Consider the following 55828-nt stretch of genomic DNA (forward strand, 5'->3'; position numbering starts at 1 on the left):
GTGCGCCCGCGCTGCTGCTGGAGCACTTCGCCGCGGGCCCCAGCGGCGTGCCGCCGCTGCCGCGCCCCGGGTTCGCCGCCCCCGGCCTGCTGCGCGCCCGCGCCCGCGGCCGGGTCGACGGCACCGCCGCCGCGGCCGGGCTGCTGCCGATCGGCACCGGCGACGCCTCCTGGCTGCTGCGCCTCGGCGAGGCGCTGGCGCCCTCGGTGCGCCACTCGAACCTGATGCTGGTGGCCGCCGACCGGCGCACCGGCAAGCGGGTGCCGCTGCGCGAACCGCTGGGCCAGGCCATCGCCGCGTCCTGGGCCATCCCCGGCTGGTTCCCACCGGTGACCGTGGGCGGGCGCGAGTACATCGACGGCGGGGTGGTCTCGCCCACCTCGGCCGACCTGCTGGTGCCGTTCGGGCTGGACGAGGTGGTCGTGGTCGCGCCGATGACCTCCTCAGGGCCGGTGCCCGCGCGCGGCCTCGACCGGGTCGAGCGGGTGTTGCGGCGCCCGATGACCCGGCGGCTCGACGCCGAGGTGGCGGTCCTGCGCGAGACCGGGGTCCGGGTGCGGCGGGTCGAACCGACCGCGGAGGCCCTGGCCGTGATGGGGCCCAACTTCATGGACCGGCGCCGCGTTCCGGCGACGCTGGAGGCAGCGCTGCGCACCACGGTCACGGGGGAGAGATGAGCCGGTCGTTCGAGGTCCTGGTCGTGGGCGCGGGGTGCTCCGGCATCGGCGCCGCCGTGCGGCTCAAGCGGCTGGGGGTCGACTTCGCCGTGCTGGAGAAGGCCGACGACTTCGGCGGCACCTGGCGGGCCAACACCTACCCGGGCTGCGCCTGCGACGTCCCCTCGGCGCTGTACTCCTACAGCGACGAGCCGAACGCCGACTGGTCCCGGGTCTACGGCACCCAGCCGGAGATCCTGGCGTACCTGCGGGACGTGGCCCGGCGCAACGGGATCGCCGAGCACACCCGGTTCGGCGTGGAGATGTTCGGCGCCCGATGGGACCCGGCGGCGGCCCGCTGGCGGCTGGAGACCACCGACGGCGAGTACGACGCCCGGTTCCTCATCGCCGCGCCGGGGCCGTGGAACGAGCCGCTGGTGCCCGACATCCCCGGGCTCGCGGGCTTCCCTGGCGAGATCTTCCACTCCGCCCGCTGGAACCACGACTTCGACCTGACCGGCAAGCGGGTCGCGGTGCTGGGCACCGGGGCCTCCGCGGTGCAGTTCGTGCCGGAGATCGCGCCCAGGGTGGCCGCGCTGCACCTGTTCCAGCGCACCGCGCAGTGGGTGCTGCCCAAGCCGGACGTGCGGGTCGCGCGGGCGGTGCAGCGGCTGATGGGGGCGTTCCCGTTCGTGCAGCGGTGGCTGCGCGGGGCCGAGTACGGGGTGATGGAGGCCCTGGGCACCGGCTTCCGCCACCCCGGCCTCATGCGCGCCATCCAGGCCATCGGCCGCGCCCACCTCCGGGCGCGGGTGCGCGACGACGCCCTGCGGGCCGCGCTGACCCCCGACTACACCATCGGGTGCAAGCGGTTGCTGTTCTCCAACACCTACCTGCCCGCGCTCACCCGGCCGAACGTCACCGTGGTCCCCAGCGAGGTCGCCGAGGTACGCGGCAACACCGTGGTCGCCGCCAACGGCGACACCACCGAGGTCGACGCGATCATCCTGGGCACCGGCTTCCACATCCTCGACATGCCCCTGGCCGACCTGCTCCGCGACGGCGGGGGCCGCACCCTCGGCGAGCACTGGCGGGGCAGCCCGCAGGCGTACCTCGGAAGCGTGACGGCCGGGTTCCCGAACGCGTTCACCCTGCTGGGGCCGAACCTGGGCACCGGCCACTCGTCGGCGTTCATGATCCTGGAAGCGCAGCTCGACTACGTCGGCGACGCCATCGCCCACGCCAGGGCGCACGGCTGGCAGACCATGTCGGTGCGCCAGGAGGTGCAGGACGCCTACAACGCCGAGGTGCAGCAGGCGGTGTCCACCACGGTCTACAACACCGGCGGGTGCCGCAGCTACTACCTCGACGTCAACGGCCGCAACAGCTTCATCTGGCCCTGGTCGACCCCGCGCCTGCGCCGCCGGGTCGGCACCTTCGACCCGCGCGCCTTCACCCCCACCACCGCCGACGAACCGGCCCAGGCGGGCTGATCCACTGTGGACGGGGGAGCGCCCGCACCGGTGAGCGGTGCGGGCGCGTCGGGGGTCAGCGCTGGTACTCCTCCCAGGTGACCTTCGGGGTGACCACCGGGCCGTCGTCGGCGCCGTGGTTGGCCAGGCCGTTGAAGCCCAGGTAGTAGTCCCCGGACTGGTGCTGGGCGGGGGTCGACTGGTCCGGGTCGCCCAGGGCCACCGCGTGGATGTGGTAGGCCCAGTCGCCCTGGGCAGGGGTGCGCACCCAGGCGGCGAAACCGACCTGGCGCAGCACCCTGGCCACCGAGGTGCGGGTCGCCGCGGTCATCCCGGACACCGACAGGTCCACGACACCGCCGCCGTCGTGGGTGCCCGCGGAAGTGGGGTCACCGCCGGGGTTGTACGAACCCTGGGTGATGACAAGCTGCCGGTTCAGCAGGCGCTCGGCCTCCACCAGCATCGCCCTGGTGCGGGTGTTCACCGTGGCGCCGCGGAAGGTGACCCGGGTACCCGCGGTGACGACCCTGGTCACCGTGTAGCGGTTGGTGCCCAGGCTCTTCAGCGACGTCTGACCGGGCAGGCCGGAGGCGTCGATGCCGGTGTAGCCCAGCGAGCGCTGGTAGGCGGCGTACGCCTCCACCGTCTTCGTGCCGAAGTGCCCGTCCACGTACCCCGAGGTGAGCAGCCCCTTCGCGTTCAGCGCCCGCTCGACAAGCAGGACGCTGTCCCTGCTGCCCGGCGTCAGCGCCGAGTCCGGCCTGCGGGGGTCGATCTGCGCGGCCTTGAGCACCGCTTCCATGTCCACGGTCGGCAGGGCCGCCTGGGCGGGTGCGGCCAGCCCCACCACACCCAGCAGCGCGGTCAACACCAGTGCTATCCGTCGTCCCGACATGTCCGCCAGCCAAGCGAGTCCGACGGGCCGGGGCAAGGGGCCGTAGGGGTCACGCGCACCGGTTCAGTGGGTCACTGGAGTTCCGCGCCGCGGCAGGCGAGGGCCTCGGCGATCTCGAACAGCTTCACGTTGAGCTGCTGCGAGGTCCGCCGCAGCACCTCGTAGGCCTCGTCGGCGTCGATGCCCCTGCGCTGCATGAGGATGCCCTTGGCCTGGCCGATCACGTCCCGGGTCTCGATCGCCCGGGTCAACTGGGCCGCCCGCAGCTCGGCGACCTCCACCGCCTGGGTGTGGGCCAGGGCCAGGGAGGCGTGCGTGGCCAGCAGGAGACCGGTGTCGATGTCGGCGGGGGTCAGCGTGCCGCGACCCCCGGAGTAGACGTTGAGGGCGCCGGACACCGGGCGGTTGTCGGTCAGCAGGGCCACCGCGAACATCGAACCGTAGCCGCGCTCCGCCGCCGCCCGCCCGAACCGGGGCCAGCGCGGCTCGTCGGCCATGTGGTCGCTGAGGGTGTAGGCGGGCCCCGCCGGGTCCGCCGCGTCCACGCAGGGCCCCTCGCCGAGGGCGTACTGGAGCTCGTCGAGCTGCACCGCCACCGGGTCGGTCTCCACGGGGGTGTGGAAGCTCCCGTCCGGGCTGCGCAGCGTCACCGACACCATGTCCGCCGCCGGGATGACCTCCTTGGCGGCCGCCACCACCCGCCGCAGCACCTCCGCCACGCTCCCCGCCGCCACCAGCGCCCTGGTCAGCCCGGCGAACTGCACCGCCAACATCCCGGCGCTGACCTCGGCGTCGTCCATCCCCGCGGTCAGCGGCATCCCGAGCACGCCCTCGTCCCCTGCCATCCCTCACCTTTCGCCCCCGCACACCCTACGTGCCCACCCGCCGCAACCGTAGCGACGAGCGACACGCCCGGCGCCATTTCCGCAGGTGAGGGTGTTTCCCGACCGGGAAACGCTCACATGACCCTGCGCAGCCACCCGCGGGTGTCCGCCACTCGGCCGTACTGGAGGTCCAGGATGTGCTCCCGCAGCGCCAGCGTCGTCTTCCCCGGGGCGCCACCGCCCACCCGCACGTCCAGGTCGGCCCCCTTGAACCCGACGATCGGCGTGATCACCGCGGCGGTCCCGGCCGCGAACACCTCGGTCACCGACCCGTCCGCGCACCGCTCCCGCAACTCGGTGACGCTCACCGGCCGCTGCACCGGGGTCAGCCCGTGCTCGGCCGCCAACGCCAACACGCTGTCGCGGGTGACGCCCTCCAGGATCGTCCCCAGCGGCGGGGTGACCAGCTCACCGCCGGAGGTCACCAGGAACACGTTCATCGTGCCCGACTCCTCCAACCACTCGTGCTCCACGCCGTCGACGTAGAGGACCTGGTCGCACCCGTGCTCGTGCGCCTCGGTCTGGGCGGCCAGGCTCGCCGCGTAGTTGCCGCCGCACTTGGCCTCCCCGGTGCCCCCCGCCGCCGCCCGGGTGAAGGTCGTGCTGATCCACAGCGTCACCCCCGACCCCGAGGAGAAGTACATCCCCGCCGGGCAGGCGATCACCGAGTACTCCACCCGGTGCGCGGGCCGCACGCCCAGGAACGTCTCACTGGCGAACATGAACGGCCGCAGGTACAGGCTCTGCTCCCCGCCGAACGCGGGCACCCACTCCGCATCGGCCCGAACCAGCCCCTCGACGCTGGCCAGGAACTCCACCTCGGACACCTCCGGCAACGACAACCGCCGCGCCGACCGGGCGAACCGGGCGGCGTTGATCTCCGGGCGGAACAGCCAGACGCTCCCGTCGGCGTGCCGGTACGCCTTGAGGCCTTCGAACACCTCCTGCGCGTAGTGCAGCACGGCGGCGCCGGGGTGCAGGGTGTACGGGGTGATCGGGCCGACCCTGTGGTCGTGCCAGCCCGCCTCGGGGGTCCAGGTGGCGGAGGCCATGTGGTCGGTGAAGTGCGTGCCGAAACCCGGGTCGGCCAGGATCGCGTTCCGGTCCGGGGTGGGGGTCGGGCTGGTGGTGCGGTGCAGCGGGAAGGCGGCGGTCATGGGCGGATCCTAGCGGTGGGGTCCGGCGGAGGCTGCGAGCCGGTGATTTCTATTTGTTATTTTCTATCTTGATAGCTGACATTTCTGGGGTGTCGGGTGGGTGGATGTGCTTGATCGACGTCTCGCGGGAAGGGGGTCGTGCTTGTGGAGCCCGGGGTTTTCCGGTGCCCGCGTGGTTCCGCTTGCCGTGGTTCAACAGTCACCGACGGAGTGGTCGACTCGTGTGGCGGTGATGTGCCCGGCTGTGGGTCATGAGTTCCGCGAGGAGGGGTGAGCTTCCGCCGTGGATCGTCTCGGATGGTCTGCGGGAGTGGATCGAGCCGTTGGTGCCGGGATCTGGTCCCGGTTGCCCGGGCTGTTGCCCGCCGAGCCGCACTCGGCGGGCGGGAGGGGACCAAGCGGTGGTCGGCACCTCGCGTGTCCGGGCGGCGCGACGCGGCCCAAGCCCGGCCGGTCGCGCCCGACCGGGCTCCGAGCAGCACGTCCTGACCGACGGCGGCCCCACCGCCTCGCGGCAACCGCGCCGAGCGGGGGTTGTGCCTGATCGGTCAGCGAACCGAAGTCACCACGGGCGTGACCTCCTCGACCGGTACCAGTCTCATGCACTTCAGGGAGCCGTCCGGCTGCTCCACGCAGATGATGACGTCTCCCGGGTCGGCCTGGGCGCTGGACGCGCCGAACAACACGGAGGCGGAGGCGGCTGCCGCAACGAGGAAGCTGCGAATCAAGACTCTTGCACTCATGCGGTTCGTCCTCTGTTTGTGGTGGATCACCGGTCTGGTGACGGCAAGTGAAACACCGCTTCCCGGGGCGAAGAAGGCATGTCACTCATTCAGCGCAAGCGTTGCGCCGCAGGGATCCGAGGTGCGAGGTGGGAGCGTTCGCGGGGTGGGATCTTCGGGTGTTCGGGAGGGTGGCGGGTGGTTGGGTGGCGACGGCTTGCGGGGTGGGTTGGTGGGGAGGTTTCGGAACTTCCGGCTCGGGCTGACCCTTCGGGGAATCGGTGGAGAAACACTGTCCACAGTGGATTAATGGGCTGTTCGGCGCAGTGGTGGGGTTGCTGTTTTCGGCGTATCGACCGGGGGATCGGGACCTGCATATACTCACGCGTCGGTTGGATGTGTTCCGGTGTGGGCGGGAGGTGTTGTCGATGCGCAGCGTCCGCGAGGTCTGAGTTTCCTTCGGTCCACACCGCTTGTGTGACCGGGTGCGGTGTGGGTGTGGCCGCGGCGCACGCGTGGTCACACCCACCCCTCTCCCGGGAGTTCTCCCATGCCTTTGGATCCGCAGGTTCTCCGCCACCGCGAGCTTCGGGCGGAGAACGGGGTCGTTCCGCTCTACGAGTTGACCCTGGCCGAGGCGCGGGCCGAGGACCTCCGGTCCATTCAGGACAATGAGGGTGCTCGGGAGGTCGTGGCCGAGGTGGGGGAGCGGGAGATCGCGGGGCCGGGTGGGGGGATTCGGCTCCGGGTCTACCGGCCGGGGGCGGGGGTGCTCCCGGTGCTCGTCTACTTCTTCGGCGGGGGGTGGACGCTGGGGACCATCGAGACGGCCGACGCCATTTGCAGGCGGTTGGCGAACGCGGCGGGGTGCGTTGTCGTCTCCGTGGGGTACCGGTTGGCCCCGGAGCACAGGTTCCCCGCCGCCGTGCACGATTGTGTTGCGGCCACTGCCTGGGTGGGGGAGCACGCCGGGGAGTTGGGGGTGGATGCGGGTCGTGTGGCTGTGGGTGGGGACAGTGCCGGGGGGAACCTGGCTGCGGCGGTGACCCTGGTGGCTCGGGAGCGGGGGGTGAAGCTGGTGCACCAGTTGCTCGTCTACCCCAACACCGAGTACCGGGCGGACACCGCGTCCCTGCGCGAGAGCACCGATCGGTACCTGTTCAACCGGGACTCCGTGGCCTGGTACTGGGGGCACTACCTGGCTTCCCCCGAGGACGGGGAGAACCCGCTGGCCTCGCCGCTCAAGGAACCGGACCTCTCCGGGCTGCCCCCGGCCACGGTCATCACCGCCGAGTACGACCCGCTGCGCGACGAGGGGGAGCGCTACGCCGAACGGCTGCGGGACGCCGGGGTGGCCGTCGACCTGACCCGGTACGACGGGATGGCGCACGGGTTCTTCGCCATGTTCGGCACCGTCGACGCCGCCGGGCGGGCTGTGCGGGCCGCCGCTGACCGGCTGCGCGAGGCGTTCGCGGCGGACGCGGGATGACCGGCCTGGACCCCGGCCCCCGCGCGGCCGACCCGCACCCCGACGAGAGCCGCACCTTCGGTTCGCCCTCCGCCGACCCGCGCGCCGTCGAACTCCGCGCCGCTGATCTGCGGCTCGCCGAGCTGCACCACAGCCTGTCCGACCCGCTGCTGTCGGCCATGACCTTCCTCAACGAGGTGACCGCCCGCTTCCCCGAGGCCATCTCCTTCGCCCCGGGCAGGCCCCACGAGAAGCTCTTCGACCCGGACAGCATCGCCGAGAACCTCGCCGCCTACCGCGACCACCTGCACGCCCAGGGCCTCGACCGGGGGCAGGTGCGCACCGCGCTGTTCCAGTACGGCCGCACCAAGGGGCAGATCCACGACCTCATCGCCCGGACCGTGGCCAACGACGAGGGCATCCACGTCCCGGCCGACGCCGTGGTGGTGACGGTGGGGGCGCAGGAGGGGATGCTGCTGGTCCTGCGCGCGCTGTTCGCCGACCCGGGTGACGTGCTGCTGGTCGCCTCCCCCTGCTACGTCGGGATCACCGGGGCCGCTCGGCTGCTGGGCATCCCGCTGGAACCCGTGCCCGAGACCGACGCGGGGCCGGACGCGGGGCGGGTGGCCGAGGCGATCGGGCGGGTGCGGGCGGCGGGGCGGCGGCCGAGGGCGCTGTACCTGGTGCCCGACTTCGCCAACCCGTCGGGGGCGAGCATGTCGGTGGCGCAGCGGGAGCGGCTGTTGGCGCTGGCGGCGGCCGAGGGGGTGCTGGTGATCGAGGACAACCCGTACGGGTTCTTCACCGGCGCCGACGTGCGGACGCCGACGCTCAAGGCGCTCGACCGGGAGCGGTCGGTGGTGCACATCGGGTCGTTCGCGAAGACCTGCTTCCCCGGTGCCCGGCTCGGGTACGTGCTGGCCGATCAGCGGGTGGTGGCCGCCGATGGGTCGACCTCGCTGCTCGCCGACGCGTTGGCCCAGGTCAAGAGCATGACCACGGTGAACACCCCGTCGTTGAGCCAGGCGGTGATCGGGGGGTTGCTGGTGCGGTCGGGGTGTCGGTTGCGGGAGGCGAACGCGGAGGGGATCGCGTTCTACCGGCGCAACATGGCGTTGTTGCTCGCCGAGTTGGGGCGGCACTTCCCGCCGGGGTCGGGGGTGCGGTGGAACACCCCGGCGGGTGGGTTCTTCGCCGTGCTGACCGTGCCGTTCGCGGCCGATGCCGCCGCGCTGGAGGTGTCCGCGCGGGAATTCGGGGTGCTGTGGACGCCGATGGATGCCTTCCACCTCGACGGCGGTGGGCGCGACCGGCTGCGCCTGTCGTGCAGCTACGTCGACCCGGAGGAGCTGGTGGAGGGGGTGCGCAGGTTGGCGGCGTTCATCCGGTCCCGCTGACCGCGCTGCGGTCGAGGTCGGCGAGGGTCGGTCGGCCGGTGAGGGTCATGGCCTCGGTCAGCTCGTCGACGAGCAGGTCCAGCACCGCGCGGACGCCGTCCGCGCCCGCGTGCGCCAGGCCCCAGACGATCGGGCGGCCCAGCAGCACGGCCCGGGCGCCCAGGGCCAGGGCGACCAGGGCGTCCCGGCCGCTGCGCACGCCGCCGTCGAGCAGCACCGGGAGGCCTGCCGCCGCGTCGACCACCTCGGCGAGGACGTCGATGGTGGCGGGGGCGCCATCGAGCTGGCGCCCGCCGTGGTTGGACACGACGACGGCGTCGACGCCGTGCGCGCGGGCCAGTCCGGTGTCCTCGGCGGTCAGGATGCCCTTGAGCACCAGGGGCAGCGGTGACCGCTCGCGCAACCACGCCAGGTCGGCCCAGGTGATGCGGGGGTCGAACTGCTCGCGCGAGTGCCGCTCGATCGCGGAGCTGCCGTCCTCGGCGACGTGGCTGCTCGCCATCACCGACGCGGCCACGTTCACCGCCACGACCCCCGGTGGCACGGTGAACCCGTTGCGCGCGTCGCGGGGTCGCCTGGCCACGGCGGGGGTGTCGACGGTCAGGACCAGGGCGTCGAACCCGGCGGCCTCCGCGCGGTGGACGAGGTCGAGCAGCACGGCCCGGTCGCGCAGCCAGTAGAGCTGCATCCACAGTGGACCGGACGCGGCGGCGGCGATGTCGGCGAGCGGGGTGCTGGCGAACATGCTGACGACGTACAGCGCGCCGGAGGCCCCGGTGGCGGTGGCGACCTCGCCGTCCGGGTGCGCCAGGCGGTGGTAGGCGGTGGGGGCGATGCCGACCGGGTGCGGCAGCGCCGCGCCGAGCAGGGTGGTGGCGGGGGACACCCGGGACACGTCGGTGAGCACCCTGGGGCGCAGGGTGCGGCGGGCGAAGGCGGCGGTGTTCTCCCGCAGTGTCCACTCCGCACCGGCCCCGCCGTCGAGGTAGTCCCACACCTCACCCGGCAGGGTGGCCGCCGCCGCGGCGGCGTGGTCGGCCAGCCGGTCGGGTTTCGCCTTTTTCCCGCCGTCCATTGCGCCGTTCGGACGCACAATGCCCTCCAGTGCAGAGAATGGTCGATATCCGGTTAATTGCACACCGCTGCGGGCGTCGGCCACGCACCGCTCGCCCCGGTCACTCTACGCTGCTCGCCGCCGCCGGGGCCGGGCCGTGAACACCCTGTCACACCTGGGAAAACGTTCGTACGGTCGAGTGCGGGCTACTCCTTACGGTCGACATTGACGCGGGCGTGCCCCTATGCGATTGTTCCTGCCAGTCGGACGGTAATTGAGTCGATGCGACATTCGGCCCACCCGGGTCAATGAAAGGTTTCGATGACGCACGCCGATTTATCCTCGAACCCGCCCCCGATTTCCACCGGGGAATGGGTGGACACCGTTCTGCTTGCCGGGGACCCCGGCGAGGTGTGCCTGCGGCTGGCGTCCCCGGTCGACCGGGCGGGCCTGCGCGCGGTGGTCGGTGAGCGGGAGGCGGCGCTGCGCGCGGCCGGGCTGACCGCGGGCGGCACCGTCGCGTTGCGACTGCCGCCGTCGCTGGAGTTCGTGGCCACCCTGCTCGCCGGGTGGCGGATCGGCGCCCAGGTGGCGCTGCTGGACCACCGGCTCACCGAGCACGAGGTGACGGGCGCGCTCGACCGCGTCGCCGCCCAGTTCGTCGTGGACGTCGTCAGCTCCCGGGGGCACCGGCTGTGCGGCTACGCCGAGGTCGTGTCCGCGGTCTCCGCGCGCCCCGGCGGCCTGCCCGCGCGCACCCCGCACGCCCTGGTGCAGTTCAGCTCCGGGTCCACCGGCGCCTCGAAGGTCATCGCCCGCACCGCCGGGGACCTGGTGGCCGAACTCGACCGCTACGACCGGTTGCCGGGGTTCCCCCGGCGCGGTGAGCGGGTCGTGGTGCTGGCCTCCGTGGTGCACGTCCTCGGCTTGGTCGGGGGCCTGCTCAACGGGTTGCACGCGGGCGCCGAGCTGGTGTTCCCGCGCAGGCTCACCGCCGAGGGCATCCTCGCCGCGGTCGCCGACGGCGACACGCCCGCGACGGTCCTCGGCGTGCCGTTCCACGCCGAGCTGCTGACCTCCGGCCCGGAGCCCGCGCCCGCCCCGCGGTTGCGCCGCATGGTCGTGGCCGGGGAACTGGTGCGCCCGGAGGTGCCGCCGCGCTTCCGCGAGCGCTTCGGCGTGCCGCTGGGCACCATGTACGGGATGACCGAGGTCGGGGTGATCGCCACCGACCTCGACGGCGACCTGTGGCCCGCGGTGCGGCCGACGCACGGCGTGGAGCTCAAGGTCAGCGGCGGCGAGCTGTGGCTGCGGATGCCCGCCTCCCCGTACCTCGGCCTGGCCGACCCGACCCGGTTCGTCGACGGCTGGTTGAGCACCCGCGACGCGGGCTCGGTCGACCCGGGGACCGGGGACGTGACCGTGCTGGGGCGGCTGGACTCGCAGATTTCCGTGGGTGGCCTCAAGGTCGACCTGACCGAGGTCGAGCAGACCCTGTCCGGGGTGGACTGCGTCCGGGAGGCGGTGGTGCTGTTCGACGGCACCGTGCGCGCGTACCTGGCGCTGCACGGCGGGACCACGCTGTCCGAGGGCGGCGCGGTGGCCGCGGTGGAGGCGGCGCTGGCCGGGCGGCTGGCCCCGTTCAAGCGCCCGCGCGAACTGGTGGTGCTGCCCGCCCTGCCCAGGACGGCCACCGGGAAGATCGTCCGCGACCCCGCGGTCCTGCGCGCCGCGCGGGACCGGGCGGACGCGGTGGCGGCGACCGCCGCCCAGGCATGAGGTCCGGCACGAGGAGGGACACCCGATGAGGGACAAGGTGCGCGAGTTCGTCGTGGCCGCGCTGGCGGACATGAACTACGACGTCGGCGACGTGACCGGGGACAGCGAGCTGGGCCCGGCGGGCCTGGACATGGAGTCGCTGGGGATGGCCGAGCTGGCGGTCCGGGTCGAGGACGAGTTCGGGGTGGCCTTCGACGACGAGGAGGCCGAGGGGCTGGCGCTGATGACCCTCGACGAGTACGCGGCGGCGGTCGTGGCGCGGCTGCCGGTGGCCGAGGCGTCCGCCTGAGATGGCCGCCCCGCAGATCCCGACCCCCGGGCGGCCCCCGCTGCCGGACCGCGACGCGGTGCTGGCCATGGTCGCCGGTTACCGCGACCGCGCGCCGGGCGAGGTCGGCGAGAAGCTGGACTCGCTGGAGCTGACCTGGCTGGTGGCGCAGGTCGAGCAGCGCTACGGCGTGGAGCTGGAGCTGACCGACGAGGTGTTCGCGGGCATGGCCACGGTCTCCGGGGCGGTGGACACGCTGCGCGCGGTGCTCCCGGCGGCGGCCGGTGGCTGAGCGGGTGGCGGTGTCGGCGGTGGCGGTGCGCACCGGCTTCGGCCGGGGCGGCGCCGGGCTGGTGGGCGCGGGGTTCGCGGGCACGCCCGCGTTCACCCCGGTCACCCGGTTCGACACCGCGGGCCGCCGCACCGACCGGGCCGCCACCCTGCCCGGGGACCCGGACCTGGCGCGGGAGCTGGCCGGGGTCGTCGTGGAGGTCTGCGCCGGGCTCACCGCGGCGCAGCGGGCCGCCACCCCGGTCCTGCTCGCCGCGCACGCCGACGCGGCGAACGCCGAGGTGGCCGCCGCGGTGGTCGCCGCGACCGGGGTGCTGGGGGTGCCCAGGACCTACACCAACGCCTGCGTCGCGGCGAGCACCGCGGTGGCCGACGCCGCCACGGTGCTGCGCACCGGCCGGGCGGAGCGGGTGGTGGTCGCGGCGGGGTACCTGGTGGAACCGGCCATGTTCGGCCTGTTCGACGCGGGCCGGGCGCTGGCCCGCGACGGCCGGGCGCGGCCGTTCAGCCGGGGCCGCCAGGGCATGGTCCTCGGCGACGGGGTGGCCGCGGTGCTGCTCACCGCAGGCGATTCCAATCCACTTGCGACGATCGAGGGCTGGGGCCGCACCGGCGACGGACACCACGTGGTCAAGCCCGCCCCGGACGGCGGCGGGCTGGCCCGCGCGATCGGGACCGCCCTGGAGCGCGGCGGGATCGACCCGGCCGAGGTCGGCTACGTCAACGCCAACGGGACCGGCACCGAGTTCAACGACGCCGCCGAGGTGGCCGCGCTGCGCCGGGTGTTCGCCGACGCGCCGGTGCCGGTCAGCTCCACCAAGTCCGTGCACGGGCACGCGCTGGAGGCGTCCGGGCTGGTGGAGCTGGTGGTGACCGTCCTCGCGCTGACCGAGGGCAGGCTGCCGGTGAACGCCGGGTACCTCGGCCCGGACCCGGCCTGCGAGCTGGACCTGGTCCTCGAACCCAGGGCCGCCGCGCCGCGCTACGCGCTGACCCTGAACTCCGCGTTCGGCGGGGCCAACACCGCGCTGCTGGTCGGTGCGCCGTGACCGGCACCCGGACCACCGCGGTCGAACCCCCGGCCCACCCCCGGCCCGCCACCGGCGCCGTGGTCGAGACCTCCGAGGCGAACCCGGGTGCCCGGGTCGTCGACGCCAGGTGGCCGGAGTCCGACGTGGACACGCTGCCGTCGATCCCCGGGTTCATCCTGTCGGACTTCACCCCGCTGGTGGCCGCGGTGGCCGAGCGCTGCCTGCGGGTGCACCACGGCGAGCCGCCCGCCGACCCGGCGCGGGCCGCGCGCACCGGGCTGGTGCTGGCCAGCGCGCGCGGGGACACCACGACCCTGCGGATCGTGACCGAGGCGGTGGCGGCCGGGCGCCGGGTGCCGCCGCTGCTGTTCTTCCAGTCCAACCCGAACGCCGTGCTCGGGCACGTCGCGGCCCGGTGGGGACTGGGGGGTCCGGTGGTGTGCGTGAGCCCCACCGGCGACCCGATGGCCGACGCGCTGGCGTGCGCGGAGCTGCTGTTCGACGCGGGTGACGCGGACGAGGCGGTGGTCGTGGTGGCCGAGCTGGGCGAGGGCGGGGAGCAGACCGGTGGCGCGGAGGCGCTGCTGGTGATGGCGGAGGGACGGGTATGACGAGCATCCGGGCGGCACTGGCCGCCGAGACCGGGCTGGGCGCGGGCAACGTGCTCACCACGCTGGTCGAGCGCGACCTCGACCTGGACCGGCCCGCGCTCACCTTCGACCGCGAGGTCGACGGTGTGCCCGCCGGGACGGCGGTTCCCGTGCGCCGCCTCGACGAGCTGGTCCGCGCTCGCGCCGCCACCCTGCACGCGCGCGGCATCGGGATGCGCGACCCGGTGGGGGTCACCGCGAGCAGCGTCGGGGAGAACGTCCTGACCTTCCTCGCCCTGGCCCGCCTCGGCGCGATCCCGGCCCTGGTCAACGCCGGGGTGTCACCGGAGATCACCGCTCTATACCTCAACCGGGTGGGTGTGGTCACCGTGCTGGCCGACGCCAGCCGCCGCGCCGCGCTGTCAAGCACCGGGTTGTCGGGGCTGACCCCCGTCGAGACCCTCGGCACCGGCGACCCCGCCGACGCGCCCGAGGCGTACCGGTTCCACGGGGACGACCCGGTGGCGATCACCCACTCCTCCGGGACCACGGGGGTGCCGAAGGCGGTCGCGCACTCGCACTCCAGCCTCTTCGCCGCGATCCGCCACCGCCTGCGGATGCCGAAGGCCCAGGGCATCGAGCGCGTCCTCTCCGCCCTGCCCGCCCCGCACGCCGCCACCCTGATCGCGCTCAACCTCGCCCTGTGCAGCGGCAGCGAGCTGTTCGCGCTCTCGGAGCAGACCGGCCGGTCGGTGGTGGAGGCGATCGAGCGGTGGCGCCCGACCGGGGTGTTCGGCTTCGCCGCGACCTGGTCGGAGATGGCCAAGACCGACCTGCGCGGCCGGGACCTGGACTCGGTGTCGCTGTGGTGGAACACCGGTGACTGCGCGCACGAGGCGCACATCCGCAGGCTGATCTCCCACGGTCACCGCACGGTGTTCACCCGGGAGGGCCTGGTCCGCCTGCCCGGGTCGGTGTTCATCGACGGCCTGGGCTCCAGCGAGATGGGTCACTCGCACTTCCACAACACCCACACCACCGAGACCGACCGCTACGGCCGCTGCATCGGCCGCGCGCACGCCTTCGCCGAGCCGATCGTGGTGGACGCGCGGGGCAACGAGCTGCCGCACGGGGAGGTGGGTGAGCTGGCGACCAAGTCGCCGACGCTGTCGCTGGGGTACTGGAACGACTCGGTGACCACCCACCGCACCCGCGTCCGCGGCTACTTCCTCACCGGCGACGCGGTCTACCGGGACGCCGACGGCTACTTCTACCACGTGGACCGGGTCGTGGACTCGGTCGACCTCGGCGGCGGGAAGCGGCTCTACACCGCCATGTCCGAGGAGCGCGTCCTCAACGCCTGCCCCGACGTCGCCGACTGCACGGTGGTGGCGGTGCGGACCGGGACCGGTGTGGTCACCGACGTGCTGTTGCAGCTCGACGCCGCCGCGGACCCCGCGCTCGACCGCACCGCCGCCGTCCGCGCGGCCCTGGGCGAGGACGTCGCGGCCACGCTGCGCGAGGTGGTCGTGGTCGACGACGCGCAGATCCCGCTCGGCCCCACGGGCAAGGTGCGCAAGGTGGCGCTGCGCGAGCGGTACCTGGCCGACCCGGGCGCCCGGTGAACCGAGCGGGGGCGGTCACCGGCATCGGGCTCGTCACCCCGGTCGGCCGCAAGCCGGGCGAGGTGTTCGACGCGCTGTGCGTCGGGCGCTCCGGGGTCGTCGCCCCACCCGAGGGGCACCCGCTGGCCGGGTTGGTGGAGGCCGCCGGGATCGGGCCGGACGTCGACGCCGCCGAGGTGTTGCCGCCGCGGGAGTCGCTGGCGGTCGACCGGTTCGTGCTCTACGCCATGGCCGCCGCCGACGACGCGCTCGCCGACGCCCGGATCACCGTGGGCACCGACGTCGACCCCGAGCGGGTGGCCGTGGTGGTCTCCACCGGCGGGGCCGGGTTGGAGACCTACGACCGGTACGCGCAGCTGCGGGCGTCCGGCGGCCGGGCCAAGGTCACCCCGTACCTGCTGCCTGGGATGCTGGCGAACATGGCCGCCGCCCGGATCGCGATCAAGCACGGTGTGCGCGGCCACAGCGCCTGCCTGGCCACCGCCTGCGCGGCCGGGGCCCAGTCCATCGCCGAGGCGCTGCGGCTGCTGCGCTCCGGCGACGCGGACGTGGTCGTCTGCGGCGGCGTCGACACCCCGCTGCACCCGACGATCGCCGCCGCGTTCGGCAACGCCCGCGCGCTCGCCCGCGGCTGGGCCGACGACCCCGGCCGGGCCAGCAGGCCGTTCGACAAGCGGCGCAACGGTTTTGTCCTCGCCGAGGGTGCCGGGGTGCTGGTGGTGGAGCGCCCGGAGTTCGCCGACGCCCGCGGCGCCGCCGCCTACGCCGGGCTGCTCGGCTGGGGCGTGACCACCGACGCCCACCACCCGACCACCCCGCGCCCGGACGGCGCGGGCGCCGCCGCGGTGATGCGCCGGGCCCTGGCCGACGCGGACCTGCGCCCGTCCGACGTGGACCACGTCAACGCCCACGGCACCTCCACCCCGCTCGGCGACGCGGCGGAGGCGCTGGCGCTGCGCGCGGTGTTCGGCGACGACGGGCCCGCGGTCAGCTCCATCAAGGCGCTGACCGGGCACATGCTCGGCGGCTCCGGCGCGGTCGAGGCCGCCGCCACCGCGCTGAGCATCGCCGAGAGCGTGCTCCCGCCGACCCACCACCTCGACGACCCCGACCCGGCCTGCCCGCTCGACCACGTCCGCGGCGCCCCGCGCACCGGCGCGGTCCGGGCGGCGCTGAGCAACTCCTTCGCCTTCGGCGGGCACAACGTGAGCCTGCTCCTGGGAGCCCCGACCACCACCCGCACCCGCACCACGGCGCCGACCCCGCACTGACGCCACCCGACCCCGCCACACCAACCGCAGCAGCGCAGAGCAAGAGGATCAGCCATGCACGTTCACGCCATCGATCACGTCGAGTTCCACGTCGGCGACGCCGACGACGCGGCGGCCGCGTTCTGCGCCGACTACGGCTTCCGGGTGCGCGGCGGGCTGACCGGGCCGGGAAGCCGGTCGGTGCTGGTGACCCAGGGCGCCATCCGCGTCCTGCTCACCGAGGCCACCGACGCCGGGCACCCGGCCGCGGCCTACGTGGCCAGGCACGGCGACGGCCTGGCCACCATCGCCCTCGCCGTGGACGACCCCGACGCGGCCACGGCCGAGGCGGTCGGGCTGGGCGCGGTCGTCGGGCCCGGCGGGCGGATGGGCGGCTTCGGCGACGTGGCGCACACCTTCGTCCGCGCCGACGCGCTGCTGGAGCGGGTGGAACCGGCCGACGGCGGCGCGGGCAGCCCGCTGGAGCTGCTGGAGACCATCGACCACGTGGCGGTGTGCGTGCCCGCCGGTGAGCTGCTGTCCACGGTGGCCCACTACGAGCGGGTCCTCGGGTTCGGGCAGGTGTTCACCGAGCACATCCAGGTCGGGTCGCAGGCGATGAACTCCACCGTGGTGCAGAGCCCCAACGGCCAGGTGACGCTGACCCTGCTGGAGCCCGACACCACCGCCCTGCCCGGCCAGATCGACGCGTTCCTGGCCGCGCACGAGGGGGCGGGCGTGCAGCACCTGGCGTTCGGCACCGCCGACATCGCCACCGCCGTGCGCACCCTGGCCGAGCGCGGGGTCCGCTTCCTGTCCACCCCCGGCGCCTACTACGACGAGCTGGAGCGCCGGGTCGGGCGGGTCGCGGTGCCGGTGGACGTGCTGCGCGAGCTGAACGTGCTGGTCGACCAGGACACCGAGGGCGAGCTGTTCCAGATCTTCGCCCAGAGCACGCACCCGCGCCGCACCCTGTTCTTCGAGCTGATCGAGCGGCTGGGCGCGCTGACCTTCGGCAGCGCCAACATCAAGGCCCTCTACGAGGCCGTCGAACGCGAGCGGGCCGCCGCCCCGACACCGACCGCGACCCGCTGACCGGGGAGGACCCCCATGACCGCTGAACTCACCGACACCCACGGCTTGTCCGAGGTCGAGCGGGCGCTGCTGCCCACCGACGCCGAGGTGGCCGAGTACGCGCGGCGCGGCTGGTACCTCAGCCGCAAGCTGTTCACCGACGACGAGGTCGCCGCCCTCGTCGACGCCGGTGAACGGTTCTACGCCCACGGCGCCGACCGCGAACTCCCGGTGCGCCCGCCGAACCTGGCCTACTGGACGCCCGAGGACGGCCCGGACGTCCAGCGGCACAACGACTACGTCCACCACCTGCACGACGAACTGGGCTCGATCCTGCGCAAGCCGCTGATCGGCGCCGTCGCCGCCCGGCTGGCCGGGGCCGAGGAGATCCGGATCTGGCAGAGCACGCTGATCCTCAAGCCGCCGCGGCCGGACGAGCCGTCGAACCTGGTGCCATGGCACATGGACCGGCACTACTGGCAGACCTGCACCTCCGAGCGGATGCTGACCGCGTTCATCCCGTTCCACGACTGCGCGGTCGTCAACGGCACCATCACCGTGGTCGACGGCAGCCACCGGTGGGCGGAGGTCCCCGGCGACGACTCCACCCGGCACTTCGCGGCCCGCGACAAGGCCGAACTTGAGGCGCTGCTGGTGGCCAACGCCGCGCACAACGGCGCCGAGGTGGCCAGGGTGCCCGTGGTCATCCCCGCCGGGCACGTGAGCTTCCACCACTGCCGCACCTACCACGGCAGCGGCCCGAACCTGGCGCCCTCCCCGCGCCGGGCGGTGTCGCTGCACCTGCAGGACGGCGACAACCGGTGGCGGCAATACCACCGGCCCGACGGTTCACCGGTCGTCTACAACCACGACGTCCTCGTCCGCCGCGACGCCGCCGGAAATCCCGACTACACCGACCCGGAATTCTGCCCCGTCCTCTGGCGGGCCTGACCCGGGAAAAGCGGAAAAGCCCGGCCGGGAGGCGGCCGGGCTGTTTCCGCGCGAAAAATCCGCTATCGGATCTGCTTGGCGAACATCCGGGTCGCCCAGAACACCGAAAGGGCGGCCAGCGCGATCACGATCAGCATTCCCTGCCACACCACCGGGTCGCCGGGGGAGCCGGTGAACAGCGCCCGGGTGCCGTTGGTCGTCCAGTAGATCGGGTTCCACTCGGCGATGGTCACCAGCCAGGCCGGGGCCAGCGTCAGCGGCAGCAGCACCCCCGACAGCAGCGACAGCGGCTGCGACACCGCGTTGATGATCGGGCCCAGCGCGGCCGGGCTGGGGATCAGCATGGCCATCGCGTAGGACAACGCGCACGCCATCAGGGCCATCAGCGCCAGCATCAGGTACGCCAGCAGCAGCCAGCCGACGTGCACGCTCAGCCCGAACGGCAGCGCGATCACGGTGATCACCACCGCCTGCCCCATCAGCGTCGTGACCTCGGAGAACGCCCGGCCCAGGATCAGTGCGGACCTGCTCACCGGGGTCACCCTGGACCGCTCGATCACCCCGGAGCGCAGCTCGGCGAGCAGGCCGAACCCGGCGAAGAAGCCGCTGAGCAGCACCAGCACGACCAGCAGGCCGGGCACGTAGACCCGGTACGCCTCGGCGTAGGTGGTGGCGCCGGTGGGGGCCAGCGCCGTCTTCAGCAGCGGGGCGAACAGCACCAGGTAGGTGATGGGCTGCACGAACCCGATCACCAGCCGCGCCGGGGTGCGCAGCACGAGCAGCATCTGCCGCTGGTAGACGAGCCAGGTGTCGCGGAGGAACTTCATGTCCGGGGGTCTCGCTTCCTCGTCGTCGTGCCCGCTGCTACTTGTCGCGCAGGGAACGGCCGGTCTTGATCAGGAACACGTCGTCGAGGCTGGGCCGGTGCAGCTCCAGGGTGTCGAAGGCGATGTCGTCGGCGTCGAGGACGCGCATGATCTGCGGCATCGCCGTGGTCGCGTCGTCGACGTAGAGGCGCAGCCCGCCGCGCTCGTCCAGGTCGAGCTTGCGCACGTAGGGGCGGTCGCCGAACAGCTCCCTGGCGCGCGGGCCGGAGCCGTTGACCCCGACGGTGACCACGTCACCGGCCACCTCGTGCTTGAGCTGCGCCGGGGTGCCCGCCGCGACGATCTCCCCGTGGTCGATGATCGCTATCCGGTCGCAGAGGGCGTCGGCCTCGTCCAGGTAGTGCGTGGTGAGGAAGACGGTCATGCCCTCGTCGCGCAGCCTGCGCACCTCGTCCCACAGGTGCGCCCGGGACTGCGGGTCCAGGCCGGTGGTGGGCTCGTCGAGGAAGAGCACCCGGGGGCCGTGGATGATGCCCATGGCGATGTCCACCCGGCGCCGCTGCCCGCCGGAGTAGGTGCGGCAGAGCCGGTCGGCGAAGTCGGCCAGCTCGAAGGCCACCAGCGCCTTCTCGGTGCGCTCGACCGCCTCGGCCTTGCCGATGCCGTACATCCTGGCCTGCAGTACCAGTTCCTCGCGGCCGGTGACCTCGTCGGTGGTGGTGCCGCCCTGGGCGACGTAGCCGACCCGCTGGCGCACCAGGCCCGGCTCCCCGCGCAGGTCGGCGCCCGCGATGGTGACCGTGCCGCCGTCGGGTTCCAGCAGGGTGCACAGCATCCGCAGGGTCGTGGTCTTCCCCGCGCCGTTGGGGCCGAGGAAGCCGAAGATCTCGCCCTCCGCCACCGCCAGGTCCACCCCGCGCACCGCCTCGACCTCGCGGGTCTTGCCCCGCTTGCCGACGCTGAACGACTTGCGCAACCCGCTGACCTCGATCATCACGCGCTCCTGCTCCGGTGGGCCTGGGCCCGCTGTGTCGGTTCTGCTGCCGGTCCGGGTGCCGCGGCGAGTTCGGCCAGGTGCCGGGCGGCGGCCCGCGCCCCGCCCGCCGCGGCGAAGGCGTCGCGGACCGCCGCCGCGCCCGCTCGCAGCGCCGGGTCGTCGAGCACCCCGGTCAGCGCCGCGCGCAGCACCGGCGCGGTCGAGCGGGCGAAGTTGACCCGCACCCCCGCCCCGGCGCCGACGACCCGGGCGGCGTTGATCGGCTGGTCGTGCCGGATCGGGGCCACCACCAGCGGCACCCCGACGGCCAGGGCCTCGCTGACGGTGTTGAGCCCGCCGTGGGTGAGCACCGCCGACATGCGCGGCAGCAGGTCCAGCATCGGCACCCGGCGCCGGGCCAGCACGTGCGCGGGCAGCGGCGGCAGCGCCTCCGGCGGGGCGACCACCACCGCCCGCATCCGCTCGCCCAGCGGGGCCAGCGCCGCGATCGCCTCGCGCAGGAAGCGCGCGGTGATGTCGTCGGCCAGGGTGCCCATCGACACCAGCACCCCGGCCCGCCCGCCCAGCCACTCCCAGGGGAAGTCCGGCTGGTCCGGGCGGGTGCCCACGGTGGGCCCGACCAGGGCGAAGTGGTCCGGGAACGGGCCCGGCCCGGCGAGCGGACCCGCCGCGCAGGACAGCACCAGGTGCGGGGAGAAGCGCGGGTCGGCGTAGGCGTGCGCGGGCAGGCCCGCCTTGGCCCACAGGCCGCGCAGCCGCTCCTCGATCCACGCGGTGACCTGCGGCATCGCCGAGAGCGGGTGCCCCAGGTCCATGGTGGAGGCGACCACGGTGGCCCAGGTCAGGCCCAGCCGGTGGGCCACCAGCGCACCCGCCGGGCAGTGCTGGTCGACCACCAGCACGTCCGGGCGGAACTCGCGGGCGGCCCGCTCGACCGCGGGCAGGGTGAAGGTGGCGAACGGGACGATGAACCGCTCCCAGACCGACTTCACCGCCGCCAACCCGTGGTCGGACTGCGGTCGCAGCAGCCGCGACCCGGTGGGGAACACCGTCGCCGCGGTACCGAGCAGCGGGCGCAGCACCGCCTCCGACCCGCACCAGGCCACCTCGTGCCCGTCGGCGACCAGCGCGTCGGCGATGCCCTGGGCCGGGTTGACGTGCCCGGCCAGCGGCGGCACGACCAGCAGGAACCGGCTCACGCGGCGACCGCCGCGCGCACGTAGTCGACGACGTCGGCCACGGTCAGCCCGATGATCGCCTCCAGCGGCAGCGCGTTGACGTGCGCGGGCAGGTCCACCCCCGGCCCGAACCGGCGGGCCAGGGCCGCCTGGAGCGCGGCCAGGTCGACGCTGTCGAACCGCAGGTCGCCCTCCAGGGTGGCGTTCGGCCCAATGCCCGACACCTGCCCGCCGCAGGATTGCGCGACCTGTCGGACCATTCCGGCGATCTCGTGGGAAATGCACATCGCCAGACCCTTTCCCTCGCTTGCGCGGAAGGTACCCCAGGACTCACGCGGCCGTCACGAGAAAGTTCTGCGGCGCCGCCATTCGGCACCCGGCGGCTGGCGATCGGTGTATTGACACGGTCGGAGTCCGCTGCTGAGAATGCCCCCGAGAACGAATTGTCCGGCGGGGGAGAAACCACATGGGCGACACCATCCTCGTCGATTTCCACGGACCGGGCGCCGGGGTGGGGGAGCTGACCTGGGGGCAGCGCACGGTGTGGCGGGCGATCGCGCTCACCGGGCAGTCGGAGACCATGGGCGGCATCGTGGAGCTGCCGCCGGGGATCACCGTCGAGCACACCACCCGGGTCCTGCGCTACGTCATGGGCAGGCACCAGTCGCTGCGCACGCTGCTGCGGTTCGACGCCCCCGACGGCGGCCCGCGCCAGGAGGTCTTCGCCTCCGGCACGATCGGCCTGGAGGTCGTCGACGCCGGGGACCGCGACCCGGCGGCGGTGGCCGTGGAACTGCGCAAGCGCTACGAGGCAACGGGTTTCGACTCCGCGAAGGAGTGGCCGGTGCGGATGGGCGTGGTCGTCGTCGACGGCACCCCCACCCACTCGGTGGCCGTCTACAACCACCTGGCGCTCGACGCGCACGGCATGGAGGCGCTCATCGCCGACCTGGCCACCATGGACCCCGAGACCGGTGCGGCCACGGTCCCGCTGACCGCCGTGCAGCCGCTGGAGCTGGCCCGCCAGCAGCAGCGCCCGCACGTGCGCCGCAACAGCGCCTCCGCGCTGGACTACTGGGAGCGGGTGCTGCGCACCGTGTCCCCGCTGCGCGTCGAGGGCACCTCCGACGACCCGCGCTCCCCGCGCTGGGGCACCGTCGAGTTCACCTCGCCCGCCGCCCTGCTGGCGGGCCGCGCGATCGCCGCCCGGCTGGCCACCGACACCTCCCCGGTGCTGCTCGCCGCCTTCGCCACCGCGCTGGCCACCACGATCGGCAACAACCCGGTGGCCCTGCAACTGGCCGTCGGCAACCGCTTCCGCGATGCCGTGCGCGACTCGGTGTGCACCATGGCCCAGACCTGCCCGCTGCTGATCGACCTCGCGGGCGCGACCTTCCCGGAGGCGGTCGCCCGCGCCCGGCGGGCGGCCGTGGTGACCTACAAGTACGCCTACTACGACCCCGAGCAGCGCGCCGCCATGGTCGCCTCGGTCAAGGAGGACCTGGGCGTGCCGGTCGAGCTGGACTGCTACTTCAACGACCGCCGCCCGCCAGGCAGGCAGGAGCGGTTCGCCGAGGTCGCCACCCCCGCCGAGATCGAGGCCGCCCGCGCGCTGTCGACCCACGAGTGGACCAAGTGGACGGACAGGCCGAGCCCGCTGCTCTACCTCAACATCGACGAGGAACCCGGCGCGCTGCGCTTCGGCCTGGCCGGTGACACCCACCGCGCCTCGCCCGCCGCCCTGCTGGGCGTGCTGACCGAGGTGGAGTCGGTGCTCGTGGCCGCCGCCACCGACCCCGGCGGGGCCGTCGCGTGACGGCGCTGCTGGAGGTCGCCGCGCACCTGCCGCCGACCGGGTTCCCGATCGAGGACCTGGCCGACCGGCTGGGCCTCAGCGACCGGCAGGTCCGGCTGTTCCGCCGCTTCCACGGCCTGGCCGAGGTCCGCCTCGACCCGGGCGGCTCGCTGCTGGACCTGCTGCTCGCCGCCGCCGCGCGCCTCGACGGACTGGCGGGCAACGAGCACCGGGTCAGGTACGTGGTGCACGCCAGGGGGATGCCGGTCGCGGTGCCCTACCCGCACAACCCGCTGCGCGAGCTGTGCCGCGCGCTCGGGCTCGACCACGCCCTGTCGTTCACCCTGACCCACCAGGCGTGCGCCACCGGCCTGCTCGCCGTGGACGCGGTGGGCCGGATGCTCGCCGCCGACGGCGACCCGGACGCGCTGGCCCTGGTGCTGGCGGGGGAGAAGACCTACACCCCGGACGCGCAGCTCGTGCCGGAGACCGCGATCTTCGGCGAGGGCGCCGCCGCAGCACTGGTGTCCACGGGGGACGGACCGGGGCGTGGTGACCGGTTGCTCGCCTACGCCACCAGCGCGCACGGCGAGTTCGACGGCAGGCTCCGGGTCGACCGCGACCTGGCCGTGCGGTTCCAGGACGAGTACCCGCGGCTGCTGGCGGAGGTGCTGCTGGCCGCCGTGGACAAGGCCGGGCTGACCCTGGACGACATCGCGCTGCTGCTGCCGCACAACGTCAACGCCGTCTCCTGGCGGCGGGTGTGCCAGCGGATCGGGTTCCCGGTGCGGCGGGTGGTGCTGGACAACGTCGCCGTCGTCGGCCACAGCTTCGCCGCAGACCCGTTCCTCAACCACCGCACCGCCGTCGACGGCGGGCGGCTGGCACCGGGCGACCGGTACCTGGTCGGCGCCGCGGGCCTGGGCGCCACGTTCTCGGCCATGGTGCTCCGACGCGACCCGGACGGGCCGACCCAAGACAGCGCAGACCAGGACAACACGGACCAGGACGGCGTGAGAGCGAGAGGGAACCGATGACACAGGTTGCGGACCTGCGCGGGCAGGTCGTGGAGAGCATCGGCCTGCTGCTGCCCAGGGTGCTCAAGCGCGAGGTCCCCGACCTCACCCCGGGCACCCGGCTCTTCAGCGAGCTGGGCCTCAGCTCGGCGGGCACGCTGGAGCTGCTGCTGGAGCTGGAGGACACCCTGGAGCTCCAGATCGACGTGGAGGACATCGACCAGGCCGACCTGGAGACCGTCGCCACCCTGGCCGAGTACGTCGCCACGCACACCGTCGCGGACGAGTGATGCTGACCGTCGGCCCGCCCCCCGCGGTGGCCGCCGCCGCGCCGCGGCTGTCCGGCGCGCTCGGCAGGGTGTTCACCGACACCTCGCCGACCGCGTGGGACCCGGCGCTGCGCCCGTTCCTCGCCGACCTGGTCCGCCCGTTCGGCACCGGTCTGCGCGAGGACCTGCTCGCCGACGGCGCCGGGCACTCCTTCGGCGAGATGGCCGAGGCGCTGCTGCCCGACCTCGTCGGCGACCGGGAGCCGGTGGACCTGCTGGTGCTCGCCTACGCCCTGCACGACCTGCGGCTGGGCCGGTCCACCGCGGCCCACCTCAGCGACCGCTGCCCCGGCCGCCCGGCCGCGTTCGCCGTGTGCGACCAGGGTTCCGCCGCGGCCTTCACCGCCGTGCGGCTGATCGAGTCCTACTTCGCCAGCGGCGCCTGCTCCCGGGCGGTGCTGCTGGTGGTGGAGCAGTCCGCGCTGCACTACGACCTGGCCGTCCCCGCGCCGCTGCCGGACCGGCACACCGCGGTCGGGCTGCGCTTCGACACCGAAGGCGCCCCGCTGACCGTCCGCCAGCGCACGGCGGTCGAGCCCGCCCGGGTCGCGGCGGTGCTGGCCGCCGAGGTCGCGGCGCTGCGCGGCGACCGCGCCGACACCACCCTCATCGCCTGCGCCCGGCTCGCCGGGCTGCTGCCCCCTGCCGTCGCGGACGTGGTCGTCGCCGCCGAGGGGCAGCCCTGCACCGGGGTCTGGTACGAACTGGCCACCGGGCGCCCGGAGGGACTGGTGCTGCTGGCCGAGTACGAGCCGGGGGCGGGCGTGCTCAGCCTGTCCGCGCTCGACGTGCCCGCCCCGGTCCGCCCGCTCGCCGACGCCCGGGCGGTGGCCGGATGACCAGCGTGCACGTCTGGCTCGTTCCCGACCTCCCCGACGCCGTCCTGGACCGGCTGGAAGGCGTGCTCGACCCCGAGGAGCGGCGCCGCGCCGCGGCGCTGGACCCGCCGCGCCGCCGGGAGTTCGTCGCCGCGCACGGCGCCGCGCGGGCCGTCGTCGGCAGGCGGCTGGGCCTGGCCCCGGCCGAGGTGCGCTGGCGGATCGGCGCGCACGGCAAACCGGAGGTGCCCGGGGTCAGCGTCAGCCTGTCCCGCTCCGCCGGGGTCGCCATGGTGGCGCTCACCCGCGACCGGCCGCTCGGCGTGGACCTGCAACGCCTGCTGCGCACCGACGCGGTCCGCACCGCCGAGAGGTTCTTCGCCGCCGAGGAGGCGCACCGGGTGCGCGCCGCCGCCGCGGCCGAACGCCCCGCCCTGCTCACCCGCCTGCTCACCCGCAAGGAGGCGTGCGTCAAGGCCGCGGGCGGGCGGCTGTTCCCCGGCCTGCGCCGCGCGGTGCTCGACCGGGACGTGGTCCAGCAGGCGGACGGGGGCCGGTACCGGGTCCGCGACCTCACCGCACCCGCGGGCTTCGCCGCCGCCGTCGCCGTCGGGGGCACGGCGCCGTACCGGGTGCGCGCACACCGATGGCACGAACGGGAGACCCCATGACCAGCACCATCCCCGACGCGAACCCCACCGCCCCGGTGCCGCCGCGGGTCCCGGAGAGCGGCCTGCCGATCCCCACCGCCGTCCCCGGGGTCTTCCTCTACCCGGAGGCGTTCGAGCGGGTGGTCGACGCGCTGCGCGCCGGGGTGGCCCGGCTGGCCGCGACCGAGCCGTTCCAGCGGCTGGTCGTCCCGCCGGTGATCTCCCGGGCCACCATCGAGCGCGCGGGCTACGTGGAGGCGTTCCCGCAGCTGCTCGGCACCGTGCACGGCTACCGGGGCACCGCGTCGGGCTGGGCCCGGCTCCGGCCGCTGGTCGAGGCGGGCGGCGACTGGCACGCCCAGCAGGAGATCCGGGACCTGGTGCTGCTGCCCGCCGCCTGCTACCCGGTCTACGCCGCGCTCGCGGGGACCGCCGTCGACACCCCGGCCAAGGTCACCGTGGAGGCCACCTGCTTCCGCGACGAGGCCACCGGCGAGGCCGGGCGGCTGCGCTCGTTCCGGATGCTGGAGCTGGTCACCGCCGGGGCCGAGGAGCACTGCCTGCGCTGGCGGGCGGACTGGCTCGACCGGGTCGGCCGGTGGTTCACCGACCTGGGGCTGGCGCCGGTGGTCGAGGTGGCCGACGACCCGTTCTTCGGTCCGGGCAAGAAGGTGTTCCAGGCCGCGCAACGCCTCCAGGAACTCAAGTTCGAGCTGAAGGTGCCGGTCGCCGACGGCGTGGTGCAGGCGGTGGCGTCGGCGAACCACCACAAGGACCACTTCGGCGTCGCCTTCGACCTGACCGCCGACGCCGCCCCCGCGCACACGGCGTGCCTGGCCTTCGGCCTGGAACGGCTGGCCCTGGCGCTGATCCACGCGCACGGCGACGACGCCGCGGCCGTGCTGGAGGCGACCACGTGAGCGTCCTGCACGACCGGGCCCCCGGCACCGGGGCCGACAGCACGGCACCGGACAGCGCGGCGCTCTACCGGACGATCCGGTTCATCCGCCGCTTCGAGGAACGCGCGGTCGAACTGGTCAAGGCGGGCGAGATCCGCAGCGGCATCCACCCGTGCATCGGGCAGGAGGCCGTCGCCGCGGGCGCCGTCGCCACCCTCGACGCCGACGACGTGGTGCTCTCCGGTCACCGCGGCCACGGCCACCTGCTGGCCAAGGGCTGCGACCCGGCCCGGCTCATGGCGGAGATGGCGGGCCGCGCCACCGGGGTCGACCGCGGCCGCGGCGGGTCGTTCCACCCGTCGGACTTCTCCGCGAACGTCTTCAACGCCACCGGCACCGTCGGCCACGGCGCCGCCATCGCCGCGGGCATCGGCTGGGCCGCGGCGACGGCGGGTTCCCCGCGCGTGGTGCTGAGCTTCTTCGGCGACGGCGCGGTCAGCCAGGGCGCGCTGCTGGAGGGCTTCAACCTCGCCGCGCTGTGGCGGCTGCCGGTCGTCTACGTCTGCGAGAACAACGGCTACGCCACCACCCTGCCCGCCGGGGCCGCCATCGCGGGCACGGTCACCGGCCGCGGCGAGGCGTTCGGCATCCCCTCGTCCTCAGTGGATGGGCAGGACGCGGAAACCGTGTACGCCGCCGTGCGCGAGGCGGTGGCCCGCGCCAGGTCCGGCGGTGGTCCCTCGCTGCTGGAGATGCGGACCTACCGCTACCACGGCCACCACACGTTCGAGCTGAAGACCCGGCTCAAGTACCGCGACCAGTCCGAAATGGACAGTTGGTTGGCCAGGGACCCGCTGGTGATCCAGGCGGCCCGGGTCGCCGAGGACGAGCGCGCCCGCGTCGACGCCGAGGTCGAGGCGCGGCTCGACGAGGTGGTCCGGTTCGCCGTGGCCAGCCCGTACCCCGACCCGGCCACCGCCACCGACCACCTGCACACCGGCGGACCGCGCCCGCGGCCCGGGTTCGTCCGGTGAACCCCGCCGGGGAGGAGTGACACCGTGCCCAAGCTGTCGTACCTCAAGGCCCTGCACCGCGCGCTCCGCGACGAGATGGACCGCGACGAGTCGGTGTTCGTGCTGGGCGAGGACATGAACTTCGCCCTCACCAACACCACCTCGGGCTTCCTGGACCGCTACGGCCCCGACCGGGTGCTGGAGATGCCGCTGTCGGAGCAGGGCTTCACCAACTTCGCCACCGGCGCCGCGCTGGCCGGTCGGCGCCCGGTGGTGGAGTTCCAGATCCCGTTCCTGCTGCTGCTGGTGTTCGAGCAGATCACCAACCAGGCCAACAAGTTCCTGCTGATGAGCGGCGGGCAGCGCAGCGTCCCGGTCACCTACCTGATGCCCGCGGGCGGGCACCGGCCCGGCTGGGGCGCCCAGCACTCCGACCAGCCCTACAGCCTGTTCGCGCACATGGGTGTCAAGACGGTCCTCCCGGCCACCCCCACCGACGCCTACGGCCTGCTCACCACCGCCATCCGCGACGACGACCCGGTGGTGGTGATCGGCCCGCTGGCCTGCCTGGGCGTCCGCGAGGACGTCGACCACGCCGACCTGGTCCCCGTCCCGCTGGGGAAGGGCCGCATCCACCGCGCGGGCACCGACGTGACCCTGGTGGCCACCGGGCACCTGGTGCACGAGGCCATCGCCGTCGCCGACGACCTCGCCGGGGAGATCTCGGTGGAGGTGTTCGACCCGCGCACGGTGTACCCGTTCGACTGGGACCTGCTGGCCGAGTCGGTCGGGCGCACCGGGCGCCTGGTCGTCGCCGACGACACCAACCGCTTCTCCGGCCTGGGCGCGGAGGTCCTGGCCACGGCCGCGGAGGAACTGCCGCTGCGGGTGCCGCCGAAGCGGGTGAGCAGACCGGACGGCGCGGTCGTGGGCGCCGCCCCGGAACTGGACGCGGTGTTGCAGCCGACCCGCGAGCAGATCGCCGACGCCGTCCGCTCGGTGCTGAAGAAGTCGGGCTGGGGCACGTGATGCCAACACTCCCGGCGGTCGAGCGGGTCCCGGTCCCCTTCCGCGGCGGCGGCGCGGGCACCGGACCGCTGACCTGGGGGCAGATCGGCATCTGGCAGGCCATCGCCGGGTCCGGCGAATCCCGGACCACGGGCGGGTCCACCTCGATCGCGGGCCTCGGGCTCACCGTGGCCGACCTCACCGACCTGCTCGCCTACATCATGCGCAGGCACCCGGCGCTGCGCACCCGGCTCGTCCTGCGCGCGGGCGCCGACCCGCTCCAGGTCTGCTCGGCCGAGGGCGAGGTACCCCTGGAGGTCGTCGACGCGGGCGGCACCGACCCGGCCGAAGTTGCCGCCGCCCTGGAGGAGCGCTACGCCACCGTCCCGTTCGACTACGAGCACGAGTGGCCGGTGCGGATGGGCGTGGTCCGCGTCGGCACCGAGCTGACCCACATGGTCGCGGTCTACCTGCACCTGTCCATGGACGCGGGCGGCCTCGCCGCGCTCATCGCCGACATGGCCGCCCGAGACCCCACCACCGGGCAAGGCCCGGACCTCGACGCCGTGTCGCCGCTGGAACAGGCCGCGCAGCAACAGCGGCCCGCCGCGCTGCGCCAGTCCGCAGCCGCGCTGCGCCACTTCGAACGGGTGCTGCGCACCGCCCCGGTGAGCCGGTTCGGCCCGCCCCGGCACACCGACCCGGTGCCGTACCGGATGATCCGCTACCGCTCGCCCGCCACCCGGCTCGCCGTGGATGCGGTGGCCCGCCGGTCCGGGGTGAGCACCTCGGCGGTGCTGCTGGCCTGCTTCGCGGTCGGCCTGGCCCGGGTCACCGGGTCCAACCCGGTGCTGGCGATGCTCATGGTCGGCAACCGCTTCCGCCCCGGCTTCGCCCGGTCGGTGAGCACCCTGGTCCAGATCAGCCCGTACCTGATCGACGTCGGCGACACCACGATGGCCGAGGCGGTCGCCAGGGCGGCGCGCAGCACGATGAACGCCTACAAGCACGCCTACTACGACCCCAACCACCAGGACGAGGTCCTGGCCCGGGTCAACGGCGAACTGGGCACCCCGTTCGACTACTCCTGCTTCTACAACGACCGCCGCGCCGCCGACCGCATCGCCGAGGACGCCCCCGACCCCACCCCGCAGCAGTTGGCCGCCGCCCTGGAGCGGTCGCAGGTGCACTGGGAGGGCGAACCGGGGATGCCGAGGCAGAAGCTGTACCTGCACATCGACGACCCGGTCGACCCGGCCACCGGCGAGGCGGTCGTCGACTTCGTGCTGTCGGTGGACACCCGGTACTTCACCGCCGCCGACACCGAGGCCGTGGTGCGCGCGGTCGAGGCCGCCGCCGTGCTGGCCCACACCGACCCGGGCGCCCGCACGGGCGTTCCCGCCACCCCCGCCGAACACACCGGCCAGGCACCCGAGGAGGTGTCCGCATGATCGAGATCAAGTGACCCCGCCGTGAACCCGCCATCCGCCGCCGAGCACCGGCCAGACCCCGGGAGGTGCGCACATGATCGAGATCAAGTGAACCCGGCGACCGCCGGTCTGAGGCCCGGCCCGCCGACCCCCGTTGTGGGGGCGTGTCCCGCCCGCCCCCACAACCCACCACCGCCCGATCGGCGCACCGCCCGCCTGTGCGCAGGTCCACGCGGACTCAGCGCACCGGAGCGCCCGCACAGGAACGCCCGCACCGGAAACTGCTGGCGCCTGCCCTCAAAGCCACCCAGCCACCCTCCACTCCCTGGCCCGGCCCCAGTCACCCCGAACCCCACCGGCGCAGCGAAAGCCAGTCACCCCGAGCCCTGCCGGCGCAGCGACAACCGGCCACCCCCGCCAACCCCACCAATCGGCCACCCGGCCACACCGAACCCCATCGGCGCAGCCGTCAACCACCCCGGAAACCGCAGGCCCGGTGACCGACTGCCCGGGTGGGTGGATGTGTTTGGGTGGGGGTGGCGATCATGTGCAAGCCTGCCCGGGCTGTGGGGCATCTCTTCAGCCCCACTCGGTCACACTGGGCACATGATCGCCATAGGGGCCCCGCCCGAACACATCCACCCAGCCGGGCACCCCCAACAAACGACCGGACACGCCCCAGAGACCAGTCCCCGACGTGTGCCAGATCGCGGCCGGACCTGCCGCACCCGACCGCTCAGCCAGCCCTGAGCACCTCGATCGCGGCCTCGGCGATCACCGTCTCCATGACCACCGGCAAAGCCAGCAACTCCTCCGGGCTCAGGTACTCGGTGTCGCCGCACACGGTGAACACCGTGCCCGCGTCGGTGTCGTCCACGTGCAGGTACAGCGTTTCCCCGGTCCGCGCCGGGAACGGCCAGTGTTCCCACTCCGCCGTCCCGCGCCCCAGGGCCGCCCGGATCTCCGCCGCAGAAGCGGTCGCCGGAACGTCCCGAACCCGCCTGCGGTCGTTGAACAGCACATCGGTGTGCACCTGTTCGCCGCGTTCGGCGGACACCGAATCCAGCAGCGCCAACCGTTGCACCGGGTCGTGGTAGGCGTTCTTGTACGCGTGCAGCGACGCCCGCCAGGCGTTGCCGACCACCGCGCGGAAGTCGGTGCCGGTGTCGATGGCGCACAGCCCGAACTGGCTCACCGCGCCGATCGACTCGGCCAGGTCCGAGCGGAACCGGTTGTGCACCACCAGCCGCACCACCGCCGTCGCCGCCCCGGTCAGCCGGGCCACCGCCACCGCGTACGCCGCCAGCAGCACGTTCCCCGTGCCCTGCCCGGTGTTCTCGGCCAGCACGGCCGCCCCCAGCGCGGCGGCGGGGGAGGTGTGCAGCAGCTTGCGGTAGCCCACCCCCGGGCCGCTGCGCCCGCGCGGGAAGCGGCGGGCGGGAACCTCGCGCAGCAGGGTGCGCCAGCGCCGCAGCGCCCGGTCGCTCTGCGCGGTCCCGGCGGGGGAGTTCTGCCACCGCGCCTGCTCGCGCGGGGTCTGCCCGGTCGCGGGGCCCTTCCCGGCGACCTGGGCCAGGAGCAGGTCGAGGCCGCCGAGGTCGATGGTCAGGTGGTTGTAGAACGCCACCGCGTGGGTGAGCGCATCGCCGTCCACCACCATCGCGGTGCGGATCGGCCAGTCGTTGACGCAGTCCACCCCGCGCTCGTCGTACCGGGCCAGGACGCCGCGCGCGGTGGCTTCCCCGTCGCCGCCCACGACGGGCACGACCTCCATCTCGACCTCACCCCCGGCGGCCACCACCTGCTCGGCCAGCGAACCGCCCGGGCCGATGGTGAACCGGGTGCGCATCGCCTCGTGCCGCACCAGGTCCCGCAGCACCCGGGCGCCGTCGTCGACGGTGGTGCCGGGCGGCAGCGGGACCAGCCCGCGCAACGAGATCACCGTCTCGGGCCCGCCGATGCACCACACCTCCCGCTGCCCCCACGACGACGGCGCGGAGCCGCCCGGCAACCCCTCGAACGCGACCCGGACCGTCTCCACGGCGACCTCCGTCCCTTCCGGTCACCCTCCCGCGTGCCGGGCGGGCGGACAAGACTCCACTCAGCCGCAGCGGCCCCGTTCTCGTCCCCGCCTCGGAAACCGGGGCGTTTTCGGGTCTCGGATTCCGGCGATCCGGCCGGTACCGTGGACCGGAACATTCCAGATAACGGCACTATCTCGATGGTGCATCGGTTTCAGGAGGTCCTGTGCGGGGACGGTTGGTCCGGGTCGCGGTCGCGGCGCTGGCGGTGCTCGGGCTGGCCTTCGCGGTGCCCACCGGGGGCCCGGCGTCCGCGCTCGGCTTCGACGCGAAGCTCCAGGTGATCCCGGTCGAGGGCGGGGTGTCGCTGGAGGCGCTCGTGCTGCGCCCGTGGGGCAGTGGACCGCACCCGCTGGTGGTGTTCATCAGCCCGTGGTCGATGGACTGGACCCAGAACACCCTCCCCGCGGTGACCCTGGCCAACAAGGGCTACACCGTCGTCAGCTACGTCACCCGGGGCTTCAAGAACTCCGGCGGCGAGGTCGGCGTGGCGAGCCCGACCGACGTGCGCGACACCAGCACCGTCATCGACTGGTCCCTCGCCAACACCGCCTCCGACGCCACGCGCATCGGCGTCTACGGCCTGTCCTACGGCGCGGGCATGGGCATCCTCGCCGCCGCCAAGGACGACCGCATCAAGGCCGTGACGGCCCTCAGCGGCTGGTACGACCTGCCCGCCTCCTTCGCCCGCGACGGCGTGCGCAGCGCCTCGGCCGGGAAGCTGCTCCACGACTCCGGTCGGGCGGGCGGTCGCCTCAGCGCCGAGACCGACCTGCGCCTGCGCCAGGTGGTCGACCCGGCCCTGTCCGACGCCGACTACGCCGACCTGGTGGCGTGGGCGGAAGTCCGCTCGCCCAAGACGTACCTGGCCGAGCTGAACGCCAACAAACCGGCGATCCTCATCGAACAGGCCTGGGGCGAGACGGCCTTCCCGCCCGGCCCCATGCTCGACTTCTACAACGCCTACCGGGGCCCCAAGCGCGTCGAGTTCCGCCCCGGCGACCACGCCACCCCGGAGATCCCCGCCCTGATGGGCCTGCCCACCGGCGTGCTCGACCCGGTCTACCGCTGGCTGGACGCGTACGTCGCGGGCACCGACAGGTCGATCACGACCGAACCGGACCTCCAGTACACCCCCCGCCCGGTGGCCCGTGGCACCGAGAGGTACACCGACACCACCTCGGCCTTCGGCACCCCCAAGCGCTACCGGCTCACCGAGAACGCCCTGACCACCTCGACCGCGACCGGCCCCGCCTGGTCGAGGTCCATCGCCACCGACACCGACAGCGCGGTCTCCGGCGGTCAGGCCATGGTCACCGGCACCCTCCAGACCTTCCTCCTGGAACCCAGCCCGATCGACGTCAGCGCCCTGGACCGCGCGGTTGCGGCGGTCTGGTCCGCCGAACCCACGTGGACGGCCACGACCCGCATCCGCGGCGCCGCCGCCCTGCACCTGCCCTACACCCCGTCGGCGGCCAGGGGCACCCTCGTCGCCTACCTCCTCGACATCGACCACCTGGGCAAGGCCCGCATCATCGGCTATGCCCCGCACGCCTGGGCGAACGCCGCCCCCGGCCGACCGCGCGCGGCCGACTTCGCCTTCCAGCCCACCGCCTACGACCTGGACCCCGGCCACCGCCTCTCGGTCGTGGTGGACGGCAAGGACACCCTCTTCGTCGACGCCAACCAGCCCGGCAGCGGCGTCACCCTGACCAGCGCAGGCGGCGCCCACCTGGACCTGCCCGTGAAGTGAGCCGGGACCGGTTAACAACACGTGTCACGGGCGTGCCCGGCGGTTCCGCGTGATAGACCTTGGCCCATGCACCTGACGCCGCACGAGCGGGACAAACTGCTCGTCCACGTCGCCGCCGACGTCGCCAGGCGGCGGCTGGAACGCGGGGTCGTCCTCAACTACCCGGAGGCGGTCGCGCTGATCACCGACCACGTGCTGGAAGGCGCGCGGGACGGGCGATCGGTGGCCGAGCTGATGTCCAGTGGACGGTCGGTGCTCTCCCGCGAGCAGGTGCAGGCCGGGGTGCCGGAGATGATCGACTCGGTGCAGGTCGAGGCGACGTTCCCGGACGGCACCAAGCTGGTCACCGTGCACGACCCGATCCCGTGATGGAGGGCCAGTTGATCCCCGGTGAGGTGATCCCCGGCGCGGAGCCGGTCGAGCTGAACCCCGGGCGCCCCCGGGTACGGGTGACCGTCCTCAACGCCGCCGACCGGCCGGTGCAGGTCGGGTCGCACTACCACTTCGCGGCGGTGAACCCCGGGCTGGAGTTCGACCGCGAAGCCGCGCACGGCCACCGCCTGGACATCCCGGCGGGCACGTCCGTCCGGTTCGAACCGGGGGTGGACCGGGAGGTGGACCTGGTGCCGATCGCGGGCAACCGGGTCGTGCCGGGGCTGCGCCCGGAGTGGGCGGGGGAGCTGGACCGATGACCGGACTGGACCGGGCCCGCTACGCCGCGCTGTACGGCCCCACCACCGGCGACCGCATCCGGCTCGCCGACACGAACCTGCTCATCGAGGTCACCGAGGACCGCAGCCGGGGCCCCGCGGCGGGCGACGAGGTCCTCTTCGGCGGCGGCAAGGTCATCCGCGAGTCGATGGGCCAGGCCAGGGCCACCCGCGCCGAGGGCGCCCCCGACCTGGTCATCACCGGCGCGGTCATCCTCGACCACTGGGGCGTGGTCAAGGCCGACGTCGGCGTGCGCGACGGCCGGATCGTCGGCATCGGCAAGGCGGGCAACCCCGACACCATGGACGGGGTGGACCCGGCGCTGGTCATCGGCCCGTCCACGGAGGTGCTGGCGGGCAACGGCCGGGTGCTGACCGCGGGCGGCATCGACTGCCACGTCCACTTCATCACCCCGACCATCACCGACCAGGCGCTGGCCTCCGGCCTGACCACCCTCATCGGCGGCGGCACCGGCCCGGCCGACGGCACCAAGGCCACCAGCCTCACCCCCGGCTCCTGGAACCTGGGCCGGATGTTGCAGGCCATGGACCACCAGTCGGTGAACGTGCTGTTCCTGGGCAAGGGCAACACCGTCAGCGAGGAAGCCCTGCACGAGCAGTTGCGCGGCGGCGCGGGCGGCTTCAAGCTGCACGAGGACTGGGGCACCACCCCGGCGGCGATCGACACCTGCCTGACCGTGGCCGACCGGTCCGGGGTGCAGGTCGCCATCCACACCGACACGCTCAACGAGGCCGGTTTCGTCGAGTCCACCCTGGCCGCGATCCGCGGCCGGTCGATCAACGCCTACCACACCGAGGGCGCGGGCGGCGGGCACGCGCCGGACATCATCCGCGTGGTCGGCGAGGCGAACGTGCTGCCGTCGTCGACCAACCCGACCCGGCCGCACACGGTCAACACCATCGACGAGCACCTCGACATGCTGATGGTCTGCCACCACCTGAACCCGTCGATCGCCGAAGACCTGGCCTTCGCCGAGTCCCGCATCCGGCCCTCGACCATCGCCGCCGAGGACGTGCTGCACGACCTGGGCGCCATCTCGATGATCGGCTCGGACTCCCAGGCCATGGGCCGGGTCGGCGAGGTGATCATCCGCACCTGGCAGACCGCGCACGTCAACAAGGCCCGCCGCGGCGCGCTCGCGGGCGACGGCGCGGCCGACAACCTCCGCGCCCGCCGCTACGTGGCCAAGTACACGATCAACCCGGCCATCGCGCACGGGATGGACACCCACATCGGCTCGGTGGAGGTCGGCAAGCTGGCCGACCTGGTGCTGTGGGAGCCGAAGTTCTTCGGCGTCCGCCCACAGGTGGTCCTCAAGGCGGGGTTCATCGCCTACGCCGCGATGGGCGACGCGAACGCCTCCATCCCCACCCCGCAGCCGGTCCTGGCCCGCCCGATGTACGGCGCGGCCCCGACGGCCGCCGCCGCGAGCAGCCTGTACTTCGTCGCCGCCGAGGCCGACGAGGACCTGGCCGACCGCTGGGACCTGTCCACGCCGCTGGTCGCCGTCACCGACACCCGGCGGGTCGGCAAGCAGCACATGCTGCGCAACGACGCCACCCCGGACGTCCGGGTCGACCCGGACAGCTTCGCCGTGACCATCGACGGCGACCCCGTCGAGGCGGACCCGGTGGCGGAACTGCCCATGGCCCAGCGCTACTTCCTGTTCTGAGCCCGGAATGGACATCAGCGCGCTCGTGCTGGCCGACTCCCGCTACCCCGGCGGCGGCCACGTGCACTCCGGCGGCCTGGAGGAAGCGGTGTCGCGCGGCCTGGTGCGGGGGGAGCGCGAACTGCCAGGGTTCCTGTTGGGACGGTTGCGCACCGCCGGTGAGCTGGCGGCCGTGTTCGCCGCGGCGGCGGCCCTGCTGCCGACCGACTGGGCCGGGTTGGACGCGGAACTGGACGCCCGCACACCCTCGCCCGCGCAGCGGATCGCGTCCAGGGCGCAGGGGCGCGGCACGATGCGCGCCGGTGTCCGCGCCTGGCCGTCGCCGGTGCTCGACGCCCTGCTGACTGCGGTCCCCCGACCGCACCACCCGATCACCCTGGGCGCCCTGACCGGGGTCGCGGGCGGGACACCCGCCGACGCGGCGGCGGTCGCGGGCTACCTCGCGGTCAGCGGCCCGGCGAGCGCCGCCGTCCGCCTCCTGGGCCTGGACCCGTTCGCCGTCAACGCCATGGTCGCCGACCTGTCCGCGGAACTGCGCGCCCAGGCCACCCGCGCCGCGGCCACGGCGGCACTGCCCGCGGCGGACCTGCCCGCCCCCGGTTCCCCGGGCCTGGACCTGCTCGCCGAATCCCACGCCCGCCACCACAAGGAAGAGGTACGGCTCTTTGCAAGCTGACCAGCACGGCCACGAACACAGCCACGGGCACGGGCACGGCCACACGCACACCGTGAACTTCGACCCCACGGCCACCGACCCGGACGCCCACGAGCCCACCCCGGCCACGGGCCGCGCCTTCCGCATCGGCATCGGCGGCCCCGTCGGCAGCGGCAAGACCGCCCTCACCGCCGCACTCTGCCGGGCACTGACGGAGGTCCGGCTGGCCGTCGTCACCAACGACATCTACACCACCGAGGACGCCGACTTCCTCCGCCGGGCAGGCGTCCTGGACACCGACCGCATCGAGGCGGTCCAGACCGGGGCCTGCCCGCACACCGCCATCCGCGACGACATCACCGCGAACCTGGACGCGGTCGAGGCGCTGGAGGAACGCCACCCCGGCCTGGAACTGGTCATCATCGAGAGCGGCGGCGACAACCTGACGGCGGTGTTCAGCCGGGGCCTGGTGGACGCCCAGGTCTTCGTGGTCGACGTGGCGGGCGGCGACAAGGTCCCCCGCAAGGGCGGCCCCGGGGTGACCACGGCCGACCTGCTGGTGATCAACAAGACCGACCTGGCCCCGCTGGTCGGCGCGGACATGGGCGTCATGGTCTCCGACGCCCACCGGATGCGCGGCGACCTGCCCGTGGTCACCCAGTCCCTGGTCGAGACCCCCGACGCGCCCGACGTCGCGGCCTGGGTCCGCGGCCTGCTGCGGTGATGCGCGCCCGGGCCCGCCTGGTGGTCGAGGCCGTCGGCCCCAGGTCGGTCGTCCGGGTGCTGGAGTCCGCGGCGCCGCTGACCCTGCTCCCGCAGCGGGGGACCCGGGGGGCGGCGGTCGTCCACCTGGTCAACTCGGCGGCGGCGCCGCTGGGCGGCGACCACCTGACCCTGTCGGTGGAGGTGGCCCCGGGAGCGTCACTCCGCCTGGTCGGCGTCGCGGCCACGGTCGCCCTGCCCGGCACCGGCCGCAGCGCCACCCACCTGCACCTCGTGGTCGGCGACGGGGCGACCTTCGAGCACCTGCCCGAACCGACGGTCGTCACCCGCCACGCGAACCACCACGCGACCCTGACCGCGGAACTGACCGGCACCGCCCGCCTGCGCCTGCGCGAAACCCTGGTCCTGGGCCGGAAATCGGAGGCCCCGGGCCACCTGACCACCGAAACCCACATCACCCACGACGCGTGCCCGCTCCTGCGCCAATCCCTCACCACCGGCGACCCCGCCACCGATCAGGCGACGGCGGGCCTGGCCGGGCACAAGGTCCTCACCACGGAGATCTCCCTGGGAACCCCACCACCCGCCGCCCCGCTCAGCGGCGACTGGTGGTCCCTGGTGCCCCTCGGTCCCGCGACAGACCCGCGGGGCCACCTGGCCACCGCCCTGGGCCCGGACGCGGTCACCGCGTCCGCCCGCCTGGGCGCCGCGCTGGCCGCCGCGACGGGGTGCTGACCGTCGACGAAGGGGGGACCGCCGCCCGATCGGCGGCCACCCCGGTGGGTCAGCGGTTCTGGAGGATGCGGCTGCCCAGCCACCCGACGTAGCCGAGGAGGCCGACGAGGCCGAGCTTGCGGGTCTTGGCGTTGCTCACCGCGAGGCCCAGGGCGAGTTCGGTCGCGCCGTTGCGCAGCACCCACTGCTTGGTGTCGCTCGGGAACGCCTTGACCGTGATCGGCACGAAAGCCTTCGGCGCCACGAAGTGCGCCGCGCCGGTTCCCGCCAGCACCAAACCGGCGGTCTTGGCCGACAGAGCCATCTCGGCCCCCTTTCCTCGACAGTGAGTCCACCCGGACCCTACCCAGCAGTAGGTCCAAGTGGAAGGACCGGGCCGAGGCCGGTCACCGCTCGTCGGCGGGACCGGACCGGGCGGCGTGCGCGGGCTGGTTCGCCAGGAGGTCCACCGCCCGCCGGGACGGCGAACCGGCCTCGGTGGTGTAGACGAACAGGGTGGTGTCGGGGTCACCGGGCAGGGTGAGGGTCTCGTACTCGACGGTCAGCTCCCCCACGAGCGGGTGGCGCAGGCGCTTCGAGCCGTGGGTGCGCTGGTGGACCCGGTGCTGCTCCCACCACCGGTCGAACTCGCGGCTGCGTTCGCGCAGCTCGGCGACCAGCTCGGCCGCGGCGCGGTCGTCGGGGTCGCGGCCGACCTCGAACCGCAGGCTCTCCACCGCGGCCCTGGCCTGGTCCGGCCAGTCCACGAACAGCGCCCTGGCGTCCTCGTCCAGGAACATCCAGCGCGCGTAGTTGCGCTGGGCGGGCGGCATCCGGTCGAAGTCGGCGAACAGCGCCCTGGCCACCCGGTTGGCGGCCAGGACGTCGGTGCGCCGCCCCAGGACGAGCGCGGGCTCACCGTCGAGGGAGTCGAGGAGCTGGTGCAGGCCGGGGCGCAGGCGCTGCACGCCCCGCGCCCGCCCACCGGTGGCCGGTGCCGCCGTCTGCCCGATGAGGTCCGCCAGGTGGGCGCGTCCCGCCGCGTCGAGCCCGAGGGCACTGCCGATCGCCTCCACGACGGCTGTGGAGGGCACGATGCGCCGCCCCTGCTCCAGCCGGGCGTAGTAGTCGGTCGACACCCCGGCCAACCGTGCGACCTCCTCGCGGCGCAGGCCGGGCACCCGGCGCAGGCGACCGTCCGGCGGCAGACCCGCCCGGGACGGGTCCACCTGGGCGCGGGCCCGCCGCAGGAAATCGGCGAGTTCTCGATTGACACCGACCATGGCCCCCAGTGTTCCCGATCCCGTCGCCGCCTGCCTGGACCTCCGCGTCCCAGGTTGCCGAGTCCCAGGTCGCACAGGGCGCGTTATGCGCCCCCGGAGCGGGTCCCGGTGCGCCACGCTGGAGTCACGCCCGCACCGGGCACCGCCCGGACGGCGCAGTCCACGAACCACCCGCGAAGGACAAAACCATGAGCAAGGTCCTGATCGTCATGTCCGCCGCCGACACCTGGGAGCGCACCGACGGATCGTCTTACCCGACCGGCTACTGGGCCGAGGAGGTCGCGGCACCGCACCAGCGCTTCGTCGAGGCCGGTTTCACCGTCGACTTCGCCTCCCCGGGCGGGGTCCTGCAGCCGCTCGACCGGCACAGCGCCGACCCGGAGGTCGCCGGGGCGGACTGCGGCGGGTATGTGGAGCACGCCGAGCGGGCCCTGCGCGAGTTCGGGCCGCTGCTCGACCTCGCCGAGGTCGACATCGATGACTACGCCGCGGTGGTGCTGCCCGGTGGGCACGGGCCGGTGGTCGACCTGCACCAGGACCCCGACCTCGGTCGCCTGCTCACCGCGGCGGACGCGGCGGGCAAGCCCATCGGGGCCGTCTGCCACGGCCCGGCGGCCCTGCTGTCGGCTGTGGACCCCGAAGGCCGGTGGCTGTTCGCCGGTCGGCGGATGGCGGCCTTCACCGACGAGGAGGAGCGGTTGTTCGGCACCGCGGAAGCCGCGCCGTGGCTGCTCGCCAGCCGGTTGCGCGAACTGGGCGCCGAGCACCTCGCGGGACCCGCCTACGAGGCGTTCACCGTTCAGGACGGGAACCTGATCACCGGCCAGAACCCCGCGTCGAGCGCCCCGATGGCCGAGGCCGTGATCGCCGCGCTCACCCGGCCCGACCACGAGCCCGTCCACTCCGGCTGAGCCGGTTCCCCGACGGGCCCCAGCCGCCCGCACCGCGTTGTCCGGCTGACCGCGCCGGTGCGGTCAGCGCGGTGCCCGAACGCGCCTGTGCCGCCGAGATGTCGGGTCTCGGCGGCACAGGCGCGTTCGGGGCGGAGGGTCAGGCCGTAGCGGGTTCGGCTTCCTCTGCGGCCTCTTCCGCCTTCTGTCGCTCCATGCCGGTGGTGGTCAGCAGCGGCTTCTCCTTGATGAACAGGATCGCCACCACCGTGATGACCGACAGCGCCGCCGCCACCAGCAGGATGGTCGCCGTCGCGTCCCCGTAGGCGGCGCGCACGACCTCGGCGATCGGCCCGGGCAACTGGTCGAGGTTCCCGATCCCGGCCGACGAGGACCCCGCCGGGACCCGCACGCCCGCCGCGGCGAGGCCGTCGGTGGTCAGCGAGGAAACCCGGTTCGCCAGGATGGCGCCCAGGACGGACACGCCGACCGTGCCACCCAGGGAGCGGAAGAACGACACGGTGGAACTGGCCGCACCCAGGTCGGTGGCGGCGACGGTGTTCTGCACCGCCAGAACCAGGTTCTGCATGGTCATGCCCAGGCCGACGCCCAGCACGAACAGGAACGCGCCGAGCAGCACCATGTCGGTGGTGTGGTCGATCGTGCCGAGCAGGCCGAAGCCCGCCACCATCAGGATCGAACCGGCCACCAGGAACGACTTCCACCTGCCCAGCCGGGTGATCAGGATGCCCGACCCGGTCGCCGACAGCATCGACCCGATGATCATCGGCAGCGTCAGCAGACCCGCCGCGGTGGGGGAGTAGCCCCGGGCGATCTGGAAGTACTGACCGAGGAAAACCGCGCTGCCGAACAGCGCGGTGCCCACGGCGATGCTGGCGATGGTCGCCAACACGGTGGTCCGGTCCCGGAACAGCCGCAGCGGGATGATCGGCTCAGCGGCCCTGGTCTCCACGAACACCGCGGCGGCCAACAGCACCACCCCGAGCCCGACGAGCAGCAACGAGGTCGACGAGCCCCACGCGAACTGGTTGCCCGCCAGCGTCACCCAGATCAGCAGCGCACTCACACCCGCGGCGATCAGCGCGGCACCCAGGTAGTCGATCCGCACCTGCCGCTTGACCAACGGCAGGTTCAACGTCCGCTGCACGACAAGCAACGAGATGACGGCCAACGGCACGCACACGAAGAAGCACCACCGCCACCCCAGCCAACTGGTGTCCACGATGACCCCGCCCAGCAGCGGCCCGCCGACCGTGGCGACCGACATCACCGCCGAGATCGGCCCGGTGTACTTCCCCCGCTCCCGAGGGCTGATCATCGCCGCGATCACGATCACCACCAGCGACTGCAACCCGCCCAGGCCCAGCCCCTGCAACACCCGCCACGCGATCAGCGTCTCGACCGAGTGCGACAGCCCCGCCAGCACCGAGCCGACGGTGAAGATCCCGATGGCGAGCTGCACCAGCAGCTTCTTGCTGATCAGGTCGGCCAGCTTCCCCCAGATCGGGGTGCTGGCGGTCGAGGCGAGCAGGGTCGCGGTGATGACCCAGGTGTACTGGCTCTGCGTGCCGTGCAACTCGCGGATGATCGTCGGCAGCGCGTTGGAGACGATGGTGGAGGACAGGAACGCGGTCATCATCGCCAGGAGGAGCCCGGTCAGGGCCTCGATCACCCGGCGGTGGTCCATCCGGCCGCTCTCCTCGGCGGTGAGCGGCCTGGCGGCTGCCCCAGTGGACATGGTCAAAGACTTCTCCTACACGTGATTGCGGGCTGGCCCCGGCCGGAGCCGGACGCTCTGCGGGGCGTTGGTCCTGGACACCTGCCCCCAATCGGTTGATAGATGCAACTATAGGTTGATTGGTTGTGGAACGCAACTACTCGGGATGTGACGTGGCGGACGGTCGGGTCGCCGCGAGGGGCGTGCTGGGTGAAGCCCGCTGCGACCTCGGTCGTAGCAGGGGTGGTCGAACCGGGTGGTCCCGCGCGGCAGGCCCGGTCGCCCGCCGGGCGACCGTCAGCGTTTGCCCGGTGTCCGCCGGTGGGACCACGTGTCGGCATCGGCGGTGTAGCGCACCAGGAGGCGGGCGAACTGCGCGCGGTCCTCCGCCGACCAGGCGGCGGTGATGTCCTCGAACGCCTCCCGCTGCTCAGCGGCGAAGCGGTCGCGCTCGGCCTCGCCGCGCTCGGTGAGTTCGAGCACGGTCCGGCGGCCGTCGACCTGCGACGCCGCCCGCCGCAGCAGGCCGTCGGCGATGCAGGCGGTCACCGCGCGGCTGGCCACCGGCTGCGCGACACCCATCTCCGCGGCGAGCCCGCCGACGGTCATCTCCCCCGGGGCGTCCGCGATCACGTTCAGCACCAGGTTGCGGGACAGGTCCCGGCTGGAGGCCGGGATGCGCCTGCGCAGCCGCGACAGCGCCGGACCGATCCGGTCCAGCGGGGAGTCCTCGGCGGAACGCGCGCTGCTCACCCCGCGAAGTGTAGTGCCCCCGGTATTTACATAGCAACTGACAAATGTATAGCATCGGGTATGCAACTGCGAGCGAGGAAGTGGGGTGGGCCGCCGTGGCCGTCACCGCAATCACCGGTGCCAGGGTGTTCGACGGGGAGAAGGCGTTGGGGGTGCGGACCGTCGTCCTCGACGGCCGCAGGATCCGCCAGGTCGGCGGCGAGGTCCCCGAGGGGGCCGAGGTCGTCGACGGCCGCGGCGCAACCCTGCTGCCCGGGCTGATCGACGCGCACGTCCACGTCGCCCCCGGCGCGCTGGCCCTGGCCCTGCGGTTCGGCGTCACCACCGAACTGGAGATGCAGGGCATGAACACCCGGGAGAACCGGGCACGCATCACCGAGGACGACGCGGTCGCCGACGTGCGGTCGGCGGGCTTCGCCATCACCCCGCCCGGCGGGCACCCGAGCGAGCTGATGCCCGAGGGCTTCCGGCCCGGGTGGGAGCTGCCGCCCACCCCACCGCTGATGCCGTTCAGCACCACACCGGCGGAGGCGGTCGCGTTCGTCCCGCACCTGCTCGCCCGCGGCTCCGACTACATCAAGTTCATGATCGACGACGGCAGCGTCGAAGGCCACCCCGGGCTGCCCGTGCTCGACCAGGCCACCCTCAACGCGGGCGTGGCCGAAGCCCACCGCCACGGCGCCCTCACCGTGGCCCACGCGCTGACGCTCGACGCCACCCGCATGGCCGCGGAGGCCGGGGTCGACGGGGTGGTCCACGTGTTCATGGACCGGCCGCACACCGAGGAGGTCGTCGACCTCGTGGCGGGGGCGGGGATGTTCGTCGTGCCGTGCGTGTGCCTCAACGCGTCCATGATGGGCACCACCGGCGAAGAACTCGCCGACGACCCGCGGATCGCCCGCCGCCTCGACGCCAAGTGGGACGAGGCCCTGCGGTCGAGCTACAACCGGTACCCGCAGGGGAAACTGGAAGACGTCCTGGACACCGTGCGGGCACTGGCCGCCGCCGGTGTGGACCTGCTGGCGGGCACGGACGCCTCCATGGCGGAAACGTTCTTCGGCGGCGTGGCCCACGGCGCCAGCCTGCACCAGGAGTTGCGGTACCTCGTGGCGGCAGGCTTGACACCGCGGCAGGCGTTGCGAGCCGCGACGGCCACCACGGCCCGCCGCTTCAACCTCGGCGACCGCGGTCGCGTCGCCGAGGGCCTCCGCGCCGACCTCCTCCTGGTCGACGGCGACCCCACGGAGAACATCGACGACACCCTCAACACCCGCGCGATCTGGCGGCGGGGGGCACGCCTGGCCGAGGTGTGACCCGAAAGGCCGCGGCCCCGCCGGACCGGCACACCTGCGCGAGACCCGGCACGGGTCGCCTGATTCCGGTGTGCCGTGGGGGCGTTCCCCCCAGTGGTGTTCACCGGTTCGAAGTAGCTCATCGGTGGGCAGCCGAGGTGTGGGGAGCGGACCGTGTGGACAGTGGGTGAAGGGGTCGTCATTCGACCGGGACTTCAACCCGCCCACTCGGGTTGCACGTGCTCGACGATGTTCCCTTGTCCGCGCGGGGCCTGGCACGATGCGAGAAGACGGAGAACGGCACCACGACCGGACTCGCCGCCCTCGCGTCGGTGACGGGATCGACACCCCGGGCACCTTTCCCCCTCCTTCGACGAACAGCGCAGTGAGCGCGGAGCACAGGTGTGCCCGGCGGCAGGCGTTCGGCCGCGGTCGGCACCCCGGGCACGCGCCCGGCTCGAACCACCCCAGAAACGCCTGAAGAATCCAGAGGTCGGCCATGAGTTTGCAGCGCGTGATCACCGACGACCAGGACTTGCAGATAGCGCCCGTGTTCGCCCAGCGGATCGACGAGGACGTGATCCCGAAAGGACGGTTGCCGGAAGACCCGATGCCCGCGGGGGTGGCGGCGGGCATCGTGCAGTCCCGGCTGCTGCTCGACGGGCGGGCGGCGCTCAACCTCGCCACGTTCTGCACCACGGCGGCGGAACCGGAACTGGAGCGGATCTACGCCGAAACCGCCCCGATCAACATCATGAACCGCGAGGAGTACCCGGCCAGCTCCCGCATCGAGCAGGAGTGCGTCAACGCGCTCGCCCACCTGTGGCACGAGGACGACGGCCGGTTCATCGGCTGCTCCACCAGCGGCAGCTCGGAAGCGGCCATGCTCGCCGGTCTGGCCATGCTGCGCCGGTGGCGGGAGAGCGGGGGCACCGGCAGGCCCAACATGGTGTTCGGGACGCACGTGCACGTGTGCTGGCCGAAATTCTGCAACTACTGGGACGTGGAAGCGCGCATGGTGCCGCTCGCCGAAGGCCGCACGATCCTGGACCCGGCGCTGACGGCGGCGGCGGTCGACGAGAACACCATCGGTGTCGTCGCGGTGCTGGGCAGCACGCAGGACGGGCGCTACGACCCGGTCGCGGAGATCGCGGCCGCGCTCGACGGCGTGGCGGCCGACCGGGGCGTCGACGTGCCGCTGCACGTCGACGCGGCGAGCGGCGGGTTCGTCGCGCCGTTCCTCGACGCGGACTTCGCCTGGGACTTCGCGCTGCCCCGGGTGGTGTCGATCAACGCGTCCGGCCACAAGTTCGGCCTGGTCTACCCCGGGGCGGGCTGGTGCCTGTGGCGCGACCCGGAGCACCTGCCGGAGTCGCTCATCTTCGACTGCAACGTGCTCGGCGGCCACCACCCCACGTTCACCCTGAACTTCTCCCGCCCCGCCTCCGGCGTGATCGCGCAGTACTACCAGTTCCTGCGCAACGGCATCGCCGGCTACCAGTTGATCGCCCAGCGCTGCCAGGAGGTCGCGCGGTACGTGGCGAAGGGCGTCGCGGCCATCGGACCGTTCGAGGTCATCAGCGACGGCGAGGACCTCCCGGTGGTGGCGCTGCGCCTGTGCGACCCGGAACGCGAGGGCTTCACCGTCTACCACCTGTCCGAGGCCCTCAAGGGCGACGGCTGGCACGTGCCCGCCTACAGCCTGCCGCCGGACCTGGAGCACGTGGACGTGATCCGCGTGGTGTGCAGGCAGGGGTTCACCCTCGACCTCGCGGCGAGGTTCCTCGAAAGCCTGGTCAAGCACGCCGAACGGCTGGCGGGCCACCCGTTCCCGCTGCCCGAGCCCGCGGCCGTGCTCAGCTTCGCGGACTGACCCCGTGCCCACCCTCTCGGAACTGGAGGCCGACCCCCACCCGGTCTACGCGCGGCTGCGGGTCGACGAGCCGGTCACCTGGGTTCCCGAGGCCCGCCAGTGGTTGGTGACCGGCTGGCAGGACGTGCACACCGTGCTGACCGACGTGGAGCGGTTCACCACGGACCAGCCCGGGTCACCGATGATCGGCGTGTGCGGCGGCACGCCGCTGCTGATGCGGGAGGGCCGATCCCACCGGGAGGTGCGCCGAGCGCTGCAACCCGACTTCGAGCCCCACCGGGTGGCCCCCTTCGTCGACACCATCGCCCGACCCGTCGCACACCGGGTCGCCGACCGGATCGCCCCGTCCGCTCACACCGACCTGGCCGCGCACTACTTCGAGCCGGTCGCGGCCATCACCGTCACCACGCTGCTCGGCCTCGACCCGGGCGCGGGGGCCGACACGGTGCGCCACTGGGGAAACCTGCTCACCGCGGTGGCGAACAACTTCGGCCGCGACCCGGAGCTGGACGGGGCCGTTGCCACCGAAATGGCCCAGGACACGGCAGTGGTCGAGGTCGTCGAACGGCTGCGGGCGGAACCGGACGGATCGGTGATCGCCCACCTGCTGCACGCCAACCGGCCACGCGGCAGACCACGCCCGGACCCCGACGTGCTGCCGGTCCTCAAGCACCTCGCGCTGAGCGCGATCGAGCCCGGCTGGCTGGCGGGCTGGACCCTGGCGGCCCTGTGGTCGGCACCCGGGCACCTCGCCGAGGTCCGCGCCGACCGAACCCTGCTCGGCGCGGCGGTGCACGAGGCCCTGCGGTGGAGCGGCCCGGTCGGCGTCCTGGGCAGGCGAACGACGCGCGCGCTGACACTGGGCGGACGAGAACTCCCGGCCGACAGCGTGATCGCGGCAGCCATCGCCTCGGCCAACCGCGACGAGACGGTGTTCACCGAACCCGACCGGTTCGACCCACACCGCGACCTGCGCACGCACCTCGGGTTCGGCACCGGCCCCCACCGGTGCCCGGCGCCCCCGGTGGTCACCGCCTTGGCCCACACCGCCCTGGACGTCCTGCTCGACCGAATGCCCGACGTGCGGCCCGCTCCAGGTTGGCAACCCGCCCCACACGGTTGGAAACTGCGCCTGCCCGGCCCACTCGACGCGGTGTGGGACGTATCGCTGACCAAGGCGTCGTGAGCGAAGCACCACGTCGGGGTCACCGGCGTGGCGCTGTTCGCCGCCGGGCTATCCGGCCCGCAGCTCGGAGTCTGGTGGAGGAGACGACCTCTCCTCCACCAGGTTCCCGCGCACATCGGCGGACAGCCTGCGGAGCAGGGTCAGCAGTTGGGTGGCGTCGTTGTCGTCCCAGTGGGCCAAGGCGGCGGTGAGCCTGTGCGCCCACTGCGCGCGGTGCTGATCGAGGCAGGCGCGGCCGGAGTCGGTCAGCCCCAGCAGGCTCGCCCGCCCGTCCTCCGGGTCCGGCCGCCGCGAGACCAGACCCGCAGCGCACAGCATCGCCACCTGCCTGCTCACCACGGACGGGTCCACGTCGAGCGCCCCGGCTAGTCTGCCCATCCGCTGCTCGCCCTCCCTGGCCAGCAACCCGAGCAGCGCGGCGGGCGCGTTGTGGAGGCCGTCGTCGGCAGTGTGCTGCACCGCCCGCCCAGCCCGCACAATCCCGCGCAACACCTCGACCAGGTCCGACGCCGTTGTCGTGGCGATCATGCCGCCTCCCCGCTCGGTTGATATCTGCAACTATAAGTTCATTGGTTGCGGGAAACAACTAGTGGGGGTGTGATGTGGAAGACGGCTGCGTGCAGGGCGAGCGCCCGCTCGGTCAGCGGGTCGCAGGGCTGGGCGGGAAGCCGCGCGCCACCAGGTTGCCGCGCGCTGGGGCAAGGCGGTGCCCGTGAGGGCCACCGGACGCAAAGTCGAAACAGCCCCGCTCACGCGGGGAAGACATGCTGGAACAGGAACTCGTCATCCCGACCCTGGGAACAGCCCCGCTCGCGCGGAGAAGGCAATGAAACGTGACCCCGACAGGCGACGCCCGGCGGACCAACCCCGCTCGCGCGGGGAAGACATGCTGGCCGATCCGGCGGGGGAAGGTCAGCGGGGAACAGCCCCGCTCGCGCAGGGAAGATCCGGGGGCGAGGTCGGCGATGACGTCCATGACGGGAACAGCCCCGCTCGCGCGGGGAAGACGGCACGGACAGCCGGATCGCGTACTCGGCCGCGGGAACAGCCCCGCTCGCGCGGGGAAGACGAGGTCGAGCAGGGCCTGGCCGAGATCGCGCGGGGAACGGCCCCGCTCGCGCGGGGAAGACGCGATCGCCCGCCAAGCTGCCGACCCGGATGGGGGAACAGCCCCGCTCGCGCGGGGAAGACCGCGGCACCGTGCCCACCGCCCGCCTGGACGACGGAACAGCCCCGCTCGCGCGGGGAAGACCCGACGCCGACCACGGTGACCCGCTCGCCGTTGGGAACAGCCCCGCTCGCGCGGGGAAGACCTCCCGAACGGCTCCCTCCTAGCGAGGGGGCCGGGAACAGCCCCGCTCGCGCGGGGAAGACCGCCGGGCCCTGGTGTGGGCGGGGACGCGGACAGGAACAGCCCCGCTCGCGCGGAGAAGACTCGTGGTGGCCTCTCCTGAACCCGTCCGGGTTGGGAACAGCCCCGCTCGCGCGGGGAAGACCCTTGCCCGCGCACGTGTTGCCCGAGGGCCGGGGGAACAGCCCCGCTCGCGCGGGGAAGACACGGCGGGCACTAACGCCAACGCGCCAGCCGTGGGAACAGCCCCGCTCGCGCGGGGAAGACCCACGACTGGGCCACCCGACCCGACATCCAGCCGGAACAGCCCCGCTCGCGCGGGGAAGACCCCGCCGGGAACTTCTGCGGCACCCCGGGGTTGGGAACAGCCCCGCTCGCGCGGGGAAGACTTCTCCGGCGGACAGGAGACGGTGCGCGTCGCGGGAACAGCCCCGCTCGCGCGGGGAAGACGTGGAGAAGAGGACGAACACGGCGAGCGAGGACGGAACAGCCCCGCTCGCGCGGGGAAGACACTTCTTGACCTGGGGGTTTAGTTGGCCAGAGTAGATTTTAACATCACTTTTGGCGACGGAACGAAATTTTGTAGTTAACTGGTTACTCTTTGTGTTCAATGCGGTATTGAGCTGGGTGGATGCCCCGGTAATGACCGTGGTTGGCGGTTCTGCCGGTGATCGGGGGTTGAGCGGGAGTCGGTGCCGGTGGGGCAGCGTGGGGCGAGGTGTCGAACAAGCCGGTTCGTGCGGTGGGGCGATGAGTGTGCGGCCGGGGAGTGACTTGGTGCGAGTGCGCGTCGGTTGGGTGAGGCTGACGACCGGCCGGGGCCGCACCGAGGCCGGAGGTCGGGCGTGGGGCTGCCCAGGTCACCACTGGTCCGGGGACCTGCCTGCTTCGGCGGTCCGCTGTTGGGTGGCGCGCGCCGGGTGCCCGCTGGCGAGGCACCCGGGCGCGGGGGTGTCAGCGGGTGAGCCGGTTGGTGCGGGTTGCTGCCAGCAGGGCGTGGAGGTCGGCTGCGATGGGGCGGTGGTGGGGGTCCTTGCTGTCTCGGACCCAGCCGTCCGGGTGGATCTCCACGCAGTTGTTCGCGCCGTCGCTGCGCGTGGCCTTACGCCATCGGGTCTGATCCATGTGCTTCTCCGAGGTTGTCGATGCGCCTGCCGAGGAGTCTCATCGATTCCGCGTGGTTGGCGGCGACATGATCCCACAGGTACTCGAAAGCTGTTCGGTAGCCGGTCACTTCGTCGTCGTGGTGCAGGTAGGTGGCGCCCGTCATGCCCTCGCTGTAGACCTGCCCGAGGCGCGCTGGTCTCTCTAGGTGCAGCAGGGTGAAGCTGTTGCCCACGCCCCGATGCCCTCCTGCCGACCACGGGATCAGGCGTACCTCCGTGGTGTCCGTCGCGGCGGCCTCCACCAGGCGGATCAGTTGGGCGCGCAGGACCTCGGGGCCGCCCACGGCCTGCATGGTCACGTGCTCGCCGAGCAGCACGCGCAGGTGCGGGGGCTCGGCCGCACCGAGGACGCGCTTCTGGCGGGCCAAGCGCTCTTGGACGCGCAGTTCGGCGTGCTCGACGCCCTCCTGCGTCACCAGCGCCCTGGCGTAGTCCTCGGTCTGCAAGAGGCCGTGGACCAGTACGTCATCGAAGTAGCAGATCTCGACGGCCTCCCGCTCCATCGTGAAATAGGCGTTGGCGTGCTCGGCCGTGTGTGACACCGACTGCCTGCGCCTGGCCATCTCCAGCAGTTCCAGCAGCTCTTTGCGCTTGGCGGCGGGCACGCGGTAGAGCTTGAACAGCTCCTGCAACTCGGCGCGCACCGGCACCCGGAACCCGCGCTCGACCCGGTTCGTCTTCCCCGGGTGCCAGCCGAAGCGGTCCTCCACCTCTTCGGCCGTCAGTGCCGCAGCCTTGCGGTAGCGGCGCAGCGCCTCGCCGAGCGCGCGCCGCTGCGGGGTGATCGTCGTGGGCACGACGCTCCTCTCGTGGGACTAGTCCTCTTGGACGGGACTTTTCTGCCGTTCGCCGACTCGACCGGCATTCAACTGGTCAGTTCGTCATGTCGAAGCTTAGTCTCCTTGGTATCGGGCTGATGGGGAGTGGGGCGGACCGCTGGGCGCGTTTCAGCAACCAAACCCTTTGCCCGCAAAGGATTCCCCGTGCGCAAAAATCATCGGCCCTGTGAATCCCTTGGGAGAGAACATGTTCCTCTACCGCATCCGCAAACGGTGGCAGACACGCCGGTGGTTGGCTGCCTTGCACGCGAGGTGTCCCGCACCGCTTCCCCGGCCCCGGCCGCACGACTACGGCCGGTTGGCGACCCCGGAACGTCCCCTATGGACAAACTGCCCTCGCGCATGAGGAGGCGGTGGGGCCGGTCGATGCCCCCGGCCAGCCCCACCGCCATGAACCCCACGGTCCCCGCCTGCCGCACCGTTCACTCCGACCGACCAGGACCACCATGGCTGCCAGGACACCCGAACCCGACTTCCGCGCGCGAACCGTGCGCGCGCTGCTGCTGAGCCGCGAACTGGACGCCAACCGCAGGCGCGTGGGGCTGAGTACCCGTGAAGCGGCCAGTGGCATGGACATGTCACCCGCGATGCTGAACCGGGTCATGACCGGCCGCAGGCTGCCCACCGCATTGGAGATCGGTGGGCTTTGCGCGCTCTTCGACGTCCCCGCCGAGCGGCGGCCCGTCCTCTACGACCTGGCCCGCGAGGGTGACCGCACCCAGTGGCTGACCCACCACGACCCCGGCGACCCGGACCGGTTCGCCGTCCTGCGGGAACTGCACGCCGTGGCCGAGTCCATCACCGGCTACGACACCGCCACCCTCCCGCTCGCGCTGCGCACCGCCGACTATCACCGGGCGGTGCTGGCCGCCACCGGCACCGCAGCAGGCAAGTACGACCAGGTGGAGGGCCACACCGTCCACTACGTGCACGCCCACGCCCTGCGCGCACCCTGGGTCGACCCGGCGGTGATGACGGCGCAACTCGTCCGGCTGCGCGACAACCGGCGGCTGCGGGTGGTCCCGGACTGCACCCCGCCCCCGGCCGCGCACCCGTTCCAGGTGATCACCACCCGCCACTTCCCGCCGGTGGTGTTCCTCGACCTCGGCGCCGCGACCCTCCTGTTGGAACTCGACGCCGCCGCGCCCCACCTCGCCGCCCTACGGACCGTGGAAAACAGGGCGCTGTCCATCGGCGAGACTCAAGCGTTCCTGGACTACCTGCTCTTCTCCCGCTGAGGCCGCGCCCGTGGTCCGATCAGTCGACGGGGGCCGCAGGCGTGATGAGGACCAGGGCGCGGAACATGCGCTCCAACTCCGCCTCCGGGTCGTCGGTCAGGCCGGTGTGGGTGGGAGAGGTCTGCACGAGGGTGCTGCGGGGGGCGGTGAGCCAGCGGAAGCGCTGTCCGGGCGGGATGCGGGTGACCGGGCCCGCCGAGCCCGCGCACACCGACGTCAGGCCGCCCAGCATCTCCGCCAGCACCGCCAGGTCGATCGCCGGGTCGAGGGCGCGCAGGCGGGCGTCGTCCACGTGGGTGCGGCAGCCCAGGTAGTCGAACGCCTTGCAGTGCACCAAGACACCGATGTTGAGCGCTTCCCCACGGTCTTGGCGGGGGACGGCGCGCAGCAGGGCGTACTCAAACACGTGCGGCACGGGCGGCCTCCAAACCCTCGGTCCACTCCGCGGCCGCCGCCAGCCGGGCGGTGAAGAAGGCCCGGTAGGCGCGGCGGGTGTCCGCCGGGTTCGGGAAGCCCAGCAGCCACTCGTCGGGCACCTCGGCCAGCACCTCGTCCAGCGCGTCCAGGTCGACCTCCGCCGCCAGGTTTTCGATCGGGCCCGCGACCGGGAGCATGACGTGGTCGGTCGGTTCCCAGCGGTACTGCTTCGCGGGCTGCCACCCCGGTTCCCAGCGGTGGTGGAAGTACAGGGAGGCGCCGTGGTCGATCAGCCACATCCGGCGGTGCCACAGCAGCAGGTTGGGGTTGCGCCAGCTCCGGTCGACGTTGAGCACCAGCGCGTCGAACCACAGCAGCCGGGCCGCCTCGACCGGGCCGGGGTCGCGGACCAGCGGGTTGAAGTCGAACGAGCCGGGGAGGTAGTCCAGGCCCAGGTTGCGGCCGTCGCTGGCGCGCAGGAGTTCCTGCACCTCCTCGTCCGGTTCGGTGCGGCCCAGTTCCGGGTCCACCTCGACGAAGACGATCTCCGGGACCCGGAACCCCAGCGCGCGGGCCAGGCCGCCGACGACCAGTTCGGCGACCAGCGCGCGGGGGCCCTGCCCGGCGCCGCGGAACTTGACCACGTACATGCCCAGGTCGTCGGCCTCGACCAGGCCGGGCAGGGAGCCGCCCTCGCGGAGCGGGGTCACGTACCGGGTGGCGGTGACGGTTCTGGGCACCGCCGCATCATGCCGGGTGGCGCCCGGCCCACGCGCGGCGGGCACCCGGGTTCCACCACCACGGGGTTCCGGCCTCCTGCCGTGAACCCGTCACAGCCGCCGGACACGCAACACGCAGGTCAGCATCGGGAGGGTGAACTCGCCGTCCGCGGTCTCCGGCTCACCCGCCAGGAAGGCGCGGATCCGGTCGAGGGTGACCTGTCGTTCCCGTTTCGGCATGACCAGCACCCCCGCCCGCGTCGCCAGTGCCGCGACGAGGGAGTCGGCGGTGCGGCGCTGCCCGTACGGGAACTCGGCCTGCTCCGGCGAGCCGAACCGGGCGGCCCCGCCCGCCTTGGGCAGGTGCGTCTCGGCACGCCAACCGGCGGGCGTGTCCCGCGGGCCGATGACCGCGCTCCCGCTGACCCGCGCCAGCCCGGCAACCCAGTCGACCCGGTCGTCCACCACGTTCCACAAGCCTGCCAGGATGCCGCCCGGTACCAGGACCCTGGCGATCTCGGGTCCCGCGACGGCCATGTCGAACCAGTGCAGGGCGTTGCCCGCCAGCACGGCGTCGACGGACGCGTCCGGCAGCGGTATCGCCTCGGCGCTGCCCGGCAGCGCGCGGACACCCGGCAGTGCGCGGCGCAGCTCGGTCAGCATCGCCGGGTCGGGTTCGACCGCGGTGACGTCGGCGCCCACCGCGGCCAGGGTGGCGGTGAGCTTGCCGGTTCCGGCGCCGAGGTCGAGCACCCGCACACCGGGCGCCGGATCGCCCAGCGCCCAGCGCACCGCGGCCCGCGCGTAGTCGGGGCGGTGCTCGGCGTACGAGGTCGCCGCCGCGCCGAACGACAAGGCGTGGCGGAGCCGTTCATCGTGTTCCGCGCGCGGCCTCGTCATGCCGGGTGACGCCCGGCCCACGCGCGGCGGGCACCCAGGATGTCCTCCCGGTTGTCCCGGTTCCACCGGCACGCCGAGTCCATGAACTCCAGCAGGCCGCGGCCCACCGGCGTGAGCGAGTACTCCACCCTGGCAGGCACCCCGGGGTGCGCCACCCGCACGAGCAGCCCGTCGCGCTCCATGGCGCGCAGCGACTCGGTGAGGACCTTCGGCGTCACCCCGGGCAGCGGCACCCGCAGCTCGGAGAAGCGGCGGGCGCCGTCGCGCAGGCAGACCAGGATGCGCCCGGTCCACTTGTCGCCGACGCGGACCGGGTAGCTGGTGTCCTCGCAGTGGTCGAACATGTCCGGCCGCAGCTTCCCGGCGTCCGGGTGTGACAGTGCTTCCCCCATGTCGCCCATGGTAGTGGGATCAGCCGCCTGTGGTCCCCGGTTGCGGGTCAGGGTGGACCGCCAGCGCCAGGCAGTGGTGGCGGGGTTCGGTGGCCTCGTCGACGGCGGCGCGCGCCAGGTCCGCGTAGCGCAGCGGTGGGCTCGACGGGGCGTACGGGAAGGCGGTCGAGGGGCCGTCGGGGGTGTTGTAAGACGGCAACCGCTCGACCGCCACCCGGTACGCGCCGGTTCCCGGGCCGTCGGCCAGCAGGGTCGGGGGTCCGGCCACGGCCACCCAGTCGAGGTCCGCCCCGTCGGCGCGCAGCCGGTCCAGCTCCCGCGCCCTGGTCTCGCTGAACGGCCGGTACTCCGCCGGGAAGGACGGTTGGTCGTGGAAGCGCACCCCCGGTGCCACCTCCAGCACCGTCCCGGTGGTGATCACCACCAGCCTGCGGACGCCCGCGCGCGGCAGCGCTTCGAGCAGCGCCGACGCGGCAGCGTCGTACAACCCGGGCTCCGGGGCGTACACCGACACGATCGCCGCGTCGTGCCCGGCCGCTGCGGTGGCGACCGAGTCCGCGTCCGTCGCGTCCCCCGCGACGACCGCCGCCCCGCCCAGGTCGACCGGTCCGCGCGCGACCCCCGTCACCCGGTGCCCGCGCCCGAGCGCTTCCGCCGCGATGAGCCTGCCCGCCCGCCCGCCCGCCCGCGCCGAACACCACGATTCCCGCCATCGGTCGAAACCTTCCCGCCGTGGCCGGGCCCGCTGCCCGACCCCGGGCGGGAAGCTAGCCGCCCGTGGTCGGGTTCCCGCAACGATACCGGGAACCAGCAGGGGAAACGTATCACTCCACTATGGACTCCCGGAGTGCGGTGAGTCGGGCGCGCTCGACCTCGTTCTCCGTCAGCGCGGCTGCGGTGGCGTAGGCGTCGGCGGCTTCGGTCGGGCGGTCGAGGC

Annotated in this window: 56 protein-coding genes and 1 CRISPR repeat array (1 of these 57 cut by a window edge); of the genes, 34 read left to right on the plus strand and 22 right to left on the minus strand. The window is 73.3% G+C overall.

What is annotated here, in order from left to right; all coding sequences use genetic code 11:
- Positions 1 to 677, plus strand: a 677-nt coding sequence (locus tag L6E12_RS09115) for a patatin-like phospholipase family protein (protein ID WP_236227458.1), incomplete at its 5' end; no start/stop codon positions are given.
- Positions 674 to 2149 (plus strand): NAD(P)/FAD-dependent oxidoreductase, encoded by a 1476-nt coding sequence (locus L6E12_RS09120; RefSeq protein WP_236227459.1) that lies wholly within the window; start codon positions 674 to 676, stop codon positions 2147 to 2149. The genes L6E12_RS09115 and L6E12_RS09120, both read left to right, overlap by 4 nt.
- Before the next feature lie 55 nt (positions 2150 to 2204).
- Here the strand turns inward: L6E12_RS09120 and L6E12_RS09125 are convergent, their stop codons facing one another.
- The 3 genes from L6E12_RS09125 to L6E12_RS09135 all read right to left on the minus strand — a co-directional run bounded on the left by L6E12_RS09125 (position 2205) and on the right by L6E12_RS09135 (position 5064).
- Positions 2205 to 3023 (minus strand): peptidoglycan-binding protein, encoded by an 819-nt coding sequence (locus L6E12_RS09125; protein ID WP_236227460.1) that lies wholly within the window; start codon positions 3021 to 3023, stop codon positions 2205 to 2207.
- Between the two features lie 71 nt (positions 3024 to 3094).
- Entirely contained in the window at positions 3095 to 3868 is a 774-nt protein-coding gene (locus L6E12_RS09130) for a GAF and ANTAR domain-containing protein (protein WP_236227461.1), read from the minus strand.
- Positions 3869 to 3981: 113 nt separating this feature from the next.
- Positions 3982 to 5064 (minus strand): branched-chain amino acid aminotransferase, encoded by a 1083-nt coding sequence (locus tag L6E12_RS09135; RefSeq protein ID WP_236227462.1) that lies wholly within the window; start codon positions 5062 to 5064, stop codon positions 3982 to 3984.
- A gap of 1272 nt (positions 5065 to 6336) precedes the next feature.
- Between L6E12_RS09135 and L6E12_RS09140 the strand changes: the two genes are divergently transcribed.
- Together L6E12_RS09140 and L6E12_RS09145 are read left to right on the plus strand one after the other, a co-directional pair.
- Entirely contained in the window at positions 6337 to 7275 is a 939-nt protein-coding gene (locus L6E12_RS09140; protein ID WP_236227463.1) for an alpha/beta hydrolase, read from the plus strand.
- Positions 7272 to 8651, plus strand: a complete 1380-nt coding sequence (locus tag L6E12_RS09145; RefSeq protein WP_236227464.1) for a PLP-dependent aminotransferase family protein — start codon at positions 7272 to 7274, stop codon at positions 8649 to 8651. Before L6E12_RS09140 ends, L6E12_RS09145 begins: the two co-directional genes overlap by 4 nt.
- On the opposite strand, the gene L6E12_RS09150 is transcribed toward L6E12_RS09145, so the two are convergent.
- Positions 8635 to 9726: an alpha-hydroxy acid oxidase gene (locus L6E12_RS09150; protein ID WP_236227465.1), complete on the minus strand. Its 1092-nt coding sequence runs from the start codon at positions 9724 to 9726 to the stop codon at positions 8635 to 8637. The genes L6E12_RS09145 and L6E12_RS09150 overlap by 17 nt on opposite strands.
- A 354-nt stretch (positions 9727 to 10080) precedes the next feature.
- Between L6E12_RS09150 and L6E12_RS09155 the strand changes: the two genes are divergently transcribed.
- From L6E12_RS09155 to L6E12_RS09195, 9 genes are read left to right on the plus strand one after another with little or no spacing between them, the layout of a single operon-like run.
- On the plus strand, positions 10081 to 11484 hold the full coding sequence (locus tag L6E12_RS09155) for a class I adenylate-forming enzyme family protein (protein ID WP_236227466.1): 1404 nt from the start codon (positions 10081 to 10083) through the stop codon (positions 11482 to 11484).
- A gap of 25 nt (positions 11485 to 11509) precedes the next feature.
- A complete protein-coding gene (locus L6E12_RS09160; RefSeq protein WP_236227467.1) occupies positions 11510 to 11773 on the plus strand; it encodes an acyl carrier protein in 264 nt (87 codons plus the stop codon).
- 1 nt (position 11774) lies between these two features.
- A complete protein-coding gene (locus L6E12_RS09165) occupies positions 11775 to 12044 on the plus strand; it encodes an acyl carrier protein (RefSeq protein ID WP_236227468.1) in 270 nt (89 codons plus the stop codon).
- Positions 12037 to 13092 (plus strand): beta-ketoacyl synthase N-terminal-like domain-containing protein, encoded by a 1056-nt coding sequence (locus L6E12_RS09170; protein WP_236227469.1) that lies wholly within the window; start codon positions 12037 to 12039, stop codon positions 13090 to 13092. Before L6E12_RS09165 ends, L6E12_RS09170 begins: the two co-directional genes overlap by 8 nt.
- Positions 13089 to 13685 carry a hypothetical protein gene (locus L6E12_RS09175; RefSeq protein WP_236227470.1) on the plus strand — a complete coding sequence of 199 codons (597 nt, stop codon included), beginning with the start codon at positions 13089 to 13091 and terminating at the stop codon, positions 13683 to 13685. Before L6E12_RS09170 ends, L6E12_RS09175 begins: the two co-directional genes overlap by 4 nt.
- Complete coding sequence (locus L6E12_RS09180) at positions 13682 to 15289, plus strand: class I adenylate-forming enzyme family protein (RefSeq protein WP_236227471.1); 1608 nt, start codon at positions 13682 to 13684, stop codon at positions 15287 to 15289. Before L6E12_RS09175 ends, L6E12_RS09180 begins: the two co-directional genes overlap by 4 nt.
- Positions 15286 to 16560: a beta-ketoacyl synthase gene (locus L6E12_RS09185; protein WP_236227472.1), complete on the plus strand. Its 1275-nt coding sequence runs from the start codon at positions 15286 to 15288 to the stop codon at positions 16558 to 16560. The genes L6E12_RS09180 and L6E12_RS09185 overlap by 4 nt, the downstream gene beginning before the upstream one ends.
- A gap of 54 nt (positions 16561 to 16614) precedes the next feature.
- The gene (gene hppD / locus L6E12_RS09190) at positions 16615 to 17634 is read left to right on the plus strand and encodes a 4-hydroxyphenylpyruvate dioxygenase (RefSeq protein ID WP_236227473.1); all 1020 of its coding nucleotides are present in this window, start codon (positions 16615 to 16617) and stop codon (positions 17632 to 17634) included.
- A 15-nt stretch (positions 17635 to 17649) separates the two neighbouring features.
- Complete coding sequence (locus L6E12_RS09195) at positions 17650 to 18564, plus strand: phytanoyl-CoA dioxygenase family protein (protein WP_236227474.1); 915 nt, start codon at positions 17650 to 17652, stop codon at positions 18562 to 18564.
- Positions 18565 to 18626: 62 nt separating this feature from the next.
- Here L6E12_RS09195 and L6E12_RS09200 read toward each other — a convergent pair whose 3' ends face one another.
- Genes L6E12_RS09200 through L6E12_RS09215 form a run of 4 tightly spaced genes read right to left on the minus strand, consistent with a single transcriptional unit; the run spans position 18627 to position 21853 of the window.
- The gene (locus L6E12_RS09200) at positions 18627 to 19391 is read right to left on the minus strand and encodes an ABC transporter permease (RefSeq protein WP_236227475.1); all 765 of its coding nucleotides are present in this window, start codon (positions 19389 to 19391) and stop codon (positions 18627 to 18629) included.
- Positions 19392 to 19428: 37 nt separating this feature from the next.
- Positions 19429 to 20385 (minus strand): ATP-binding cassette domain-containing protein, encoded by a 957-nt coding sequence (locus L6E12_RS09205; RefSeq protein ID WP_236227476.1) that lies wholly within the window; start codon positions 20383 to 20385, stop codon positions 19429 to 19431.
- Positions 20385 to 21587 carry a glycosyltransferase gene (locus L6E12_RS09210; protein WP_236227477.1) on the minus strand — a complete coding sequence of 401 codons (1203 nt, stop codon included), beginning with the start codon at positions 21585 to 21587 and terminating at the stop codon, positions 20385 to 20387. The genes L6E12_RS09205 and L6E12_RS09210 overlap by 1 nt, the downstream gene beginning before the upstream one ends.
- Positions 21584 to 21853: a phosphopantetheine-binding protein gene (locus tag L6E12_RS09215; RefSeq protein ID WP_308074502.1), complete on the minus strand. Its 270-nt coding sequence runs from the start codon at positions 21851 to 21853 to the stop codon at positions 21584 to 21586. The genes L6E12_RS09210 and L6E12_RS09215 overlap by 4 nt, the downstream gene beginning before the upstream one ends.
- A gap of 179 nt (positions 21854 to 22032) precedes the next feature.
- On the opposite strand from L6E12_RS09215, the gene L6E12_RS09220 reads away from it, so the two are divergent.
- From L6E12_RS09220 to L6E12_RS09260, 9 genes are read left to right on the plus strand one after another with little or no spacing between them, the layout of a single operon-like run.
- Complete coding sequence (locus tag L6E12_RS09220) at positions 22033 to 23382, plus strand: condensation domain-containing protein (protein WP_236227479.1); 1350 nt, start codon at positions 22033 to 22035, stop codon at positions 23380 to 23382.
- Positions 23379 to 24398, plus strand: a complete 1020-nt coding sequence (locus L6E12_RS09225) for a 3-oxoacyl-[acyl-carrier-protein] synthase III C-terminal domain-containing protein (RefSeq protein ID WP_236227480.1) — start codon at positions 23379 to 23381, stop codon at positions 24396 to 24398. The genes L6E12_RS09220 and L6E12_RS09225 overlap by 4 nt, the downstream gene beginning before the upstream one ends.
- On the plus strand, positions 24395 to 24667 hold the full coding sequence (locus L6E12_RS09230) for a phosphopantetheine-binding protein (protein WP_236227481.1): 273 nt from the start codon (positions 24395 to 24397) through the stop codon (positions 24665 to 24667). Before L6E12_RS09225 ends, L6E12_RS09230 begins: the two co-directional genes overlap by 4 nt.
- Positions 24667 to 25545, plus strand: coding sequence for a hypothetical protein (locus L6E12_RS09235; RefSeq protein WP_236227482.1), 879 nt, complete (start codon positions 24667 to 24669; stop codon positions 25543 to 25545). The genes L6E12_RS09230 and L6E12_RS09235 overlap by 1 nt, the downstream gene beginning before the upstream one ends.
- Positions 25542 to 26195 (plus strand): 4'-phosphopantetheinyl transferase superfamily protein, encoded by a 654-nt coding sequence (locus L6E12_RS09240; RefSeq protein ID WP_236227483.1) that lies wholly within the window; start codon positions 25542 to 25544, stop codon positions 26193 to 26195. Before L6E12_RS09235 ends, L6E12_RS09240 begins: the two co-directional genes overlap by 4 nt.
- Positions 26192 to 27094 carry an aminoacyl--tRNA ligase-related protein gene (locus tag L6E12_RS09245; protein ID WP_236227484.1) on the plus strand — a complete coding sequence of 301 codons (903 nt, stop codon included), beginning with the start codon at positions 26192 to 26194 and terminating at the stop codon, positions 27092 to 27094. The genes L6E12_RS09240 and L6E12_RS09245 overlap by 4 nt, the downstream gene beginning before the upstream one ends.
- A complete protein-coding gene (locus L6E12_RS09250; protein ID WP_236227485.1) occupies positions 27091 to 28107 on the plus strand; it encodes a thiamine pyrophosphate-dependent enzyme in 1017 nt (338 codons plus the stop codon). The genes L6E12_RS09245 and L6E12_RS09250 overlap by 4 nt, the downstream gene beginning before the upstream one ends.
- Before the next feature lie 24 nt (positions 28108 to 28131).
- Positions 28132 to 29115, plus strand: a complete 984-nt coding sequence (locus L6E12_RS09255; RefSeq protein ID WP_236227486.1) for an alpha-ketoacid dehydrogenase subunit beta — start codon at positions 28132 to 28134, stop codon at positions 29113 to 29115.
- Positions 29115 to 30545, plus strand: a complete 1431-nt coding sequence (locus tag L6E12_RS09260) for a condensation domain-containing protein (RefSeq protein WP_236227487.1) — start codon at positions 29115 to 29117, stop codon at positions 30543 to 30545. Before L6E12_RS09255 ends, L6E12_RS09260 begins: the two co-directional genes overlap by 1 nt.
- Positions 30546 to 31260: 715 nt before the next feature.
- Here the strand turns inward: L6E12_RS09260 and L6E12_RS09265 are convergent.
- On the minus strand, positions 31261 to 32565 hold the full coding sequence (locus tag L6E12_RS09265) for a hypothetical protein (RefSeq protein ID WP_236227488.1): 1305 nt from the start codon (positions 32563 to 32565) through the stop codon (positions 31261 to 31263).
- 206 nt (positions 32566 to 32771) lie between these two features.
- Here L6E12_RS09265 and L6E12_RS09270 point away from each other — a divergent pair, with 206 nt between their 5' ends.
- The 7 genes from L6E12_RS09270 (at position 32772) to L6E12_RS09300 (ending at position 38875) form a co-directional block, all read left to right on the plus strand.
- On the plus strand, positions 32772 to 34358 hold the full coding sequence (locus L6E12_RS09270; RefSeq protein ID WP_236227489.1) for a CocE/NonD family hydrolase: 1587 nt from the start codon (positions 32772 to 32774) through the stop codon (positions 34356 to 34358).
- 66 nt (positions 34359 to 34424) lie between these two features.
- Entirely contained in the window at positions 34425 to 34727 is a 303-nt protein-coding gene (locus L6E12_RS09275) for an urease subunit gamma (protein ID WP_236227490.1), read from the plus strand.
- Between the two features lie 11 nt (positions 34728 to 34738).
- Entirely contained in the window at positions 34739 to 35050 is a 312-nt protein-coding gene (locus L6E12_RS09280) for an urease subunit beta (RefSeq protein WP_035285677.1), read from the plus strand.
- Positions 35047 to 36762: an urease subunit alpha gene (locus tag L6E12_RS09285; protein WP_236227491.1), complete on the plus strand. Its 1716-nt coding sequence runs from the start codon at positions 35047 to 35049 to the stop codon at positions 36760 to 36762. Before L6E12_RS09280 ends, L6E12_RS09285 begins: the two co-directional genes overlap by 4 nt.
- Before the next feature lie 7 nt (positions 36763 to 36769).
- Positions 36770 to 37438, plus strand: coding sequence for an urease accessory protein UreF (locus L6E12_RS09290; protein WP_236227492.1), 669 nt, complete (start codon positions 36770 to 36772; stop codon positions 37436 to 37438).
- A complete protein-coding gene (ureG, locus tag L6E12_RS09295; RefSeq protein WP_236227493.1) occupies positions 37428 to 38141 on the plus strand; it encodes an urease accessory protein UreG in 714 nt (237 codons plus the stop codon). The genes L6E12_RS09290 and ureG overlap by 11 nt, the downstream gene beginning before the upstream one ends.
- Positions 38141 to 38875, plus strand: coding sequence for an urease accessory protein UreD (locus L6E12_RS09300; RefSeq protein WP_236227494.1), 735 nt, complete (start codon positions 38141 to 38143; stop codon positions 38873 to 38875). The genes ureG and L6E12_RS09300 overlap by 1 nt, the downstream gene beginning before the upstream one ends.
- A gap of 49 nt (positions 38876 to 38924) precedes the next feature.
- On the opposite strand, the gene L6E12_RS09305 is transcribed toward L6E12_RS09300, so the two are convergent.
- Positions 38925 to 39179 (minus strand): hypothetical protein, encoded by a 255-nt coding sequence (locus tag L6E12_RS09305; RefSeq protein ID WP_035285582.1) that lies wholly within the window; start codon positions 39177 to 39179, stop codon positions 38925 to 38927.
- An 82-nt stretch (positions 39180 to 39261) separates the two neighbouring features.
- Complete coding sequence (locus tag L6E12_RS09310) at positions 39262 to 40137, minus strand: helix-turn-helix transcriptional regulator (RefSeq protein WP_236227495.1); 876 nt, start codon at positions 40135 to 40137, stop codon at positions 39262 to 39264.
- A gap of 188 nt (positions 40138 to 40325) precedes the next feature.
- On the opposite strand from L6E12_RS09310, the gene L6E12_RS09315 reads away from it, so the two are divergent.
- On the plus strand, positions 40326 to 41048 hold the full coding sequence (locus L6E12_RS09315) for a type 1 glutamine amidotransferase domain-containing protein (RefSeq protein ID WP_236227496.1): 723 nt from the start codon (positions 40326 to 40328) through the stop codon (positions 41046 to 41048).
- A gap of 139 nt (positions 41049 to 41187) precedes the next feature.
- Here the strand turns inward: L6E12_RS09315 and L6E12_RS09320 are convergent, their stop codons facing one another.
- Both L6E12_RS09320 and L6E12_RS09325 read right to left on the minus strand, forming a co-directional pair.
- Complete coding sequence (locus L6E12_RS09320) at positions 41188 to 42786, minus strand: MFS transporter (protein ID WP_236227497.1); 1599 nt, start codon at positions 42784 to 42786, stop codon at positions 41188 to 41190.
- Between the two features lie 276 nt (positions 42787 to 43062).
- Positions 43063 to 43518 (minus strand): MarR family winged helix-turn-helix transcriptional regulator, encoded by a 456-nt coding sequence (locus L6E12_RS09325; RefSeq protein WP_236227498.1) that lies wholly within the window; start codon positions 43516 to 43518, stop codon positions 43063 to 43065.
- Between the two features lie 95 nt (positions 43519 to 43613).
- On the opposite strand from L6E12_RS09325, the gene L6E12_RS09330 reads away from it, so the two are divergent.
- The 3 genes from L6E12_RS09330 (at position 43614) to L6E12_RS35350 (ending at position 47869) form a co-directional block, all read left to right on the plus strand.
- Positions 43614 to 44831: an amidohydrolase family protein gene (locus L6E12_RS09330; protein ID WP_236227499.1), complete on the plus strand. Its 1218-nt coding sequence runs from the start codon at positions 43614 to 43616 to the stop codon at positions 44829 to 44831.
- A gap of 478 nt (positions 44832 to 45309) precedes the next feature.
- Positions 45310 to 46683: a glutamate decarboxylase gene (locus L6E12_RS09335; protein ID WP_236227500.1), complete on the plus strand. Its 1374-nt coding sequence runs from the start codon at positions 45310 to 45312 to the stop codon at positions 46681 to 46683.
- A gap of 4 nt (positions 46684 to 46687) precedes the next feature.
- On the plus strand, positions 46688 to 47869 hold the full coding sequence (locus L6E12_RS35350; protein ID WP_236227501.1) for a cytochrome P450: 1182 nt from the start codon (positions 46688 to 46690) through the stop codon (positions 47867 to 47869).
- Between the two features lie 48 nt (positions 47870 to 47917).
- Here L6E12_RS35350 and L6E12_RS09345 read toward each other — a convergent pair whose 3' ends face one another.
- The 3 genes from L6E12_RS09345 to L6E12_RS09355 form a co-directional block, all read right to left on the minus strand.
- Positions 47918 to 48397: a MarR family winged helix-turn-helix transcriptional regulator gene (locus L6E12_RS09345; RefSeq protein ID WP_236227502.1), complete on the minus strand. Its 480-nt coding sequence runs from the start codon at positions 48395 to 48397 to the stop codon at positions 47918 to 47920.
- Between the two features lie 208 nt (positions 48398 to 48605).
- Positions 48606 to 49731: a CRISPR direct-repeat array (repeat unit 28 nt; unit sequence GGAACAGCCCCGCTCGCGCGGGGAAGAC).
- Between the two features lie 443 nt (positions 49732 to 50174).
- Positions 50175 to 50345, minus strand: a complete 171-nt coding sequence (locus L6E12_RS09350) for a DUF397 domain-containing protein (protein ID WP_236227503.1) — start codon at positions 50343 to 50345, stop codon at positions 50175 to 50177.
- Positions 50323 to 51183: a helix-turn-helix transcriptional regulator gene (locus L6E12_RS09355; RefSeq protein ID WP_236227504.1), complete on the minus strand. Its 861-nt coding sequence runs from the start codon at positions 51181 to 51183 to the stop codon at positions 50323 to 50325. The genes L6E12_RS09350 and L6E12_RS09355 overlap by 23 nt, the downstream gene beginning before the upstream one ends.
- A 488-nt stretch (positions 51184 to 51671) precedes the next feature.
- Here L6E12_RS09355 and L6E12_RS09360 point away from each other — a divergent pair, with 488 nt between their 5' ends.
- A complete protein-coding gene (locus L6E12_RS09360; RefSeq protein ID WP_236227505.1) occupies positions 51672 to 52463 on the plus strand; it encodes a Scr1 family TA system antitoxin-like transcriptional regulator in 792 nt (263 codons plus the stop codon).
- A 19-nt stretch (positions 52464 to 52482) separates the two neighbouring features.
- On the opposite strand, the gene L6E12_RS09365 is transcribed toward L6E12_RS09360, so the two are convergent.
- The 6 genes from L6E12_RS09365 to L6E12_RS09390 form a co-directional block, all read right to left on the minus strand.
- Entirely contained in the window at positions 52483 to 52878 is a 396-nt protein-coding gene (locus tag L6E12_RS09365) for a DUF3037 domain-containing protein (RefSeq protein WP_236227506.1), read from the minus strand.
- Positions 52862 to 53620, minus strand: coding sequence for a HipA family kinase (locus L6E12_RS09370; RefSeq protein WP_236227507.1), 759 nt, complete (start codon positions 53618 to 53620; stop codon positions 52862 to 52864). Before L6E12_RS09370 ends, L6E12_RS09365 begins: the two co-directional genes overlap by 17 nt.
- A gap of 90 nt (positions 53621 to 53710) precedes the next feature.
- Positions 53711 to 54499, minus strand: coding sequence for a class I SAM-dependent methyltransferase (locus tag L6E12_RS09375; RefSeq protein ID WP_236227508.1), 789 nt, complete (start codon positions 54497 to 54499; stop codon positions 53711 to 53713).
- Positions 54496 to 54891, minus strand: a complete 396-nt coding sequence (locus L6E12_RS09380; RefSeq protein ID WP_236227509.1) for a helix-turn-helix domain-containing protein — start codon at positions 54889 to 54891, stop codon at positions 54496 to 54498. Before L6E12_RS09380 ends, L6E12_RS09375 begins: the two co-directional genes overlap by 4 nt.
- Before the next feature lie 19 nt (positions 54892 to 54910).
- Positions 54911 to 55519, minus strand: coding sequence for an NAD(P)-dependent oxidoreductase (locus L6E12_RS09385; RefSeq protein ID WP_236227510.1), 609 nt, complete (start codon positions 55517 to 55519; stop codon positions 54911 to 54913).
- A 196-nt stretch (positions 55520 to 55715) separates the two neighbouring features.
- A protein-coding gene (locus tag L6E12_RS09390) for an RNA polymerase sigma factor (protein WP_236227511.1) crosses the window boundary here: on the minus strand, positions 55716 to 55828 show its end. The gene runs 1102 nt beyond the window's last position; the window shows 113 of its 1215 coding nt (coding positions 1103-1215); its start codon lies beyond the right edge, outside the window; it ends in the stop codon at positions 55716 to 55718.

This window comes from Actinokineospora sp. PR83, from assembly GCF_021056305.1.
GTDB lineage: Bacteria > Actinomycetota > Actinomycetes > Mycobacteriales > Pseudonocardiaceae > Actinokineospora > Actinokineospora spheciospongiae.

Coding starts and splice junctions, on each gene's coding strand:
- L6E12_RS09120 (WP_236227459.1), top strand. CDS start 674: ATGAGCCGGTCGTTCGAGGTCCTGGTCGTGGGCGCGGGGTGCTCCGGC.
- L6E12_RS09125 (WP_236227460.1), bottom strand. CDS start 3,023: ATGTCGGGACGACGGATAGCACTGGTGTTGACCGCGCTGCTGGGTGTG.
- L6E12_RS09130 (WP_236227461.1), bottom strand. CDS start 3,868: ATGGCAGGGGACGAGGGCGTGCTCGGGATGCCGCTGACCGCGGGGATG.
- L6E12_RS09135 (WP_236227462.1), bottom strand. CDS start 5,064: ATGACCGCCGCCTTCCCGCTGCACCGCACCACCAGCCCGACCCCCACC.
- L6E12_RS09140 (WP_236227463.1), top strand. CDS start 6,337: ATGCCTTTGGATCCGCAGGTTCTCCGCCACCGCGAGCTTCGGGCGGAG.
- L6E12_RS09145 (WP_236227464.1), top strand. CDS start 7,272: ATGACCGGCCTGGACCCCGGCCCCCGCGCGGCCGACCCGCACCCCGAC.
- L6E12_RS09150 (WP_236227465.1), bottom strand. CDS start 9,726: ATGGACGGCGGGAAAAAGGCGAAACCCGACCGGCTGGCCGACCACGCC.
- L6E12_RS09160 (WP_236227467.1), top strand. CDS start 11,510: ATGAGGGACAAGGTGCGCGAGTTCGTCGTGGCCGCGCTGGCGGACATG.
- L6E12_RS09165 (WP_236227468.1), top strand. CDS start 11,775: ATGGCCGCCCCGCAGATCCCGACCCCCGGGCGGCCCCCGCTGCCGGAC.
- L6E12_RS09180 (WP_236227471.1), top strand. CDS start 13,682: ATGACGAGCATCCGGGCGGCACTGGCCGCCGAGACCGGGCTGGGCGCG.
- hppD (WP_236227473.1), top strand. CDS start 16,615: ATGCACGTTCACGCCATCGATCACGTCGAGTTCCACGTCGGCGACGCC.
- L6E12_RS09195 (WP_236227474.1), top strand. CDS start 17,650: ATGACCGCTGAACTCACCGACACCCACGGCTTGTCCGAGGTCGAGCGG.
- L6E12_RS09200 (WP_236227475.1), bottom strand. CDS start 19,391: ATGAAGTTCCTCCGCGACACCTGGCTCGTCTACCAGCGGCAGATGCTG.
- L6E12_RS09205 (WP_236227476.1), bottom strand. CDS start 20,385: ATGATCGAGGTCAGCGGGTTGCGCAAGTCGTTCAGCGTCGGCAAGCGG.
- L6E12_RS09215 (WP_308074502.1), bottom strand. CDS start 21,853: ATGTGCATTTCCCACGAGATCGCCGGAATGGTCCGACAGGTCGCGCAA.
- L6E12_RS09220 (WP_236227479.1), top strand. CDS start 22,033: ATGGGCGACACCATCCTCGTCGATTTCCACGGACCGGGCGCCGGGGTG.
- L6E12_RS09230 (WP_236227481.1), top strand. CDS start 24,395: ATGACACAGGTTGCGGACCTGCGCGGGCAGGTCGTGGAGAGCATCGGC.
- L6E12_RS09235 (WP_236227482.1), top strand. CDS start 24,667: ATGCTGACCGTCGGCCCGCCCCCCGCGGTGGCCGCCGCCGCGCCGCGG.
- L6E12_RS09240 (WP_236227483.1), top strand. CDS start 25,542: ATGACCAGCGTGCACGTCTGGCTCGTTCCCGACCTCCCCGACGCCGTC.
- L6E12_RS09245 (WP_236227484.1), top strand. CDS start 26,192: ATGACCAGCACCATCCCCGACGCGAACCCCACCGCCCCGGTGCCGCCG.
- L6E12_RS09260 (WP_236227487.1), top strand. CDS start 29,115: ATGCCAACACTCCCGGCGGTCGAGCGGGTCCCGGTCCCCTTCCGCGGC.
- L6E12_RS09275 (WP_236227490.1), top strand. CDS start 34,425: ATGCACCTGACGCCGCACGAGCGGGACAAACTGCTCGTCCACGTCGCC.
- L6E12_RS09285 (WP_236227491.1), top strand. CDS start 35,047: ATGACCGGACTGGACCGGGCCCGCTACGCCGCGCTGTACGGCCCCACC.
- L6E12_RS09290 (WP_236227492.1), top strand. CDS start 36,770: ATGGACATCAGCGCGCTCGTGCTGGCCGACTCCCGCTACCCCGGCGGC.
- L6E12_RS09300 (WP_236227494.1), top strand. CDS start 38,141: ATGCGCGCCCGGGCCCGCCTGGTGGTCGAGGCCGTCGGCCCCAGGTCG.
- L6E12_RS09305 (WP_035285582.1), bottom strand. CDS start 39,179: ATGGCTCTGTCGGCCAAGACCGCCGGTTTGGTGCTGGCGGGAACCGGC.
- L6E12_RS09310 (WP_236227495.1), bottom strand. CDS start 40,137: ATGGTCGGTGTCAATCGAGAACTCGCCGATTTCCTGCGGCGGGCCCGC.
- L6E12_RS09315 (WP_236227496.1), top strand. CDS start 40,326: ATGAGCAAGGTCCTGATCGTCATGTCCGCCGCCGACACCTGGGAGCGC.
- L6E12_RS09320 (WP_236227497.1), bottom strand. CDS start 42,786: ATGTCCACTGGGGCAGCCGCCAGGCCGCTCACCGCCGAGGAGAGCGGC.
- L6E12_RS09335 (WP_236227500.1), top strand. CDS start 45,310: ATGAGTTTGCAGCGCGTGATCACCGACGACCAGGACTTGCAGATAGCG.
- L6E12_RS09345 (WP_236227502.1), bottom strand. CDS start 48,397: ATGATCGCCACGACAACGGCGTCGGACCTGGTCGAGGTGTTGCGCGGG.
- L6E12_RS09350 (WP_236227503.1), bottom strand. CDS start 50,345: ATGGATCAGACCCGATGGCGTAAGGCCACGCGCAGCGACGGCGCGAAC.
- L6E12_RS09360 (WP_236227505.1), top strand. CDS start 51,672: ATGGCTGCCAGGACACCCGAACCCGACTTCCGCGCGCGAACCGTGCGC.
- L6E12_RS09375 (WP_236227508.1), bottom strand. CDS start 54,499: ATGACGAGGCCGCGCGCGGAACACGATGAACGGCTCCGCCACGCCTTG.
- L6E12_RS09380 (WP_236227509.1), bottom strand. CDS start 54,891: ATGGGGGAAGCACTGTCACACCCGGACGCCGGGAAGCTGCGGCCGGAC.